At 48.6% G+C, this 56,596-nt stretch carries 52 protein-coding genes (2 of these 52 running past the window's edge); 26 read left to right on the top strand and 26 right to left on the bottom strand.

Annotated elements, in window-relative coordinates; genetic code table 11:
- Positions 1 to 588 carry the 3' portion of an SIMPL domain-containing protein gene (locus tag ACSHX2_RS03990; protein WP_435690799.1) on the top strand. Its footprint begins 135 nt before the window's first position, so the window shows 588 of its 723 coding nt (coding positions 136-723); its start codon lies beyond the left edge, outside the window; it ends in the stop codon at positions 586 to 588.
- Positions 589 to 644: 56 nt separating this feature from the next.
- On the opposite strand, the gene ACSHX2_RS03985 is transcribed toward ACSHX2_RS03990, so the two are convergent.
- Entirely contained in the window at positions 645 to 1,229 is a 585-nt protein-coding gene (locus ACSHX2_RS03985; protein ID WP_435690797.1) for an NAD(P)H-dependent oxidoreductase, read from the bottom strand.
- A gap of 584 nt (positions 1,230 to 1,813) precedes the next feature.
- On the opposite strand from ACSHX2_RS03985, the gene ACSHX2_RS03980 reads away from it, so the two are divergent.
- From ACSHX2_RS03980 to ACSHX2_RS03940, 9 genes are all read left to right on the top strand, one after another.
- Positions 1,814 to 2,695 carry a cytochrome-c peroxidase gene (locus tag ACSHX2_RS03980; protein ID WP_435690795.1) on the top strand — a complete coding sequence of 294 codons (882 nt, stop codon included), beginning with the start codon at positions 1,814 to 1,816 and terminating at the stop codon, positions 2,693 to 2,695.
- 92 nt (positions 2,696 to 2,787) lie between these two features.
- Positions 2,788 to 4,176, top strand: coding sequence for a dicarboxylate/amino acid:cation symporter (locus ACSHX2_RS03975; protein WP_435690793.1), 1,389 nt, complete (start codon positions 2,788 to 2,790; stop codon positions 4,174 to 4,176).
- Positions 4,177 to 4,911 carry a TSUP family transporter gene (locus tag ACSHX2_RS03970; RefSeq protein ID WP_435690791.1) on the top strand — a complete coding sequence of 245 codons (735 nt, stop codon included), beginning with the start codon at positions 4,177 to 4,179 and terminating at the stop codon, positions 4,909 to 4,911.
- 107 nt (positions 4,912 to 5,018) lie between these two features.
- Positions 5,019 to 6,437 carry an NfeD family protein gene (locus ACSHX2_RS03965; RefSeq protein ID WP_435690789.1) on the top strand — a complete coding sequence of 473 codons (1,419 nt, stop codon included), beginning with the start codon at positions 5,019 to 5,021 and terminating at the stop codon, positions 6,435 to 6,437.
- 43 nt (positions 6,438 to 6,480) lie between these two features.
- The gene (locus ACSHX2_RS03960) at positions 6,481 to 7,188 is read left to right on the top strand and encodes an RNA polymerase sigma factor (RefSeq protein ID WP_435690787.1); all 708 of its coding nucleotides are present in this window, start codon (positions 6,481 to 6,483) and stop codon (positions 7,186 to 7,188) included.
- 72 nt (positions 7,189 to 7,260) lie between these two features.
- Entirely contained in the window at positions 7,261 to 8,754 is a 1,494-nt protein-coding gene (locus ACSHX2_RS03955) for a serine/threonine-protein kinase (RefSeq protein WP_435690785.1), read from the top strand.
- Positions 8,755 to 8,871: 117 nt separating this feature from the next.
- Complete coding sequence (locus tag ACSHX2_RS03950; protein ID WP_435690783.1) at positions 8,872 to 9,366, top strand: YcxB family protein; 495 nt, start codon at positions 8,872 to 8,874, stop codon at positions 9,364 to 9,366.
- 204 nt (positions 9,367 to 9,570) lie between these two features.
- On the top strand, positions 9,571 to 10,086 hold the full coding sequence (locus ACSHX2_RS03945) for a hypothetical protein (protein WP_435690781.1): 516 nt from the start codon (positions 9,571 to 9,573) through the stop codon (positions 10,084 to 10,086).
- Positions 10,087 to 10,262: 176 nt separating this feature from the next.
- A complete protein-coding gene (locus ACSHX2_RS03940) occupies positions 10,263 to 10,439 on the top strand; it encodes a hypothetical protein (RefSeq protein WP_435690779.1) in 177 nt (58 codons plus the stop codon).
- Positions 10,440 to 10,493: 54 nt separating this feature from the next.
- Here ACSHX2_RS03940 and ACSHX2_RS03935 read toward each other — a convergent pair whose 3' ends face one another.
- Positions 10,494 to 11,717 (bottom strand): LL-diaminopimelate aminotransferase, encoded by a 1,224-nt coding sequence (locus ACSHX2_RS03935; protein WP_435690777.1) that lies wholly within the window; start codon positions 11,715 to 11,717, stop codon positions 10,494 to 10,496.
- Between the two features lie 89 nt (positions 11,718 to 11,806).
- Here ACSHX2_RS03935 and recO point away from each other — a divergent pair, with 89 nt between their 5' ends.
- The gene (gene recO / locus ACSHX2_RS03930) at positions 11,807 to 12,337 is read left to right on the top strand and encodes a DNA repair protein RecO (RefSeq protein WP_435690775.1); all 531 of its coding nucleotides are present in this window, start codon (positions 11,807 to 11,809) and stop codon (positions 12,335 to 12,337) included.
- A 90-nt stretch (positions 12,338 to 12,427) separates the two neighbouring features.
- A complete protein-coding gene (locus ACSHX2_RS03925; protein WP_435690773.1) occupies positions 12,428 to 13,327 on the top strand; it encodes a tetratricopeptide repeat protein in 900 nt (299 codons plus the stop codon).
- Here the strand turns inward: ACSHX2_RS03925 and ACSHX2_RS03920 are convergent.
- The 6 genes from ACSHX2_RS03920 to ACSHX2_RS03895 all read right to left on the bottom strand — a co-directional run bounded on the left by ACSHX2_RS03920 (position 13,324) and on the right by ACSHX2_RS03895 (position 16,561).
- Positions 13,324 to 14,112 carry a hypothetical protein gene (locus ACSHX2_RS03920; protein WP_435690771.1) on the bottom strand — a complete coding sequence of 263 codons (789 nt, stop codon included), beginning with the start codon at positions 14,110 to 14,112 and terminating at the stop codon, positions 13,324 to 13,326. The genes ACSHX2_RS03925 and ACSHX2_RS03920 overlap by 4 nt on opposite strands.
- A 140-nt stretch (positions 14,113 to 14,252) precedes the next feature.
- Positions 14,253 to 14,630, bottom strand: coding sequence for a VOC family protein (locus ACSHX2_RS03915; protein ID WP_435690769.1), 378 nt, complete (start codon positions 14,628 to 14,630; stop codon positions 14,253 to 14,255).
- 27 nt (positions 14,631 to 14,657) lie between these two features.
- Positions 14,658 to 14,948: a hypothetical protein gene (locus ACSHX2_RS03910; RefSeq protein ID WP_435690767.1), complete on the bottom strand. Its 291-nt coding sequence runs from the start codon at positions 14,946 to 14,948 to the stop codon at positions 14,658 to 14,660.
- On the bottom strand, positions 14,945 to 15,286 hold the full coding sequence (locus ACSHX2_RS03905; RefSeq protein WP_435690765.1) for a hypothetical protein: 342 nt from the start codon (positions 15,284 to 15,286) through the stop codon (positions 14,945 to 14,947). Before ACSHX2_RS03905 ends, ACSHX2_RS03910 begins: the two co-directional genes overlap by 4 nt.
- Positions 15,287 to 15,292: 6 nt before the next feature.
- Positions 15,293 to 16,108, bottom strand: a complete 816-nt coding sequence (locus tag ACSHX2_RS03900) for a thymidylate synthase (protein ID WP_435690763.1) — start codon at positions 16,106 to 16,108, stop codon at positions 15,293 to 15,295.
- Positions 16,109 to 16,165: 57 nt separating this feature from the next.
- On the bottom strand, positions 16,166 to 16,561 hold the full coding sequence (locus ACSHX2_RS03895; RefSeq protein ID WP_435690761.1) for a peptide chain release factor family protein: 396 nt from the start codon (positions 16,559 to 16,561) through the stop codon (positions 16,166 to 16,168).
- A gap of 156 nt (positions 16,562 to 16,717) precedes the next feature.
- On the opposite strand from ACSHX2_RS03895, the gene dapA reads away from it, so the two are divergent.
- From dapA to panB, 4 genes are read left to right on the top strand one after another with little or no spacing between them, the layout of a single operon-like run.
- The gene (gene dapA / locus ACSHX2_RS03890) at positions 16,718 to 17,596 is read left to right on the top strand and encodes a 4-hydroxy-tetrahydrodipicolinate synthase (protein WP_435690760.1); all 879 of its coding nucleotides are present in this window, start codon (positions 16,718 to 16,720) and stop codon (positions 17,594 to 17,596) included.
- Between the two features lie 23 nt (positions 17,597 to 17,619).
- A complete protein-coding gene (dapB, locus tag ACSHX2_RS03885) occupies positions 17,620 to 18,357 on the top strand; it encodes a 4-hydroxy-tetrahydrodipicolinate reductase (RefSeq protein ID WP_435690758.1) in 738 nt (245 codons plus the stop codon).
- A gap of 24 nt (positions 18,358 to 18,381) precedes the next feature.
- Complete coding sequence (folK, locus tag ACSHX2_RS03880) at positions 18,382 to 18,891, top strand: 2-amino-4-hydroxy-6-hydroxymethyldihydropteridine diphosphokinase (protein WP_435690756.1); 510 nt, start codon at positions 18,382 to 18,384, stop codon at positions 18,889 to 18,891.
- 14 nt (positions 18,892 to 18,905) lie between these two features.
- A complete protein-coding gene (panB, locus tag ACSHX2_RS03875; protein ID WP_435690754.1) occupies positions 18,906 to 19,667 on the top strand; it encodes a 3-methyl-2-oxobutanoate hydroxymethyltransferase in 762 nt (253 codons plus the stop codon).
- Positions 19,668 to 19,892: 225 nt separating this feature from the next.
- On the opposite strand, the gene ACSHX2_RS03870 is transcribed toward panB, so the two are convergent.
- Entirely contained in the window at positions 19,893 to 21,011 is a 1,119-nt protein-coding gene (locus ACSHX2_RS03870; RefSeq protein WP_435690752.1) for a phosphoserine transaminase, read from the bottom strand.
- Positions 21,012 to 21,237: 226 nt separating this feature from the next.
- Between ACSHX2_RS03870 and ACSHX2_RS03865 the strand changes: the two genes are divergently transcribed.
- The 4 genes from ACSHX2_RS03865 to ACSHX2_RS03850 all read left to right on the top strand — a co-directional run bounded on the left by ACSHX2_RS03865 (position 21,238) and on the right by ACSHX2_RS03850 (position 24,766).
- A complete protein-coding gene (locus ACSHX2_RS03865) occupies positions 21,238 to 22,095 on the top strand; it encodes an ABC transporter ATP-binding protein (RefSeq protein WP_435690750.1) in 858 nt (285 codons plus the stop codon).
- A complete protein-coding gene (locus tag ACSHX2_RS03860) occupies positions 22,096 to 23,004 on the top strand; it encodes an ABC transporter permease (protein ID WP_435690748.1) in 909 nt (302 codons plus the stop codon).
- On the top strand, positions 23,004 to 23,909 hold the full coding sequence (locus ACSHX2_RS03855; RefSeq protein WP_435690746.1) for a hypothetical protein: 906 nt from the start codon (positions 23,004 to 23,006) through the stop codon (positions 23,907 to 23,909). Before ACSHX2_RS03860 ends, ACSHX2_RS03855 begins: the two co-directional genes overlap by 1 nt.
- 134 nt (positions 23,910 to 24,043) lie before the next feature.
- The gene (locus ACSHX2_RS03850; protein ID WP_435690744.1) at positions 24,044 to 24,766 is read left to right on the top strand and encodes a metallophosphoesterase family protein; all 723 of its coding nucleotides are present in this window, start codon (positions 24,044 to 24,046) and stop codon (positions 24,764 to 24,766) included.
- A 74-nt stretch (positions 24,767 to 24,840) separates the two neighbouring features.
- On the opposite strand, the gene lipB is transcribed toward ACSHX2_RS03850, so the two are convergent.
- Entirely contained in the window at positions 24,841 to 25,566 is a 726-nt protein-coding gene (gene lipB, locus ACSHX2_RS03845; protein WP_435690742.1) for a lipoyl(octanoyl) transferase LipB, read from the bottom strand.
- Positions 25,532 to 26,317 carry a L,D-transpeptidase family protein gene (locus ACSHX2_RS03840; RefSeq protein WP_435690740.1) on the bottom strand — a complete coding sequence of 262 codons (786 nt, stop codon included), beginning with the start codon at positions 26,315 to 26,317 and terminating at the stop codon, positions 25,532 to 25,534. Before ACSHX2_RS03840 ends, lipB begins: the two co-directional genes overlap by 35 nt.
- Positions 26,318 to 26,405: 88 nt before the next feature.
- Here ACSHX2_RS03840 and mtnP point away from each other — a divergent pair, with 88 nt between their 5' ends.
- On the top strand, positions 26,406 to 27,266 hold the full coding sequence (gene mtnP / locus ACSHX2_RS03835; RefSeq protein WP_435690739.1) for an S-methyl-5'-thioadenosine phosphorylase: 861 nt from the start codon (positions 26,406 to 26,408) through the stop codon (positions 27,264 to 27,266).
- A 67-nt stretch (positions 27,267 to 27,333) separates the two neighbouring features.
- Positions 27,334 to 28,437: a hypothetical protein gene (locus ACSHX2_RS03830; RefSeq protein ID WP_435690737.1), complete on the top strand. Its 1,104-nt coding sequence runs from the start codon at positions 27,334 to 27,336 to the stop codon at positions 28,435 to 28,437.
- Here the strand turns inward: ACSHX2_RS03830 and aroE are convergent, their stop codons facing one another.
- A complete protein-coding gene (gene aroE / locus ACSHX2_RS03825) occupies positions 28,438 to 29,331 on the bottom strand; it encodes a shikimate dehydrogenase (RefSeq protein WP_435690735.1) in 894 nt (297 codons plus the stop codon).
- A gap of 192 nt (positions 29,332 to 29,523) precedes the next feature.
- Here aroE and guaB point away from each other — a divergent pair, with 192 nt between their 5' ends.
- The 3 genes from guaB to ACSHX2_RS03810 all read left to right on the top strand — a co-directional run bounded on the left by guaB (position 29,524) and on the right by ACSHX2_RS03810 (position 33,268).
- Positions 29,524 to 30,975: an IMP dehydrogenase gene (guaB, locus tag ACSHX2_RS03820; protein ID WP_435690733.1), complete on the top strand. Its 1,452-nt coding sequence runs from the start codon at positions 29,524 to 29,526 to the stop codon at positions 30,973 to 30,975.
- 166 nt (positions 30,976 to 31,141) lie between these two features.
- Positions 31,142 to 32,656 carry a glutamine-hydrolyzing GMP synthase gene (gene guaA / locus ACSHX2_RS03815; RefSeq protein ID WP_435690846.1) on the top strand — a complete coding sequence of 505 codons (1,515 nt, stop codon included), beginning with the start codon at positions 31,142 to 31,144 and terminating at the stop codon, positions 32,654 to 32,656.
- A 153-nt stretch (positions 32,657 to 32,809) separates the two neighbouring features.
- On the top strand, positions 32,810 to 33,268 hold the full coding sequence (locus tag ACSHX2_RS03810) for a hypothetical protein (protein ID WP_435690731.1): 459 nt from the start codon (positions 32,810 to 32,812) through the stop codon (positions 33,266 to 33,268).
- A 341-nt stretch (positions 33,269 to 33,609) separates the two neighbouring features.
- Here the strand turns inward: ACSHX2_RS03810 and ACSHX2_RS03805 are convergent, their stop codons facing one another.
- The 3 genes from ACSHX2_RS03805 to ACSHX2_RS03795 all read right to left on the bottom strand — a co-directional run bounded on the left by ACSHX2_RS03805 (position 33,610) and on the right by ACSHX2_RS03795 (position 37,480).
- The gene (locus ACSHX2_RS03805; RefSeq protein ID WP_435690729.1) at positions 33,610 to 36,363 is read right to left on the bottom strand and encodes a phosphoenolpyruvate carboxylase; all 2,754 of its coding nucleotides are present in this window, start codon (positions 36,361 to 36,363) and stop codon (positions 33,610 to 33,612) included.
- Positions 36,364 to 36,670: 307 nt separating this feature from the next.
- On the bottom strand, positions 36,671 to 37,042 hold the full coding sequence (locus ACSHX2_RS03800) for an NADH-quinone oxidoreductase subunit A (RefSeq protein ID WP_435690728.1): 372 nt from the start codon (positions 37,040 to 37,042) through the stop codon (positions 36,671 to 36,673).
- 141 nt (positions 37,043 to 37,183) lie between these two features.
- Positions 37,184 to 37,480: a hypothetical protein gene (locus ACSHX2_RS03795; RefSeq protein ID WP_435690726.1), complete on the bottom strand. Its 297-nt coding sequence runs from the start codon at positions 37,478 to 37,480 to the stop codon at positions 37,184 to 37,186.
- 268 nt (positions 37,481 to 37,748) lie between these two features.
- Between ACSHX2_RS03795 and ruvA the strand changes: the two genes are divergently transcribed.
- Complete coding sequence (ruvA, locus tag ACSHX2_RS03790; RefSeq protein ID WP_435690724.1) at positions 37,749 to 38,345, top strand: Holliday junction branch migration protein RuvA; 597 nt, start codon at positions 37,749 to 37,751, stop codon at positions 38,343 to 38,345.
- A gap of 93 nt (positions 38,346 to 38,438) precedes the next feature.
- Here ruvA and leuS read toward each other — a convergent pair whose 3' ends face one another.
- The 11 genes from leuS to ACSHX2_RS03735 form a co-directional block, all read right to left on the bottom strand.
- Positions 38,439 to 40,964 carry a leucine--tRNA ligase gene (leuS, locus tag ACSHX2_RS03785; RefSeq protein ID WP_435690722.1) on the bottom strand — a complete coding sequence of 842 codons (2,526 nt, stop codon included), beginning with the start codon at positions 40,962 to 40,964 and terminating at the stop codon, positions 38,439 to 38,441.
- A gap of 148 nt (positions 40,965 to 41,112) precedes the next feature.
- Positions 41,113 to 43,704: a mechanosensitive ion channel domain-containing protein gene (locus ACSHX2_RS03780; RefSeq protein WP_435690720.1), complete on the bottom strand. Its 2,592-nt coding sequence runs from the start codon at positions 43,702 to 43,704 to the stop codon at positions 41,113 to 41,115.
- A 29-nt stretch (positions 43,705 to 43,733) separates the two neighbouring features.
- Entirely contained in the window at positions 43,734 to 44,819 is a 1,086-nt protein-coding gene (gene corA / locus ACSHX2_RS03775) for a magnesium/cobalt transporter CorA (RefSeq protein ID WP_435690718.1), read from the bottom strand.
- Between the two features lie 99 nt (positions 44,820 to 44,918).
- Entirely contained in the window at positions 44,919 to 46,271 is a 1,353-nt protein-coding gene (gene argH / locus ACSHX2_RS03770; RefSeq protein WP_435690716.1) for an argininosuccinate lyase, read from the bottom strand.
- 141 nt (positions 46,272 to 46,412) lie between these two features.
- A complete protein-coding gene (locus ACSHX2_RS03765) occupies positions 46,413 to 49,613 on the bottom strand; it encodes a PVC-type heme-binding CxxCH protein (RefSeq protein WP_435690714.1) in 3,201 nt (1,066 codons plus the stop codon).
- A 22-nt stretch (positions 49,614 to 49,635) separates the two neighbouring features.
- Positions 49,636 to 50,628 (bottom strand): ThuA domain-containing protein, encoded by a 993-nt coding sequence (locus ACSHX2_RS03760; protein ID WP_435690712.1) that lies wholly within the window; start codon positions 50,626 to 50,628, stop codon positions 49,636 to 49,638.
- Between the two features lie 164 nt (positions 50,629 to 50,792).
- Positions 50,793 to 51,671 (bottom strand): 3-hydroxy-5-phosphonooxypentane-2,4-dione thiolase, encoded by an 879-nt coding sequence (gene lsrF / locus ACSHX2_RS03755; protein WP_435690710.1) that lies wholly within the window; start codon positions 51,669 to 51,671, stop codon positions 50,793 to 50,795.
- A gap of 99 nt (positions 51,672 to 51,770) precedes the next feature.
- Positions 51,771 to 53,537 carry a dihydroxyacetone kinase subunit DhaL gene (dhaL, locus tag ACSHX2_RS03750; RefSeq protein ID WP_435690708.1) on the bottom strand — a complete coding sequence of 589 codons (1,767 nt, stop codon included), beginning with the start codon at positions 53,535 to 53,537 and terminating at the stop codon, positions 51,771 to 51,773.
- A 19-nt stretch (positions 53,538 to 53,556) separates the two neighbouring features.
- Positions 53,557 to 55,530, bottom strand: coding sequence for a bifunctional aldolase/short-chain dehydrogenase (locus tag ACSHX2_RS03745; protein WP_435690706.1), 1,974 nt, complete (start codon positions 55,528 to 55,530; stop codon positions 53,557 to 53,559).
- 135 nt (positions 55,531 to 55,665) lie between these two features.
- Positions 55,666 to 56,514, bottom strand: a complete 849-nt coding sequence (locus tag ACSHX2_RS03740; RefSeq protein ID WP_435690704.1) for a sugar phosphate isomerase/epimerase family protein — start codon at positions 56,512 to 56,514, stop codon at positions 55,666 to 55,668.
- A 41-nt stretch (positions 56,515 to 56,555) separates the two neighbouring features.
- Positions 56,556 to 56,596: the 3' end of an alpha/beta fold hydrolase gene (locus tag ACSHX2_RS03735; protein WP_435690702.1), read on the bottom strand. It continues 763 nt past the right edge of the window; 41 of the gene's 804 nt are visible here — the last part of the coding sequence; its start codon lies beyond the right edge, outside the window; the stop codon is at positions 56,556 to 56,558.

The following is a 56,596-nucleotide window of genomic DNA, read 5'->3' as shown; positions in this document are numbered from 1 at the left end:
GCCGAGCGAAGAGTGGATGCAGATCAGGCTAATTGGAAGATTAACTATAGTGTGTCAGGAAAGTCTAAAAGCGATATACCGGACCTTTATAAGGAATCTGAAAGTAATAAAAATAGAGTTTTAGACTATTTGAAAAAGGGCGGGATTGAGGATGGTGAAATAAGAATAGGGGTAATTAGCTATTCTAGTGAAGAGTACCGTAACGAGGATAAAGTATTGGTAGATGAAAGGCACACTCTTACAGGAGTGATAGAAGTAGAGACTACTAGAGTTTCAATTATTGAAGCTGTTAGGGGTACTATCAATGAATTGATGGTTGAAGGTATAGATATTACAAACAATCCATCTCAATACAGGTTTACAGGGCTTAATAAAATTAAACCTGAAATGCTCAAAGAAGCTACCAAGAACGCTCGAATTGCGGCAGCTGAATTTGCGACTAATTCGGGTTCTGAGATAGGACGGATTCGTTCAGCTAGGCAGGGAGGATTCACGATCATAGATGTTGGTGAGAGATTTGGTGATACAAAGAGACTTAAGAAGGATGTGAGAGTCGTGACTACATCAGAGTTTTACGTAGACAACTAATGGGGGGCTGAGCAGCTTAGAATAAAGCGCCACAGTTATCGTCATAATGGACGAGCTTAAATATGCTGATCGAGGTGTTTTTCGAATCGTTGAAAATCGTCTTCGATGTGAGGGTCTTTCATTATATCGTGACAGGAAAAGGTAGGCAGTGCTTCCATGGCAAAGAAGCGGAAGTTCATGTGCGCTGGGAAGAAGAGGTCGTCGACACTTTTGCCTTGGAAGAGGTATTCGTCCGGGGTGTTGAAGGCTTCGATTGGTGCATTGAACGTGAGCGAGAGCATGTATTGCTTTCCTTGTAGTGTTCCGCCAGCACCATAGTTTTCTTTATAGTTCGGACGGTGCCGGCCGTCGCCATCGCATAGCTGTCCGGCCATTCCAGCTGTGTAGACGTCATCCATATATTTTTTGAAAACCCATGGAAAGCCCATCCAGTAAGTGGGAGATTGAATTAGAATGACATCCGCCCATTGGTGGTTTTTAATTTCTTGTTGAATGTCGTAATCGGCTTCTGCCGCAGTGATACGCGTCTCATATCCCTTCTTTTCAAAAAGTTCCTTTGCTCTTTGGGTGAGCGAGGCGTTGAGTTTTCCTGGGGAGTAGTCGTTTTTTTGGTGGGCGTTTATGATGAAGATGTTTTTCATAGAGTTAACTGGTTAGAGATATGTGAGGTGTTGATATTCCGGCGTTGTAGCCTTTTTCGTAGCCTATGGTAAATGCGTCACTTTCTGCGGCCGGGTAGGGCTTCTGGATTTCCCTGAGCTTCCGTCTTGTGAGCCCATTTTGTGTTCGAGTTCATAGCGAGCTTGGCTGCGCTGAGCAGATGGCGACATTTTCTGATCATGCTCTTTTTTATCATGGTGCTTCTCTCGTTACACTGGTGCTGGCTAGCTAGAGAAAACATGAAGAAAGGGAGTGTTGTTAGGAGTGTTAATTGAGGGGATGTCGTTTGATCGATCTATTCTAGGACTGGATGCGTGGCATCCAATCAAAGCAAACTAACGGTTATTTTTAAATAGCTCAAGTTGGTAAGATTGTTATTTTTGTGCTCAACTAGTGAGGCCGAAGAGCCATGAAATCTATTCCCTTACCAGTCTGGTAGTATGGTAACTTTGCTAATGACTTCATATTATGAGTAAGTACTCTCACCGTTATGAGAGTGTTCTGGTTCTTGATTTTTTCCTTCATCGGTTTGTATGCATCCGAGATGGACTCTCTTCGAAAGGAAATGAGGAGCTATTACGCAGCTCTGACCTTACCTGCTGAAGCTGGCGAGAAAGCTAGTCTCGGGCACAAATTGTTTTTTGATAGCCGGCTTTCCGCTGATGGGCAGTCTTCTTGTGTCAGTTGTCACTCATTTGATGCATATGGGACGAATCGCAGTTTATTGAGGACTCAGAAAAAAGAAGGAAACTTCTATCGAGATATTCCAAGTGTGTTGAACGCTGCTCAATTAGAGAGCTATAGTTGGGAAGGTAGTATCAAGTCACTCACTGCGAAAATCTCTGGCTCGTTGGATTCACAATATGAGATGGGGGAGGGAGCATGGGACGCTAGACTTAAGAGGCTGGCTCCTTATGAAAAAATGTTTCACACGGTTTACCCCGAGGACGGTATGACGAAAGAGACAATCGTAGATGCTCTCTGTGCTTACCAAGAGCAGTTGGTCGCACGCGCTCCGATCGATGCATTTATCGAGGGAGATGACGAAGCTCTTACGCTGGAACAAATAGAAGGTTACGCTACTTTTGATAGATACAATTGCTCTACCTGCCATACAGGGGCGCACTTTGGCGGGCAGATGATTCAACGAATGGGGATCGTGCGACCTTGGCCGAATCAAGAGGATCTCGGCTATTATCACACATCGGGAGATTCGGCGCATAAGATGCTTTTCCGGGTGGCTCCACTGCGTAATGTGACTGCGACTCGGCCTTATTTTCACGATGCGAGCTCGCGGACTATTCTAGATGCGATTCGGAAGATGGGTGAGTACGAAGCTGGGGTGATGATCAGCGATGAGGATACCCTGAAGATCTTTGAATTCCTGAAAGCGCTGAAAGGTGATCTGCCGGAAGAGTGGGTGAAGGAACCTGAATTACTCGAATGAGAATCTGGAGAGTGTCTCTCGGTTGGTGTTTTTGTGCATAAATGAGAGAAGCATTCTTGTGTGCTATCTGTTAGCTCTTTAGGCTTCGGTCCATGAAGAAGATAGCTCCTCACTGGCAAATACTGATAGCCTTAGGTCTCGCTGTGGCCCTAGGGGTGGTATTTAGAAATTTTTCGGTAGCGTCAGGAGATATCTCTTCCTTTACGCACTTCGCTGAAAAGGCGACGAGTATAAGCACTTTTGTCGGAGACCTTTTCATGAGTGCTCTGAAAATGATCATTGTACCTCTGATCGTTAGTTCAATTATTGCAGGGATCGGAGCACTGGGAGGCGTGAAAGGCTTTGGTAGATTGGGAGCTAAGACGATAGGATTCTATGCTCTGACTTCGCTGATGGCTATTCTGGTGGGGTTGAGTGTGGTGAATCTTTTTGAGCCGGGCCTCGTAGAAGGAGGGCAACCTAATATGGAGATTCGTGAGGCCTTTGATCGAGGTGTCGATGAGGCATCTGACCAGGAATTAGCTAAGGTGGAAGCAGCTAATGAGAAACAGGCAACCGACTACCTCGACTTTTTTAAGAAGCTATTTCCGCCTAACATTATCGCAGCAGCGGGGGATAACGGACAGATGTTGGGGCTGATCGTGTTTAGTATTTTATTCGGTATAGGGATGACGCGTTTGCCCATGAATGAGATGCAGACACTGCAGGGAACGATTCAGGGGATCAATGATGTGATGATTTTAATCACGCGCTGGATCATGATGACGGCTCCGATCGGTGTATTCGCATTGATGTTTCCCGTGATTTACAAATCTGGAGCGGGTCTTTTCATCGAGCTGGGATCGTACTTTGGAACTGTGCTCACGGCATTAGCGATCCACATGTTTGTTACTCTGCCATTGATTCTTAAATTTGTCGGTAAGGTGAGTCCAATAGCTCATTTTAAAGCAATGCAGACTGCCTTGCTAACTGCGTTTTCAACGGCTTCTTCCTCAGCGACACTTCCTGTGACAATGCGTTGTGTGCAGGAAAATGCAGGTGTGAGTAAGAGGACATCAAGCTTTACTCTGCCACTGGGAGCGACAGTGAATATGGATGGTACTGCGCTCTATGAATGTGTGGCAGTGATTTTTGTGGCACAGGTGATGGGAGTAGATCTGGCATTTGGTGCGCAGTTTGTCGTGGTGGGGGCTGCCTTACTTACGAGTATAGGTGTGGCGGGTGTTCCCTCAGCTAGTTTAGTGGCGATTTTATTGATCCTTAAAAACTCTAATATCGAAGGTGCTGAGACTGCTGTTGTCGCTCTGTTGAGTGTGGACCGCTTATTAGATATGTCTCGTACAGCGGTGAATGTTTTCGGTGACAGTTGTGCTGCCGTCGTAGTTGGTGCAAGTGAGGGCGAAAGGGTATTGCAGGGTAATTTGCATGATTTCGAGGAAGACATCGAGGACGAAGAAGAGCGTTTGTTAGACGAAGACTAGATGACGCCTGAGCAATTTATCATCCTCTGTATTTCGGCGTTTTGTATAGGGGTCGCTAAGGCAGGTTTTTCGGGGACATCACTGATTGGTGTGTTCTTGATGACTGAGGCGTTTGGCGCGAAAGAGCAGATTGGTATCGCTCTGCCGATGTTGATCATGGCGGATATCATCGTGTATCCAGCATTTCGTAAATATGGCAGCTGGAAGCCCGTCTGGTTTTTATTGCCACCAGCCTTGGTGGGGATAGGTCTAGCGCTTTGGGTGCTGAATACTGTTTCTGATGAGACTATGCGCAGCACTATCGGCTGGATTATTCTCAGCATGGTAGGGATGCAACTGGTTAGGAAATGGAAGCCAGAGCTGACCTCTAAGCTCGCGCATTCTCGTGGGTTCGGAGTGGCAGCTGGGGTTACTGGTGGTGTGGCGACGATGTTAGCGAATGCCGCTGGGCCCATAATGCAGCTGTATTTGCTCTCAAAGAATATGGGGAAGATGGATCTGATAGGTGTGGGTGCACGTTTCTTTCTGTTAGTAAACTTGTTGAAACTACCATTGAGCGCAGGGCTTTCGCTGACAACATTGGATACGCTCTTGTGGAATTTTGCGGTGCTGCCAATAATTATAGGAGCGGTGTGGGTTGGGAAGAAGTTGTTAGTGAAACTACCTCAGGCGGTGTTTGAGCTAATGATCATTCTCACAGCAGTAGTGGCTGGTGGTCGCTTGATCACTGGGTGAGAAATTTGTTAGAATTTCACAAGGGGGGAGATTAGTGAGGGTGGTGAGTTACTGAGTCTTTTGAAAAAATGGTTTCACGGGGGGATGCTTATGGTAGCTTTTGGGATATGAAGCAGTGGTTATGGATGATACTAACAGCTTTGCTTAGCTGTGGGGTTTTCGCTCAGGAGTCGAGTGAGCCAGTTGAGAGCTATAAAGACAAAGTGGTGGTCCTGAAAGTAGGTGAGAAATCACTGATGAATAAGCACTCTTTCAAGTATTGGAGGAAGGTGATGAAGCGGGCTGAAGCGGAGAAAGCCAAGGCGATTATTTTTGATATCGATACGCCTGGTGGCTATGCGATGGAGACTGCGGATTTGATCACACGGGTGATGCCAGAGCTTACGATCCCGTCGATAGCGTTTGTAAACCCAGAGGCCACGAGTGCTGGCTCTATGATAGCATTTGGCTGTGACAAGATTTACATGCACCCACGTGGAAGCATTGGTTCTACAGGGATTGTGTCAGGGGGGGGGCAAGAAATTGGGCCTGTGATGCGTGCAAAGATCGAGTCTTTGTTTACTAGCTATGTGAAGATTGTCGCGAAAGAAAAAGGGCGTAATCCTGATGTGATGAAGGCCATGATGTTCCGTGATCAGGAATATGAGTTTGCAGATGGTAAGGTGAAGGTAGCGAAGGGGGAGCTGCTTAACTTAGTAGCTGATGAATCCATTTTAATGGTGGATGGGAAACCTTTGTTAGCTGATGGAATTGCTGTCAATATTGAAGCGATATTGGAGCTAGAGGGAATGGCGGGAGCTGAAGTAGTTTCGGCAGAGCCAAAGGGTTTAGAGGCTTTTGCTCAGTGGGTAGGCTTGACGTCACCAATCTTGATAGGGATTGGTTTTATCGCGGTGTTTATGGAGGTGAAGACTCCAGGATTCGGCATTTTTGGAGTGATTGGTCTAAGTGCCTTTGCAATTTTCTTTGTAGGAAATAATCTAGATGGGAATCTTGCTGGAGGATGGTTATTTGTGATCTTTGCTCTGGGACTATTGTTAGTCATTTTAGAGTTCACGGTGATTCCTGGGACATTTGTTGCTGGCTCTATCGGAGTGGTCATGATGCTGGGAGCTATCATGATGGCGATGGTCGATTCCGACATGTTAGATAGCTTTAAGGACAGCAAAGATGGTCTGATAACCTTGCCAGTATTGATTGGCTGGCCACTTATTTATATGACTGTGGGGATTGCTCTAGCGGGTGTCGTTAGTATGATAGTGATGCGTTATTTACCGTCTCTACCAATGTATAGTTCTCTTGCTGTGAGTGCAGAATTACCATCAGGCACCGGTGTGGAGAATCATAACCAGGAACTGGTTGGTCAAGAAGGTGTGGTCATTACTGAACTGCGCCCAGCTGGTAAGGCTGAAATTTTAGGCGTCATTCATAATGTGATTTCCCAACATGGGTTCATCGAGAATGGAAGTGCTGTAAAAGTAGTTTCGGCGGACGGTATGCGAATCATTGTCGACCAAGTCTCCTAGCTATTTGATTGCGCAAAGCTAGGTATTTTCTTTTGCTAAGCGGATGCAAGGTAATAGCTCATTCGACGCCACGCGCTGGACATTAGTTCAGCGTGCAAAAGATGCGAATGTGGAGGAAGCGCAAGAGGCGCTGAACGCGCTGTGTTCTATGTATTGGCGGCCTCTCTATGCTTTTGCTCGTGGTTATGGAAGAAGCATGGAGGATGCCGAGGATGTGGTGCAGGGGTTTTTAGCGAAGGGAATAGAGAAGGCTCTTTTCTCCGCAGCCGATCAGGAAAAGGGAAAAATGAGAACTTTTTTACTGACTGCTTTTAAACGTTATCTCCGCGATGAACATGTGAAGGCATTCGCCCTGAAAAGGGGAGAGGGAAAAGTGGATACTATGGATGTGGCGGCTGAAGAAGCTCGCTGGGCTGATGAGGATGCCACCGATCCGACGATGAATTTTGATAAGCGCTGGGCGATTATCGTAGTGGAAAGTGCGCGTGAGCAGTTAGAGAAAAAATATCAGCGTGAGGGAAAGCTAGATCTCTACCTAGCCTTGTCCGCCAGCCTCACTGGTGAAATGGATGAAGGCTATCAAGAGGTCGCTGACCGATTAGATGTTTCGCTCTCAGCGGTAAAGGTAGGGGTGCACCGACTTCGCAAACGTTTTGGTGAAATGCTGCGAGCGGAGATAGTAGAAACACTCGGTGAAGGCGAGGACCCAGATCAAGAGCTGCGGTACTTGATCGGTATCTTGAGTGATTAAGCGAGTGTTCGTTGTTTACGTTAGACTATTGAAATAATTTTGGCTGAAGATGAAACATTGAAGCAGAGAGATGTGCAAAAACTTCTTTCGTGGGCACTCACGGAAAAGTTAGAGCACCCTCTTGAGGTAGGTGATCCTGACCTTCCTGGTTTTGATGTGCTCTCAGTATTGGGGCGTGGAGGCATGGGGACGGTGTACCTAGCTAAGCATCATGGATTGGGGCGCGAGGTGGCGCTAAAGCTATTTACGGCGAACGGGAGTGATCAAGAGCTCTTCCTAGAGCGTTTGAAGCGAGAGGGTAGATTGATGGCGCAGCTGGAGCACCCGAATGTATTAGGTATTTACGATGGGGATGTGCTGCCCGACGGTACTCCCTACCTAGTGTTAGAATATGTTAAGGGTGAGGATTTGCAAAAGCGCATTTCACGAGAGAAGAAGCTCAGTCAGAAAGAGGCTCTTTCAATTGCTATTAGAGTGCTTAATGGGCTATCGGCGGTGCATGCACTAGGAGTGACCCATCGTGATGTGAAACCGGCCAATGTTCTCTTGGGTGAAGACGGATCGGTTAAGGTGACGGATTTTGGGGTTTCAAAAGTAGCTCAAGAAGAGCAGCTCTCACTGACGATGACAGGGACGACGATAGGGACAGTGGATTACATGGCTCCTGAGCAATCGAATGGAGACGCTGTGGATGAGCGTTCTGATATTTATTCTGTGGGGGTGATTCTTTATGAAATGCTGGCAGGGGTGACACCGCGTGGAGCTTTTGAGCCATTGTCAAAATATGGAGTTTCGAAGGAATTGAATCGCTTGGTGATGCGCTGTTTACAGAGAGACCCGAATAGGCGTCCTGCATCAGCCGCTAATTTGGCGCGCCAATTGAGAAAAGTGCGTCGAGACTCCAAGCGTGGTTTTCAGGGAGATGTGAAGCGCTTGAGTCTAGCTCTTCTCGGGGGAACCGCGTGTGTGTTAGTGGCTGGTTTATTCATTTTTCGCGAAATGCGCGAAACTCCGAGTGTGGTGTTAGAGCCTGATCAGGTGGTGGATGCTAAAGAGAATAATCCGAGTTCGGTGACTAATCTGATAGAGGGTTATTCTCTACAGAAAGCTAGTTTAGCTGGCAAGTGGTGGCGTCATTCTGGGGCTTTGTTTTGTGAAAGTAGTGAGCAGGCTCTGATCGAATTCCCTTCTGATTTAGCAGATGAGTATGTGGTCGACTCGCAACTCACTAGAGTAGATCAAGTGGGGAAAGTAGTGCTCTTCCTGCCGACTTCTCAGGGGTTGATAGCTCTAGAGACTAGTGAAGAGGGTATCCAAGTGCAGGGTGATAATCGGAGAGTGAAGAAAGCTTTCAAGGGAGGAATCGCTTATTCGGTGCGTGTAGAAGTAAGCAAGCAGGTCTTACGAGTTTTTGTTGATGAGAAGCGTGTTTTGGTAAGAGCTATTGAGGCTCTGGATATTAGAACTTCACTTCAGTGGAAGATTCAGGATACGCGTAAACTAGCAATAGGAGCTGAGCGGTCTGAGCTTATCGTGAATCAATATTCGGTGCGACCATTACAATGATTTCAGCATGTATTGTTAGCTGATTTTTATGGCTTGGCATTGCCATTTGCTACGTAGTGGATATGACGGATCACGCGCTAGGTTGTTTAGGCCTAGAGCGCTTTTAAAACATTTCCTATGGCAGAACCAATCACCATCATCACCGCTTTCGACGGGAAGTCACAGCACGGTTCGTTTCCTCAGCACATGTGGCATCGGTACCGTTGGTGGGTGATTACTCGTTCGGTGCTGTGCGTCGTGGCTGTTTGCTTGGGCGCTTATTTAATGGAGCCCGGGACTAAGGGGGGCGTCATTGGAGGAGGCTTAGTAATGGTTGGTTCATTAGGGTTTATGCGGCCGATGCTTTGGCAGATGTGGCAAGAGCGAGGGCTGCGCAAGCACCCAGCTTATAACACAAAGGTTCGGTACACCTTTTCTGAGAAAGGGCTCAGTATGGCCGGCAGTGCTGGAGAGGCTACAGTTACTTGGGAAGAGCTTTACGAACTTAAATCCACCAAAAAGGGTCTGCTAATTTATACTGATAAAAAGCAATACATTTGGATTGCCGCTGCAGCCTTTGGAGAAGGGCAATTAGCAAAGGTGTTAGGGCTGAGGAAACAGGGCTCTAAGTAATCTTACTTACTACTTACTTAAGTATTCTTGAATGGGCTTGAGTGGATATAGATGCGTGTATCTACCTATGTATATAGGAGTAAGGTGATGGGTCTTGCCCTCTTTTGAAGTATTCCGTTACTTTTATCCAAAGCAGTAAATGTACCTTTAGTCTTTCTAGCGGTTGATTTGTTCGCTTTAAACTCCCATCCCCCCCCGAATAAAATGAATACAATCCCAAAGGGTTACTTTTGTGACCTGTGCCTTGATGATGTTGATGCATTAGCGAATGCGTCTTACCTTTTACTTTGTAATGGAACTACTAGTCGTTCCTATGGTTCTCAAAAGCGAGAGTGCCATTATGAGTCAGAGTTCGATGTATTAGTCGTTAATCTTGAGTCGCTCCATGATCCTCTTGCTGAAAGGAGTTCGATAGATCATCTGGTGTTTCTTAATGAGGATACCTATGAACAGCTTTGGTTAGGTTGTGGTGATGTAGATGCTGAGCCTTTAAGCCAGGTTTGTGTACAACGCGCATTGAGTCAAAGGCCAGTAAACGATCCTCCAGAGCTTTTTATGCCGGAGGCGGACACTAGCGAATATATTGTGAGCCCGTATGATGCGCGCGAGCTGAGTAGTTTTAGTGAATACTACAAATCCTTGTTAGTGCGTTCATTTGCACAAAAGGAGTCTTCCTTTTTTGAGCTACTTAGGCATCACGGCATGTGCGTGACTTATTAGGCTAACGCCTCTTGTGTTTATAGCGGCGAGATGCAGCTATTAGGATTTCAGACTGAACGCGTCAAAGCACCATTATATACAGGAAGCCAATATCCTATGGCAAGCTAGAGCAATGAGCCGCCATTGAAGCGCAAGCAGCCGTTAGCAAAGTTGTAAAATGGGTGTACAGTGGTGGCATGTCTGAAAAAACAGCGCTAAAAATCAAGGTGCCAGAATATGGTGAGTTGCGAGAGTCCGTGAAGGAGCGTTTACTTCGTATTCGTGAAGCCTTCAGTGATACCAAAACCCATGCTGATAAGGTGGAAGCCCTTAATAAACTGATGCGTCAGAACTCAGCTCAATCACCGGCATAAAAAAGGCAGAGCCGAAGCCCTGCCTTTTTAAAGATTTTTAAACTCGTCAGAGTATTAGAGAAGCGCTTTGAGGCGCTTGCATACTTCCTCAACGTTGGAGCGTGAGTTGAAGGCTGAGATACGGAAGTATCCTTCGCCTGCAGCACCGAATCCAGAACCTGGAGTGATGACGACATTGGCTTCGTTGAGCATTTTGTCGAACATGTCCCATGAGGTGAGACCTTCTGGACACGCGACCCAAACGTATGGAGCATTTTCACCGCCGAAGACTTTGAGGCCGAGCTCAGTACATGCTGCGCGGAGAAGTTTAGCGTTAGCCATGTAGTGTTCTACTAGGGCTGCGACTTCTGCTTTTCCTTCGTCAGAGAAGATCGCTTCAGCACCGCGTTGTACAGGGTAGGACGCTCCATTAAATTTAGTGGAAGTACGGCGGCTCCAGAGCTGCTTGATACTGATTTTTTCACCAGACTCGGTTGTTCCGAAAACGGTGTCAGGGATCACGATGTAGCCGCAGCGTACACCAGTGAATCCGCCGTTCTTGGAGAAGGAGCGGAATTCGAGAGCGCATTGCTTAGCTCCTTCGATCTCGTAAATGGATCTAGGTACGTCTGCGTCTTGGATAAATGCTTCGTAGGCTGCATCATAAAGAATGATGGCATCATTCTTAAGTGCGTAGTCGACCCATGCTTGAAGTTGCTCGCGAGTAGCTGAAGCTCCTGTTGGATTGTTCGGGTAGCAGAGGTAGACGATGTCTACTTTCTCTTCTGGGATAGCTGGAACGAAATTATTTTCAGCGGTACATGGAAGGTAAACAAGACCTTCGTAGCGCCCGTCTTCATCAGCTTCGCCAGTGTTTCCGATCATGACATTCGTGTCGACGTAGACAGGATAAACTGGATCGGTAATAGCGATGGTGTTACCTGGGCCGAAGATGTCGAGAATGTTGCCGGTGTCACACTTCGAGCCATCGGATACGAAAATATCGTCAGCGGAGATGTCGAGTCCCTTGAAGGCATTGTCAGCAACAGCCTCACGGAGGAAGCCGTATCCTTGCTCAGGACCATAACCGCGGAAGGTGTCGCGACAGCCGAGTTCGTCCACAGCCTTGTGCATAGCTTCTTGCACAGCCTTAGGTAGAGCTTCTGTAACATCGCCGATACCACAGCGGATGAGAGCTGCGTCTGGATTAGCTTCTGAATAAGCTCCTACGCGGCGGCCGATTTCTGGGAAAAGGTACCCAGCTTTAAGTTTTAGAAAGTTGTCGTTTATGCGTGCCATAACGGGGCGGATGCTGCTCAGCCTTGGTCGAAAGTGCAAGGATTGAATTTGAGATTTGAGATTTGCAATTAGAGATTTAGTCTATGGCCATGCAGTCAGGTAGAGGGATTATTTTACGGCTCACAAAGCTGAGCGATACCAGCCTGATTGTGACATGGTGTGTTGATGGTCTAGGTTTGGTTAAGACCGTGGCGAAGGGGGCTAGGAATTCGAAAGGGAAATTCGCAGGAAAATTAGATCTATTCTTTATTGCGGATCTCGAGTGGATCGAAAGCAGGAGGAGCGAGCTCCACACGCTGCGTGAGGTTGCCCCATTGGAATACCACGAAAAAATGCGTGGCCAATATCGTGATGTATTGCTAGGAGGATATTTTACAGCTCTGACTGAGCACGTCATGGAGGGGGGGCATAGTGAGGATGCCGTGTTTGATTTACTGAGCAGGGGAATGAACTTTCTTAATACTAAAGGGTCTAGTTTGAGGGCGTTAGAGCATTTCGAGAATGAATTAGCTAAAATGGTAGGAGTGTGGGATGGCAAGAGACGGGGAAACTTGGCGCTGGAAGATGCATTTGGGCGATTGCCTGTGAGCCGACTTCAGTGCCTTGAGTTATTAAAATAAATTGGAAGATGATGATAGGAGAGCATGTTTTTCATTGTAGAATAGGGCAAAGATGTTATTCACTTAAGTTGTTAGACATCGTACGAATTTATGAAATCAGGCACAACTAACCTCTTAGAAATCCTCTCCGAACGCGTCATAGTATTATCTGACAAAGGAGAGTGGGAAGAAGCGTACCATGCCGCGGTAGCCGCAGTGGATAAGGCGAGAGCAGCGGTGAAAGAGGAGGATGAAGGCGCTGAGATAGCGCTTATTGAGTGTTTAGAGATGCAAGGCGATATTTTGCGTCAAACCGGGAGACTTGAGGAATCAAGATTAGTCTACCTTGAGGCATTAGAGACTGCAATTCCCTTAAAGGTTTCTCTCGAACTTCTGGCACGGGTGACAGCGAGTGTTGGAGTGCTCTACGACAGTGTTGAGAATGATCCTGAGGCGATTCGTTTTTACGAGAGAGCAGTGGAGTTATATGATAGAGCTGGTTTTGGTCAGACCGAGCCTGTGGCTGATATTTGTAATAATCTGGGCTTTGTTTATCGTAGCATAGGGAACTTCCAGACAGCTGAGGATATATTCCTTAAAGGCTTGGATATTTGCCGTCACGATCTTGGTTACGAACATGAGAAAACAGCGACACTTTGTAATAATCTAGGAGCTCTCTATCTCAAGGCAGAGAAAAGTACTCAGGCCCGTGAGATGAATTTGATGGCTTTAGAGATTCGGCTTAAACTTTTTGGCGCACTGCATGCGGATACATCACAGTCACATGCTAATCTAGCGCTTTCACTTTGCCAATGTGGCGAGTCTGAGGAGGCAAATGAGCATTTCTTAGCTGCGGTAAAAGGCTATGAAAAGCATATCAATACTGAGACACATGACTATGCGGCCGTGGTGGAAAATTACGCAGAGTTTTTGAAGCTTTCGAACGAGGGTAAGTCTGCTGATGTCTTGGTGAAAAAAGCTCAGAAAAAGTTATCTCAAGTGAGTTTTTAATAGAACTCTTTATCGAGTAACCATTTTTCCAGAGTATCTTTTTGGGCCGTGATATTACCGATCACTCGGTACTTCGAGCGCTGAATAGAGCCCGCGTTTTCACGTGTGTCATCGACCACGCACCATGGCACACTGCCGGATGAATGGATGGAGTGTAGCTGGGAACCGTCGTGCACGATGAAGCCTACGTGTTTATCGAGTCCGATGATGTAGATGCCTTTTTCCATTCCTAGTACCATGTTCCAGAATGCATTGAAGTCCATCTCTGTGCGGATCTTCATTTTTTCTCTTGGGACGAAGGCTCCGAGGATAGTCTGTGAGGGTTGTTGGGAGAGTTTGATTCGGTTGAGCTTAAAGCCAGCATCGCGCATTATGGTGGATACGAAATAGCCGCAAGCGATTTTCCCCTCGCCTGGTTTTTCACAATAGCCATTGAAGTCCCAAGGAGTGCCGAGCCAGCACCGCATCATTTCAGGGGTGACGGTGTCAAGCAGTTCTCTGGACTCAGCTAGGATGGCGCTTTTTTGCTGTGCTGTGCTCGCAGCGAGGTAGCGGTCTTTGAGTCGTTGTTTACGAATTTTTAGGTCTTCGACGAGGAGGTCGTATCGCTCAGGTTGAGGTTTGTGTTTGTTGATTTTTGCAACCAGTTGGGGAAGCCTCAGTTCATCTTGGAAGAGCCACAAGCTCAGGCCAATAGTGACGGCTGAGCACATAAAAAAAAAGACAACAAGCACCACGCGCTGACTGCGAGGGGTCGCTGCTGGCTCTTTAGTTTTAGCTGACATTATTTCGGTAGGTTATAGCAAGATTCAGCGATTGCCAATGGAGAGTATAAAGGGTGGACAAGGCTTATATAAAAAAGAGAGCTGAATGCGTGATTCAGCTCTCGTGAGGTGCGGCAAGCGCAAGAGTGGTAAAAGGGGGCTTATGGGATAGGGAGGATCTCAACCTCGTAGCCATCTGGATCGGTGACAAAGGCCATTTGGCGCTTTGCTGGATCAGCAAACTTTTCGCGCCAATTGCCGGGCCAGATTTCGATGCCAGAGTTTTCTAGTTTATCGCAGTATGCGATGACGTCTTCGACTCCGACACAGGTGTGCATGAGGTCTTCAGGGAATTCGACTTTGAACTCAGGTGAATAACAAAGCTCGAGGAAGTGCTCTGCACCTGGGATTTCTAGAAAGGCGAGTTTGTTGCCCTGTGGCGAATCTTTACGGTCGCGGAGTTCGAAACCAAGTTTTTGGTAGAAGTCGATGGTGCTATCGAGGTCGCTAACGCGGATGCGAGTGTGAAGGAATTTCATGATAAATTTGGAATGAGTAATATAAGATTATTCTATTTCGTCTTCAGCTAGGAGGCGGAATGTCTCACGCTGCTTACGGATATAGATAGGATCGCCGTACTCGTCCGGCTCCCAGCCGTTGTTTAGTCCGAAGTCAATAATGGGTTCGACCCACTTAAGGTTGAATAGTTTGGGGACTTGAGCGACGAGAATTTGGCCGCCTTCGATTTCATTGAATGCTAATCGTACTTCAGTGCCCTTGGGGGTGGAGTATGCGCGCCAGCGGTACTGGACGTCGTCGAATGTGGTGACTTTGCTGCCTTTTCTTGGAATGTTCATAGAGTGTAGCGAGTGTGTCGCTCGGTTTTCGGTTTTAAGTTGTTACGCTGAGCTGCTTTGAGGCCGGTGCGAAATCCCCATAGAGTAAATGGAATGATCAACAGTAGAGCCAGAGCTATTACTCCCAAACCAATGGCAGCAATGCAGAGACCGATGTGAGATAATATAGGAGAAGTAAATTTATTCTGAGTGAGAAGACTAATGGGGATGCTGATCACGATGAAGAACATGCCACCCCAGATAGATCCTTTTAAGTATTTATAGGCAGAAACAAAGCCATCGCTTTTATTATCATGTGTAGATGCTTGAGTTTGCGGCGATTGGTATGGATTCTCCATCTAGCTTTAGATTGAGACAGCGGCTTTTATGTGCGGATCTGCTTGGTAGTCTTCGAGACGGAAATCGTCAAAGGTGAAGTCATCGATATTTGTGATCTCTGGGTTGATCCACATGGTCGGGAGTTTATGCGGAGTCCGTGTGAGCTGGAGTTTGGCTTGGTCGATGTGGTTCTTGTAGAGGTGGAGGTCGCCGAAGCTGTGGACGAAGTCGCGCGCTTCGTAGCCAAGAACTTGTGCAATCATCATCATGAAGAGAGCGTAGGAGGCAATGTTGAAGGGGACACCGAGGAATAGGTCAGCGCTGCGCTGGTAGAGCTGGCATGAGAGACCTGGCTTAGCGCCTTCAGTAGCTGGCTCGTGGACATAAAACTGAAAGAGGAGATGACAGGGGGGGAGCGCCATTTCATCGACCTTGCCGACATTCCAAGCGGAGACGAGGTGGCGGCGTGAGTGTGGATTATGCTCGAGGTCGTGGATGAGTTTGGCAATTTGGTCGATAGTTGAGCCATCTTCTTTAGCCCATGCGCGCCATTGTTGGCCATAGACTGGGCCGAGATCGCCATTTTCGTCAGCCCATTCGTCCCAGATGCGGACGCCATTTTCTTTAAGGTAGCTGATATTGGTGTCACCTTTGAGGAACCAGAGTAGTTCGTGGATAATGGAGCGAAGGTGCAACTTCTTGGTGGTGAGGCAGGGGAATCCTTGGCGGAGATCGAAGCGGGACTGGCGGCCGAAGACTGAAATGGTGCCGGTGCCTGTGCGATCGTGGCGCTCTTCACCATTGTCGAGGACATCTTGTAAGAGGTCGAGGTACTGTTGCATGGGGAAAAGTGTGGAGTGTGAAGTGTAAAGTGTGAAGTGTTTTCAGAGGGGAAAGCTTTAGTCGTAGTTGCCGGGCTTTCTGCGCATGTTCTTTTTCTGGGAGTTTTGCTTTTTCGCTTTGAGCATTCTGTTTTTAGAATTGCGTGAGCGGGGGCGGTCGGTGCGGCGCTTCTTTTCGCGAGTGTCACGTTTTTCGTCAGCGGCCTTTTGGTAGAGCATTTGTAGTTTCTTGAACAGCTCTTGGCGCGCAGTGAGGCGGTTTTGTTCGCGAGATCGGTCTGACTGGCATTTGATTTCGATGCCCGTGGGTGTGTGTTTGAGGTAGACGCAGGAGGCGGTTTTATTGATTTTTTGGCCACCTGATCCAGAGCCTTGAATAAACTTTTCTATCAAGGTGGATGGCGGGGCTCCGAGTCTGGTGAGCTGCTGTTCTATATCTGGAGGAATGGGCATTTACTTCGTTTGGCTGTAGCTTTTGTAGACTTAAAACAGGCTATTTGAAACGCAAAAGGGCTGGAGAGTTATTGCGCCGATTTCTTTTCAAACACGGCGTTGTTTGAACTATAAAACTAACGTTGACTCGGGAGTTTCCATGATTAGGCTGCGCACATGTTCGCAGGCACGCATACAGCTATTATTACACCTTTCCGTGATGGTCAGGTAGATGAGGAAGCATTCCGCCAATTGATTGAAAAGCAGATTGCTGGTGGTGTTCAGGGGATTGTTCCCGTGGGTACGACTGGTGAGTCACCAACTCTCGACGCTGATGAGCACCTTGAAGTGATTCGTATTGCGGTAGATGCTGTAGCTGGCCGGATCAAAGTGATTGCCGGAACTGGTGCGAACTCCACTTCTGAAGCGATTCATTTGACTGAAGAGGCAGAAACTATCGGTGTCGATGCCTCCTTACAGGTGACACCTTATTATAATAAACCATCTCAAGAGGGCTTGTTTCAGCATTTCCGTGCAATAGCTGAGAGCACGACTCTTCCTATTATGCTCTATTCTGTTCCTGGGCGTTCGGTGGTGGAAATAGCTCCTGAGACTGCAGCGCGTCTTGCCGCAGAATGCGATAATATCATTTCTATTAAGGAGGCTAGTGGTCGTGCTGAGCGTGTTGACCAGCTCAGGGAAGCGCTTCCTAATGGGTTTGAAATTCTTTCTGGTGATGACCCAATGACGATCGAGTTCATGAAGCGTGGTGCTTGTGGCGTGGTTTCTGTGGCATCAAATATTGTGCCAGAGAAGGTTTCTGAACTAGTGAACGCTATGCTTGCCAATGATGTAGCGAAGGCAGAGGCTATTCAGGCAGAATACTTTGACCTTTTGAGTACGCTGATGAGTGTGGATACGAATCCGATGCCAATCAAGGCCGCGGCGGCGTTGATGGGGATTTGCAGCGATGAAATCCGCTTGCCTATGCTTGCGCTTGAGGGCGAAAGCCTCGAACAAGTACGTGCGCTTCTCCATAAGTACTCACTCGTATAAGAATTTCTAACTAACTTCTAATTATGACTAATCTTCTAATTCTTGGTCGTTCAGGCCGTATGGGCCAAGCCCTCATTGAAGCAGCTGAAGCTGATACAAATGCAGCAGTGGCGAAGACGCACGATCACAATGAAAGTTTGGCGGATGCATTCATTGGAGTGAATGCCGCGATTGATTTCACCGTGCACAGTTTTACTGATAAGGTGCTCGCTGAAGCGCTTGATAAGAATGTGGCTTTAGTGATTGGCACTACTGGTCACAGTGACGAGGAAAAGGCGCGCATCATAGAAGCTTCTAAGAAGTTGCCTATTGTTTTCGCTGCGAATTACTCAGTGGGCGTGAACACCTTATTTTATCTAACGCAGAAGGCCGCTCAAATCTTAGGTAATGACACCTTCGATATCGAAGTGACCGAAATGCACCACAAGCATAAGATCGACTCCCCATCCGGGACTGCTCGTCGCTTGTTAGAAATTCTTAATGATGAGACAGATACATCGTATCAAGATGATGTGACTCACGGTCGCGAAGGCAACATCGGACCTCGTCCGTCGAAAGAAATTGGCATGCACACACTTCGTGGTGGTGATGTAGTTGGCGATCACACGGTGATGTTTGCTGCTGACGGTGAGCGCGTGGAGCTTACTCATAAGGCTTCTAGCCGCATGACATTCGCGAGTGGCGCTGTGCGTGCTGCGACTTGGATTCAAGACAAACCTGCTGGTCTTTACGATATGCAGGATGTGCTGGGTCTTAAGTAAATCTGAACTTTTAAAGTTGAGGCGATGGCTTTACGCGTTGGTTTAGCACTGGGTTCAAACCTAGGGAATCGCCTTAATAATATTAAAACGGCGCGGAACATGCTGCGTGGGATAGTGGATCCGGAGTCGCTTTATCTGCAGGCTCCGATCTACCAAAGTCAGCCAGTAGATTGTGCCAGCAACGACCCGGATTTTTATAATACAGTCATTGAGATCGATTACATCGGTGAGCCATACGATTTACTGCGGATGACGCAAGGTGTGGAATTTCATATGGGTCGAGAGGCGGTTCATGCTTACAATGCTCCCCGACTGATCGACGTTGATATACTCTATTTTGGGAGTGGCGTCATTAAGGAGGAGATTCTAACGATACCTCACCCACGTATGGTAGAGCGTCGTTTTGTTCTGCAACCGCTTAACGATATTCGCCCTAATCTGGTACTCCCAGGTGATGCTGCTACTATTTCCGAGCACTATAGTCATCTCGATTCCGATGAACCGCCGCTGACATTGGTGCAGTCCGTGTGGTAACCTATTTATAGACAATGAAACTAAGCCAAGAGAAAGCTGAGGCTCTGCGAGCTCGAAAAAACAGCAAGCGCATTTCCTGCCTTACAGCTTATGACTACCCAATAGCTCGTTTATTAGATGAGGCTGGGGTTGATGTATTACTTGTAGGAGATTCCTTGGGAATGGTAGTGCTTGGCTATCCTGATACGACGCATGTGACCATGGAGCATATGCTTCATCATGTGGCTGCAGTGGCGCGTGGCAATACGAATGCGCTAGTGGTGGGCGACCTACCGATTCATTCTTATGATACACCCGAGCAGGCGTTGGCTAATGCTAAATTGTTAGTCGCTGCAGGTGCGGATGCCGTGAAGTTGGAAGGGGGGCTGAGACAGGCCGATAAGGTAAAGCTTATCGTGGGTGCGGGTATTCCCGTGTTCGGCCATATGGGAATGTTGCCTCAGCGAGTGTTAGAGGAAGGTGGCTACAAGAAAAAGGGGAAGTCTGAAGAAGAGTTTGAAGCGATTCTAGCAGGCTGCCGAGCACTCGAGCACGCTGGAGTATTCGCGATTGTTTTAGAAAGTGTGGTAGCGGATACCGCTAAGAGGCTTACCGAAGCGCTCGGGGTGCCAACAATTGGGATTGGCTGCGGGAATCAGACTTGTGACGGGGAGGTGGCTGTGATCACTGATTTAGTCGGCGGTTATCCTTGGTTTGTTCCGCCCTTTGCTAAACCGCAAACTGATATTTCTGGAGATATAACGAAAGCTGTTCAGTGGTATAACGAGCAAGTGTAGGCTCGAATACTAATTCCGGTGGCGGTTTTATGACGCGCATGCCAGTACCATTTTTCTATACAGAACTCCGCAAATAGGTGTTCAAGTATGAGAATCTTAGATGTAGAACTGTCACTACAGCTGCTATCATGTTACATAAAAACGTCTATTCGCTTTAAGAATAGACGTTTAAGTATTGCAACCGTTACCGGTGAACCCTGAAAAGGGATTTATCTATTTATAGGACTAGCCTTGGACTTCATTGTAGGCCCAGTCAATCCACGGGATAAGAGCTTCAAGGTCTTCGCTGTTGACTGTGCCACCACACCAGATCCTGAGACCTGCAGGAGCATCGCGGTAGGCGCCAATGTCGTAGGCTGCGTCTTCGGCCTCGAGGAGCTTGACCATGGATTTCACTTGGGCAGCTTCGAGTTTCAGAGTGAGGCACACAGAAGTGGTGGATGCTGTAGCTGGATCGACAGCCAAGTTGCTGACCCAGTCACGCTCAGAGACAAATTTCTCGATTACAGCTGCATTGGCAGATGCTCGGCCAATCATTGCGTCGAGTCCACCGATAGATTCCACCCAGTTGAGGGCATCTACGTAATCTGCTACTGCGAGCATGGATGGTGTGTTGATCGTGGCACCTTTGAAGATGTCTGCGATGATTTCGTCACCTTTTGTAAGACGGAAAATTTTAGGGAGTGGGCGGTCAGGCTTGTAGGTCTGGAGACGCTCAACAGCGCGCGGGCTGAGGACGATCATTCCGTGCGCACCCTCACCACCGAGCACCTTTTGCCATGAGTATGTTGTGACATCAAGCTTCTCCCATGGGAGATCCATCGCAAATGCAGCAGAAGTAGCATCGCAAATAGTGAGGCCTTCGCGATCATCACTGATCCAGTCTGCATTTGGAACGCGCACACCTGATGTGGTTCCATTCCATGTGAATACGACATCGTTGGCTGGGTTGACTTGTGTAAGGTCTGGAAGGACGCCGTAGTCGGCAGTGATTTCGTTAACGTTATCGAGCTTAAGCTGCTTGGTCACATCTGTGAGCCAGCCTTTACCGAAAGATTCCCAATGGCACACATCCACTCCGCGCGCGCCGAGAGCGTGCCACAAAATCATTTCAACAGCGCCTGTGTCAGATGCTGGCACGATTCCAACTAGATAGTCCTCTGGAATACCGAGAATTGATTTGCTCTTGTCGATAGCCTCCTGGAGTACTTTTTTACCAATCGCAGAGCGATGTGAGCGTCCGAGACAGTCTTGATTGAGGTTCGCAATATTGTAGCCAGGTCGCTTAGCGCATGGACCTGAAGAGAAGAATGGACGGGCTGGTTTGATTGTTGGCTTTGACATGAGATATAGAGGTCAGAAATTTGTGTGCCACAGTGCTACATTCGGTGGCTGAATGAGTCAAGCGGGTGTTATTGACGCCGTTGATTATGTTTTCGAAGAGCTGGTCAAATCACGAGGATCATTTTTGATTCTAAAAATGGCTATGAGACCCTTAGCTTCCTTTTGTTTTCTTTTAGTGTCTTCATTTAGGTTGTCATGCGGATTGTTAGTCGTATTCTTTTTCTTAATGGCAGCAGCAGTTGAGATCGTTGATCTGGTAAAGACTTTTCCCTCGTCGTTTCGGCGCAGGACGTTTCGTGCGGTTGATGAGGTGAGTCTTCAGATTGAAGAAGGGCAGGTTTATGGGTTAATCGGGCCGAACGGTTCCGGGAAATCAACTACCATGAAGGCCTTGCTCGGGTTGCTGGCGCCTACAAGCGGTGTGTGCAAGGTGTTTGGATGCGATTCTATGAAGGTGGATGCGCGACAGTTCGTGGGGTTTCTCCCTGAGAATCCTTATTTTTATAAACACCAGACTGCGGAGGAGACGCTGAAGTTTTATGGAAAACTCTGCGGGATGCGGGGGAAGGAGCTGGGGAGTAGAATAGATGAATTGCTAGAGCTGGTTTCGCTTGAGAATGCGCGTAAGCGTCGTCTCGGGGGGTATTCTAAAGGCATGCTACAGCGCGTGGGTTTAGCTCAAGCACTCATTCAGAATCCGAAACTTGTTGTGTTAGATGAACCTACTGCAGGAGTAGATCCTGTAGGTTCTCGTCAGATTCGAGATCTGATTTTTCAGTTGAAGGACCAAGGGACTACGGTGTTTCTGTGTTCCCATTTGTTAGAGCAGGTGCAGGAGGTCTGTGATCGGGTTGGAATTATCTTTAATGGGAAAATGGTGCAGCAAGGAACGATAGAGGAACTAACCTCGGTGCAGAACCGGCGGGAGATGGTGATCGAAGGTGTGGATCAGACTGTGTTTGATGAGATCAAGGATTTAGTTTCGAGCAAAGGTGGTTCGGTAGTGAAGTCAGGAGCTCCGCATAAAAGTCTCGAGAATCTTTTTGTCGATATAGCAAAGCAAGTTGGAGAGGAGGCGCGTTAGATGAAGCATATTGGTTTTATGTCAGCTGCTAGAATTGGTGTGATTGCTGGTCATACATTCACTCAGCTTGTGAGGATGAAGGTTTTCTATTTTCTGGTGGTGTTTGTGCTAATCTTGTTAGGTTTGCAGTTCATCGACATGCGTGAGCTGGGAGCTGTCGATGCGGTGGATCAGAATTTGCGCGTGATCAAGGGGGCTGGTTTTTTTGCGATGAACATATTTTCAGTGATTCTGGCACTCTCCGCAACGGCGCTGCTGATTCCTAAGGATATGGAGGATCGGACCTTGTATACGATTTTGTGTAAGCCTGTTCCACGTCTGGATTATTTAGTAGGGAAGTGGCTGGGTGTGATGTCGTTGGTCGGTGTTGGGCTGCTGGTTATGAATGGTTTGTTCTCATTGATATTGATGAATGAAGTGAACGGGATTGTGGCAGAGGTAACTGCCGCGCTGCAGGAACGGGAGCTACCAGCTGAGGTGATAGAGGTGCAAGTGGCGGAAATTCGTGAACTGGGCGTAAGCTGGAGTTTTCAGGCTGGCATTTTAGCTGTCTTCTTAAAGGCAATGGTGGTGGCTGCTGTGGCGCTGCTAGTTTCAACATTTTCGACTTCCACTATTTTCACCATTATCATCACCGTTGTGGTGGTTTTAGTGGGGCTGATTCAAGCTGAGGCGCGTGATTATTTCTTTCAGCAGCAGGAGTTGGGTAGAAGTTCTTTCATGTTAGAAATCTCAAGATGGATTGCCCTTCTGTTTCCCGACTTTAAATTGTTAGGTATTGAAGAAGGGGTGATTAATGGGCAGAAACTCACCGCAGGGATTGTTGGGCGAGTGACTCTGGTTGGAGTGTTGTACTCAGCGGTCTACATCGTATTATCTTGGTTCGTTTTTCGCCGAAAGGAGCTCTAGTGAATAGGTCTTGGTTCAACTACATCGTTGTATTCGTGGTACTCACCCTTGTGGGGGTGGTGCGTTTGCCGTTTGAGCAGGAACTGAGTAATGAGCTGGAAGAGCGTCACATTTTAGCGCCAGCTTTCGATATGCAGGCGCGTGCTGGTCTTAGTCAAAAAGGGTTTATAGCCTCATTTGGAAGTCTCCGTCCGACTTTGGCCGCTTTGTACGCTATTTCTACTTCAGGGCAGCATGCTAGAAGCGATTGGGAAGGGCTGGGGGATTCATTTGAAACTATTGTGCTACTAGATCCCTATAATTCCTATTACTGGGATGTGGGGGGCTGGCACATGGCATATAATGCAGCGAGCGCGACCCGCGATGATAAGTCACTCGCGCCATTACGCCGCAGGAAGCTTTCCGCCGAATATGTTGAGAAGGGGGAGCAGTTTTTTGAGCGAGGGATTCTAGCGAATCCACAGAGTTATGATTTGAGGATGGCGAAGGCTAGGTTGTGGTCGAGACCTACGAGTGATCCAGATTATACCAAAGTAGCTGAAAGCTTGGAGCAGGCGCTGGCTGAATTAGAAATGCCGGAACGCCAGCGGGAGAGCGTGCGAAGGAATTTATTTTACGCGCTTTTACGGGTGCCTGAGCGAGTGAATGAGGCATACTCACTGGGGCGAGAGCTCTATTTGAATCCTCAGAATAGAGTTCCATCTCTAGTGAATGGTCTGTGTGCTCTACAGATGCACCCAAGGGTGGATGTTTCAGATCCATTGAGTCTCACGGAGCTCTACATAAATCGTGAGAACGCCTTCCGGTTGCTCAAGAATTACTATGAGGTCGAGGATGAGTATAAACCTATGTACGGAGTGGCGGAGTTACTATCGAATATTCAGCCCTCTAAAACGTCTCAATAGACTATAGCGCTGCTCGAGATGACTTTTTTCTCTCACATACTCAGAGAATTGCATTTTTTTCTTTCCCTTAACATCGTCTATGTGCATTCCTACCTTATCCAGTATTCCCCACTGGCTAAACCACCAATTCCTATATGAAAATAGCTTTATTCGGAGATATTCACGCAAACTGGGAGGCCCTTGAAACGGTTCTCGCCGATGCAGATGCACAAGGCTGTGAGAGTTATGTGTGTCTTGGAGACGTTGTCGGATACAATGCTGATCCAGTGAAATGCCTCGAAAAAATCCAGGAATTAGGATGTCCAGTAGTAAAGGGGAACCACGATGAAGATGCAGGTGGTGAGCATTCTCTAGAGATGATGAACCCAACTGCTGCTGAAGCCCTTCAGTGGACGCGTGATCAGCTAAGTGCTGAGCAGCGTGAATGGCTTGCTCGCATGCGTATGGTGCGTCAGGTGGAAGATTTTACTATTGTTCATTCGACTCTCGACCAGCCGAATGTGTGGAACTACGTGACAAACAAGTTCGACGCTATGTCTAACTTTTCTTACCAGTTCACCCAGCTTTGTTTTCATGGCCACACACACGTTCCTCGCGTATTTGTTCGCGGTACCCGTGTACAGGAAGTGGATCCAGATACCGTGGCGATTGAGCCAGGTATGAAGTATTTCATCAACGCTGGTTCTGTCGGTCAGCCACGTGATGGTGAGTGGAAAGCATCTTACTGTATCTACGATACGGACAGTAAGATCGTTACCTTCCGTCGCCTTGAGTATGACATTGAGACTACTCAGAAGAAGATCATCGAAGCGGGTCTTCCAAAGATCCTAGCAGATCGTCTTTCAACAGGACGTTAAGCGCCTAAGCTCTACAAATTTTCTAAAAAGCCGAACCTGTGGGGTTCGGCTTTTTTTTAAATAGGATCGGGGGCTTACTCGCTACCCGATTCGAGCTCAGCGAGACGAGTGCACATGTGTTCGGAGACTTTGTTGGCAAATTCTCGGACGGAAATAACACGTTTGGCTTCGTGAGTGACGCAGGTGATTTTTACTCCATCAAGTCCGCAGGGGGTGATGGAGAGGAAGCCTCGGAGGCTTTCCTTGGTGATGTTTATGGCGAACCCGTGCATGCCGACCCATTTTCTAACACCGACACCGATCGAGGCGAGTTTGCGGTTTTCAACCCAAACACCCGTGAGGCCTTCGCGACGGTGCGCATTGATTTCGAAGTCTTGGCAAGTATCGATGAGGGCTTGTTCGATGGCGCGGATGTATGTGTGGAGGTCTTTTCCGAGGGGGCGGAGATCGACAATGGGGTAGCCGACGAGCTGACCTGGACCGTGGTAGGTAGCTTGTCCGCCGCGGTTAATTTCGATGACTGGGTGTGGCAGTAGCTCAGGCTTGCGCAGCGAGGATTGGTCGCGTGTGCGGCCAATGGTATAGACGGGCGAGTGCTCAAGTTGGAAAAAGGTATTTGGAGAGGTTCCCTCGAGAACTTCGAGAAGTTTGGTCTCTTGAGTTTCAAGAGCCTCAGTGTAGGCGATGTCGGAACCTAACCATTGATCGACGAGCTGCATGGAGGGAGTGATAGGGGAAAAGTGCTCAGTGTGAAGTGAAAAGGGATCAGGAGTCGTGATCGACGAGGTAGTGTTTTCCATCCACTAGGATATTCGGTGGCCGTTTGTGGGTTTCAAAATATTGGTAGCCTGGTTGAAGTTCCTGCCAGAAGCTGAACCACTGGTTTTCTCTTTGCTGATCGAGGTTCTCTTCAGTTAGCGGGAAGGGGAAACTGTGGACGCGGAAGAATGGTTGGCCGTTTTTGAGCGCGGAGTCACTGAGGGTGTAAATTTCTTCGATCTTTTCATCAGTCATTGCGTAGCAGCCAATGGAGACGCGACTGCCGTGCACCATGATGGCAGAGCCGGTGCGCTGGTGCGCTTGGTCGAAGCTGTTTGGGTAGCCAATGTTAAAGGCTAGATGGTAACGGCTACGTGGGTTCATGAGTCGCTCGCTGACTGCGTAGAAGCCCTCTGGTGCCTGACGGTCGCCTTCTGCGAGCTTGGGGCCGAGGTTGCCAGACATGGCGGCGATGGGGTAGGTCTTGAAGTGGATGAATTTTTTCGTCTCGGTGTTTTCGACCCAGATTTCGAGTTTTCGATTTTGTTTGAAAATACGAATGAAAATGGGGTTGCCGAGCTGTAGGTCTTTTTCTGCGAGCTCATTGGTGAGCTTAGCCTGCACGCGCTTGGCTGCATCTGCTGCGCGTTTCTTGCCGTCAGCATATTCTTCTGAGCTTAGATTGCTAAGCGGACTTTGTTGGGCGCTGATGAACTTGATCGCTAAGAGGTAGCAAATAGCGCAAACGGTGGCGATGCCAGAGATGCGAAGGATGGAGGCTTTTGTGAGCATAGTTTGGTGTACTCTATGAGCTACGCTATTTTATCAATTTTGCCAAGCAGGGCTTGGCGTAGATGGCTCGCTATGCGAGTGTTCGGCCATGAATCAGGCGATTGGTATTATAGGTGGTAGTGGGCTCTACGCGATGGAGGGATTTACTCAGACTGAAGAGCGTGTAGTGGAAACTCCCTTTGGTGCACCGTCTGATGCTCTCATCGGTGGTGAAATAGCAGGTAAGCAGGTTTGGTTCCTTCCGCGTCATGGCCGTGGGCATCGGCTCTTGCCGCATGAAATTAATCACCGGGCAAATTTCTGGGCATTGAAAAGCCTTGGTGTGAGGTTTGTGCTGTGTGTGGCTGCAGTCGGGAGTTTGAAGGAGGCTTATGCTCCACGTCATGTGGTTCTTCCTGATCAGTATTTTGATAGAACAAGCCGAAGAGCTGAGCATACATTTTTCGGTGAAGGCATCGCCGCGCACATTGGCTTTGCAGAGCCAGTGAGTGCTGAACTGAGGAAGATTTTATTCGAGGCAAGTCAGGCTGAAGGAGCAATAGTTCACGATGGTGGCACCTATGTGAATATGGATGGCCCGGCTTTCTCTACGAAGGCGGAGAGCATGGCGAATAGGCAACTCGGTTTTGATGTGATAGGTATGACAAATGTGGCAGAGGCGAAGCTTGCGCGTGAGGCCGAAATGGCTCTGGCGACGATGGCGATGGTGACTGACTACGATTGTTGGCACGAAGAGGAAGAGGCTGTGAACGTCCAGACGGTAATCGGGCATTTGACGGCGAATGCAGAACTAGCTCAACGCGTACTTAAGCGTGCAGTTTCTGCCATTCCTCTAGATGCTGAGTGGGTAGATCACAGCGCGCTAGAGAATGCTATCATTACGCCGAAAGAGTACTGGCCAGAGAGTACGGTGGCTAACCTAGGCCCGGTGATTTCTAGATTCGTCTAGCAGCTGGCTAAACTTCCCCCTTGCTATCAGCAGTTTAATTCGCTGAGCTGGCGTTCTTCATTTATTTATGGCTACGGAAGAAATATCGATCGAAGAGGGACAGTTCCATTGCGTACGCTGTAGTTCTGTGTTCTCAGCGCCTCTTGAGTTAGGGCGACCTAGTCTATGTTCAATCTGCGGGAATTCACCGCAGAGGGATTCTAGGTATACTTCTGTAGCTTCCATCACCACGGCAGTGGATAAGGATGGAAATCACGGAGTTGCTGGGAAGGATGTCGCGGATTTCGTGTCGATGAAAATGGTGCGCCGCAAGAAGCAAGTGCGCTTGGCGGTAGTTTCATGGTTTCTTTTGTTAGCTACCGTCGCAGGGGTCTCGATCTACCTGCAAAATACAAGCAGCGAGCCAATTATAGCGGTGGTTGATCAGTCGGAGGATATTAATGAACTACGAGCGAAGACCACCGAAGCGTATGGGCAAAGTATCAAAAACTATACCGCATTTATCGGTACCGCAGATCTAAATCAGCGGTCTGAATATGTCGTCAATGGCGTTGGGAAGTTGCTGAAAATGCAAAACTATTACGAGACGACTATCAACCCCGAGCTGGTCGGAGGAATGGTGAACTTAGGCTTAGCGTACAATGACGACGGGGAATATCCGCGATTAGAGATACTGGCTATGGATTCACAAAAACGTCTTTATGAATTGGTTTTTTGGAATCAGGGGGATGGATGGAAGCTCGATTGGGAGCAGTACGTTCGCTATCAGGTGGCTAACTGGACAGAGTTTTTGCTAGCTCCACAGATCGGAGTAAGTGAGAGATTTAAGCTCTATGTGCGTCGCCGCTACAGTTCTCAGCGTGATGGAGATCTGAATCTTATTTTCTACCAGCCAAATATTCTGGCAGGTGTGCGCAACCAAGAATCCCCACAAGTGAATGTGGGACCTGAGCACCCAGCATATCAGCCACTTAAAGAAGCATTTGAGATGATGGACGCTGGCATGGCTGAAGGTGAGAAAAAAGTGGTAGGGAAGAAAGATAGTAACGGTCTGATCCGTGTGACGGCTTCTCTTTCCTATGCGCTTGAGGGGGACGGAGAAAAACCGAAGCTCGAGCTAGACGAGATCAAAGCATTCCACTGGATGGAGTACGATCCCGTGAAGGATTGATTACTTGCCGAGGCCTTTACGCATGGCTTCGACGCTAGGGCGCTGGCCAAGCCAGAATTCAAAAGAAATGGCGCCTTGGTGGAGAAGCATGGAGAGGCCGTTAGAGGTCTTTGCACCAATCTTGTTCGCGTCAGCGAGAAGCGGGGTGACTGCTGGATTGTAGATCGCATCGTAGATCATCAGGGAGCCATTCAGCGCTTCAGCTGGGATCGGTAATGAATCCTCCTCTTTTAGGCCAAGCGAGGTGGAGTTTATGATGAGATCTACTCTACTGGCGGCGATGGTGAGAGCTTCACTATCGTTGGAAAGTGTGTAGACGAGTTTAGCGCCGTAGTCATCAGTGAGTGACTTGGCGATGGGTTCGAGTTTTTCTACTGTGCGGTTCGAAAGGTAAATACGAGGTGAGCCCTCGCGCGCGCACTGGGTGGCGATGGCGCGTCCAGCTCCACCGCCAGCACCGAGGATGAGGATGCGGAGCTCGGTGAGGGATTTGCCAAAATCTTCAAGAATTGCTTGAGCTAGACCAGGTCCGTCTGTGTTGTGGCCGCTACGTTTTCCATCTTTGAAGTGAATGGTGTTGGTGGCTCCAAGCGCTTTGGCATCGTCAGTGACTTCGTCACAGAGCGCCATGGCTTCGAGCTTGTGAGGGACGGTGACATTGCAACCAACGAAGCCGAGGCGTTCCATTTCAGTAAAACACTCATCGACCTTCCCTGGCTCGACTTCGACTCGGATGTATTGCAGATCGATCCCCGCTTCATCGAGCGCTGCTTGATGCATTTGTGGGGATGCCGAGTGCTTGATCGGGTAGCCAATGACGGCGAGTTTTGCCTTTGGCATTTCAGTGGCAAAGGCTGGATCGCGGAGGTCGGAAAGGGTGTAGACGTGTTTCATCTGGAGAGCTGTTAAGTTGCTGTGTATTGACCACAAATTTCTCTAATTAGACAGATTATTTTATTCGATTAGGAACTATATGAAGGTCTGGTGACTTGAAAACTTGTGGATGGATAAACGGGCGTGAGTAATAAAGTTTTCTACTCACAGATTTGGACTTGCAAGTTGGTGTGAAAACCTCTTGTGTCGTGCATGGCAGAGATTTCTCTCGGACTTTCTTTTGATGACGTTCTTCTCGTACCGCAGCATAGTGCTGTGATTCCTAACGAGACGAACATTTCCTCGTGGCTGACCAAAGACATTGGTCTCAACGTTCCTGTAGTTTCCGCAGCGATGGACTCAGTTTCTGAAGCTGAGCTCGCAATAGCTCTCGCACGCGAGGGCGGTATTGGCGTGATTCACCGAAATAATACAATCGCTGAGCAGGCCGCTATGGTTGCTAAAGTGAAACGCTCGGAGAATGCTGTGATCCAAGATCCAGTGACTGTGAGTAAAGATATGACGCTCTCTGATGTGCGTGATATTATTTCGAAGGAGGGTTTTTCAGGTTTCCCTGTAGTTGACGCAGACAACATGCTCGAAGGCATGGTGACTGGCCGTGACATCGGTTATGTTGAGAATAAAAACCGTAGCGTGGCAGCCGTGATGACTCCGATCGAGCGCCTCGTTGTAGCTCCGGCGGACACATGTATCGAGGAAGCGCGACGCATTCTATACGAGAATCGTATCGAGAAGCTTCCACTCATCGATGGCTTCGGCAAGTTGGCTGGTCTGATCACTGGTGCTGATATTGAGAAGCGTATGACATTCACTCATTCTGCGAAGGATGATAATGGTCAGCTTCGTTGTGGTGCAGCAGTAGGGCCTGGTCCAGATCATATGAAGCGCGCTGAAGCTTTAGTGGCTGCAGGGGTTGATGCTCTGTTCATCGATGCTGCAACCGGTCACACGCAAGTGGTGATTGATGTGGTTAAAAATTTAAAAACACTAGGTGTTCCAGTTGTCGCAGGTAATGTTGTGACTGCAGAAGGCGCTAAAGATCTCTGTGATGCAGGCGTTTCAGCTGTCAAAGTAGGTGTGGGTCCTGGGTCTATCTGTACCACACGTGTGGTAGCAGGTGTGGGGATGCCACAGTTTACAGCGATTCAAAATGTCGCTTCTGTCTGCCGCGAGCGCGGTGTGGCGGTGATTGCTGATGGCGGTATCCGCTACTCTGGTGACATTGTGAAGGCGATGGCAGCAGGGGCTGACCTTGTGATGCTTGGCTCGCTTCTCGCAGGAACTCGTGAGTCTCCTGGTCAGACAGTGCATTTCCAAGGGCGTCGCTTTAAGACGTACCGCGGTATGGGCTCGCTTGGTGCGATGCGCAAAGGTTCTAAGGATCGCTACAGCCAGAATGCTTCCGGTAAGATGGTGGCAGAAGGTGTGGAAGGTCGCGTGCCGTATAAAGGCCCAGTGGCCGATGTGGTATTTCAGCTTATGGGTGGTCTTCGTTCTGGTCTTGGATACGTGGGTGCACAAGATCTTACGAAACTTCGTGAACGCGCACACTTTACTCAGATCACTGCGGGTGGCCTCCGTGAGTCTCATGCTCATGACATCACGATCACTGAGGAACCAACAAACTATCAACCGCTCAGCTAACGCCTCTGGCCTTGTTTTAAGTGTTAAGTTTTATGTGTTATGCTTCCCGAGAGTGTCGCTTTTAGCTGCATAACACTGAAAATCTAACACTGCGCAGCTTGCCTAAAATTTTCCTAAGAGCTAAGCGCTCTATTTTCAGAACAAACTCATTTATCCAATGGAAGAAATCAATCACGTAGCCGTTCTCGATTTCGGCTCACAATACACTCAGCTGATTGTTCGCCGCGTACGCGAACTTGGCTATTTTGCGAAACTTTATTTACCGGAACACCTCGATGAAATTGGTAAGCCAGGAGCAATCATTCTCTCTGGTGGACCTAAGAGTACGAGCGATGCTGACGCGCCAGATATCGACTTTGAAATGCTCAAGGGTTACGATGTTCCAGTGCTGGGTGTGTGCTATGGTATGCAGATTCTGAACATCAAGTTCGGTGGCTGTGTTAAGAAATCAGAACATCGTGAGTATGGTCAAGCAGGGCTCTATCCTATAGAGTCTACTGGGCTTTATGAGGGAATCTCTCAGGAGTCGCAGGTGTGGATGAGTCACTCAGATACGGTGAACTCACTTGGTGAGAACTGTAAAGTGATTGCGAAAAACCAGCATGGGACTCCTGTTTCACTTCAATGGGGTGAGACATTTTTCGGAATTCAATTCCACCCAGAGGTGACGCATTCCCACGAGGGAACGCAGATTCTTAAGAACTTCCTCGAGCACGCAGGTGAGCTAGCTCCATTCCATATTGAAGATTTCAAACAGGAGCTTATCGATGAGATCCGTGAAAAAGTGGGTGATAAGCAGGTTGTTTGCGGAGTTTCCGGTGGTGTGGATTCAACAGTGCTTGCTGTGCTACTCCACGAAGCTGGCGTGAAAGTGAAGGCTATCTACGTGGATCAAGGTCTGATGCGTAAGAATGAGACAGCGGAAGTAGAGAGAAACTTTGAACGTATGGGTGTTCCTATCCAAGTCGTGGATGCATCTGAGAGATTTCTCACAGCCCTGGCTGGTGAGGGGGATCCTGAGAAGAAGCGTAAAATTATCGGCAACATGTTTATCGATGTGTTCTGGGATGCTGTGGGCAACGCTGAAATGCTAGCTCAAGGCACGCTCTATCCTGATGTGATAGAGTCCGCTTCTAACGAAAACTCAAAAGCATCGACAATCAAGACGCATCACAACCGTGTGGAGCGTATTCTTGAGATGCAGAAAGAAGGAAAGGTGCTCGAGCCACTTGCTGAGCTTTTCAAAGACGAAGTTCGTGAGCTAGGTGCAAACATGGGTATCCAGCAGGATATTCTTGACCGTCACCCGTTCCCGGGTCCTGGCCTAGCTGTACGTTGCCCTGGTGTCGTGACTAAGGAGCGTCTAGATATCATCCGTGATTGCGACGATATCTTTATCTCTGAGCTCAAAGCGAGTGGTTGGTACCAGAAGACTTGGCAGGCATACGCAGGGCTTATTCCGGTTAAGACTGTCGGCGTTAAAGGTGACGAGCGTTCTTACGAATATGCGACAAACCTCCGTGCTGTGATTTCTGAAGATGCAATGACTGCAGACTGGGTAGATCTTCCAGCTTCATTACTTCGGAAGGTGTCGAGCCGTATCCTCAATGAGGTGTCAGGAATCAACCGAGTTCTCTATGATATTTCATCGAAGCCACCAGCATCGATTGAGTGGGAGTAAGGCATGGCAATGCCATTTTAGATCATAGAATAAAACATTTAGTAAAAGCAGTCGGGGGAACTCGGCTGCTTTTTTAGGTTTTAATTCAAGATGTATACATGTGTATTAGTCTATGTATACATATTCATGGCCAATGCTTCGATACAAAAAATAATGACGGAAAACCGAGTGTTACTGACACGTTTGGTGGCTCAAGAACTCACAAATCAAAAAATTGCAGATGCAATGAGTGAGGAAATTGGCGATGTGATTTCAGCTCCTCAAGTGGCGCGGTTCAAGCGTGAGTTTGGGTTAGTGAAGTCGAGTGAGAAACCTCCGGAGTTGATCATTGAGAAAATTCCTAGGAGCAATGCAGCCCTAGAGCGTATGCTGAAACTACTTTTTTCTAAGCAAATTGAAGAGCTTGAGAAGAATTCTACATCGCTACAGATTAGCCCTTATTTATTCAAGGTGGATGGTGAGTCCATGGACTTAGAGAGTTTTAATGCTCTCTATCTTGAAAAAGTACAGGAGCTCGAGCGTCTAAGTGAGAAGCAGCAAGCTATCGCAAAGTTAAAGGCCCTAGGAGTGGATGAGAAGGAGTTGCTAGAGCTGATGAAAAAGAGTGAGTGAGATTATAACGGCTGTTCGTTGGTTTGCTCCGTGTGAGTAGCGTCGGGTGGTAACAGTAGCACTTTTTACGAGTAGGGCCATAAGCTAGGGAGGTTGATGATCGCCTTGGAGGACCAGAAGGGTTAGCCCGCAGAATCGAGCTGATAAATGAAGGGACTTCTCCGGGGGAAGGCCGGCGCATCGACCTCACTAGATTGTAGGCTAGTTTTTGTTTAACCAAATTTCATCTCCTTAGGACAGTAGAGCCACGCTATCCGTTTTTTATCCATCTAGCTTCCAAGAAAAAAGCCCGCGACCAATGATAGGTGCGGGCTTTTTTAGGTTGTGACTGTTTATCTGGATTAACCAGTGGTGCGGAGACCACTAGAAATAGCATTGATGGAGAGAAGAATTTTCGGGAAGAGAGTTTCAGCTTCTTCTTCTTTTCCTTCGGCTTTGAGAGTGCGCCAGTCGCTAATGAGCTTGACCTGTTGTTTATGAAGCACTCTGAGTGGTTCTTCACGAATTTCGAGGGTCTTGTTCATCCGTGGGCGGCGCTCTTCGAAGGAACCGTTAAAGATATCGTTGAGCATCTCGCGAGTGAGCTCGTATTCACCGACGATGATGCCGAGGAACTTCTCGCGGAGAGCTTCGTCAGTGCAGAGCGCTCCGTAGCTTTCCATTAGCTCGCGGTTAGCGCTAGCAAGGTTCGTTTCTACGTTTGTTAGGACGTAAGTGAGAAAGACGGAGTTCGGTAAATTGGTTTTCAATTCAGCAAAATCTTCAGGGCTTTCGTCCTTCAGTCTTTTCAAGGCGGTACCTGTACCAAACCAGCCTGGAAGGTAGAAGCGAGCCTGAGTCCATGAGAATACCCAAGGGATGGCGCGTAGGTCGTCGAGTGAGAAGCTCGTCTTGCCTGTGCGGCGTGATGGACGTGAACCGATGCGTGAGTTCTCGAGAGCATCGATAATTGTCGCTTCACGATAGAATGGAATGAATCCGTCTGTACGAAGTAGTTCCTTGTAAGCGCCTTCGGAACCTTCTGCGAGACGAGAGACGAACTGGATACACGGGTCTTCCGTTTTCTTGCCAAATTTATGCACAGCTGCTGTGGAAGCTGCTGTAGCTAGGAGAATCTCGGCATTGTAGGTCGCATTCGAAAGGTTCGCATATTTCTGAGCGATGGTTTCACCCTGCTCGGTCATGCGGAAATGGCCAGACATGGAGCCGTGCGGGAGAGCCGCCATAAACCACTGAGTTGGGCCAGCGCCGCGTGAGATGGTGCCGCCACGTCCGTGGAAGTAGCCGAGCTTGATGCCCCGCTCCGCAGCGATCTCGACCATCGCATTTTCAGCGCGGTGGAGAGCCCAAGCGGCTGTGAGTATGCCACAGTCCTTGTTCGAGTCTGAGTAGCCGAGCATGACTTGCTGGAATGGCTGCTTGCCCTGAAAGCGGAGCGTGTAGCTGCGCTTGGTGACTGGATGATCAAGGAAGCCAGAAAGGAGTCCTTCAGAAGCGTCGAGATCTTCCTTAGTTTCATAGAGTGGGACTACTTCGATAGGTGATGCGAGCCCGTCTTCAGTGTTAATGAGTAGGCCAGCTTCACGCATGAGGATGTAGACAACTAACAGATCGGAGACGGAGCGTGTCATGGATACGATGAAGGCACCGATTCCATTATGGCCATAGTCGTGGAGCTGTTTAGCGATGACACGGTAGCTATTGAGTACTGAGTCAGCTTCAGGTCCAGCACTGCAGCGGTTGTGAATAAATGGACGCGTGTGCTCGAGCTCGTTAGAGAGGAAAGCACAACGTTTTTCTTCAGTCCAATCAGCAAAGTTTTCACCATCTTCGATTTTTGCTCTTGTGAGTAGTTGGCTGACAGCTTTGTCGTGATACTCGGAGTTCTGACGGATGTCGATGGTCGCGAGATGGAAGCCAAATGTTTTCACCTTGTGGCGAAGAGGAGTCACGTATTGTTCTACGAGATGGGAACAGCCAGTGGAAGCGAGTGTGCTTTCAAGAAGAGCGAGATCTGCTTCGAGCTGTTCAGGGCCGTGATAGCCGCCGTATCCTGATGCTGTCTCGTAGAGTTTTCCTCGCATGAGGTAAACGAGCTGGCGCCATGGTTCATCGCGGTTTTGTTCCGTTACGCGGTTTGCCCATACTGGATCCTTGAGATCGAGACGGAGGAGTTCAATACGTTTAGTGAGTTCTGCCGGAACTTCTTGGAACTGGCTGGAAATGGTTAGGTGGAACGCGAGATCCTTAAGTTCCTTACGAAGAAGTACGAAGGAGTGTGCTCGTAGATCACCTAGAGTGCGCTCTGTGACATCTGGAGTCACGAGTGGGTGACCGTCGCGGTCGCCACCGATCCATGTGCCGAATGTGAGGCGTGGAAGAGCGTTGAGGTCTTGTAGTTTATCTTCTGAGAAGCCTGCATCTTTCCATGCTTCACGGAGGTGTTCATCTAGGCGAGTGAGAACCGCTGGGTACATTTCACGTAGATAGTAGAGAGCATTGCGCAACTCCATGTTGAGATCAGGGCGAGTCATGTGGATCTCACCAGTGCGCCAAAGTGATTCGAGAGCAGCGGTAAGCTTGTTCTGGAGACGGCTTTTTTCGCGGTCTGTGAACTTAGGGTACTCGCTAGTGACAAGGTTTTGGTAGATCTCGCGATGGCGCTCACGGACTGTAGCGCGTTTTGCTTCTGTAGGGTGCGCCGTGAGAACTGGTTCTACGTGCACGTCCTTGAAGACTTCGAGGATCTGGTCTTCGTTCATGCCTAGTTCTTTCATTTCCGCTAGGGAGCGAGACCAAAGGCCTCTGATAGACTCTGCACCAAGAGATTTTTCTCGCTCGCGGCGGATAGCCGCAGAGACTCGCTCTTCAACCATATTAAGGAGCTGGAAGCCGATAGAGTAAAGTTGTTGAATTCCTTCTGGAGGGTCAGACTTCGGTATTTCACCACGCCAAGGAAGGAACGGTAGAAGGTCATTTTCGCCCAAGGATGTTAGAGCTTCTGAGAGACTATCGACTAGGAGAGTAAGTGTGTCGTCGATGAGTTCAAAGCCTTCGCTGCGTAGATTTTCGCGTATCTGGTTCTTGTCAGTCACGGGCTGAGTATGGACAAGTCGAGGTCACGCGCAAGTACGTTTCGTGCTAACAAAAAATTAGAAATCCGGTATGAAAGCAGCTTGCGGGGAGTATGAATTTAACAATTCAAAGTTAGCCGAGAATAGGGAGGAAAGAGAGCGGGAATAGAGCTCTGATCTGGCTATTAATTTTCACAGATTTCTAATAGCCAAAAAGATAGATCGGTGGAGGATGAACGTAGTTTTGTTCTCCTAGGGAATGTGGTTCCAGGTGCTTAGTAGCTGGGCCAAGGTAATCGGCTAGATGGCATTGGAATTTGCCTAGGAATTAATCATTCCAGCTGAGAGCTCCTTTTTTAAGAGCGTAGATGTAAGCAATCGCGAGAACGCCGACGAAGCCGAGCATGCTATATAGGGCTGCTGAGCTTTGGGCGATGAGTTCGGAGAATTGAACTGCCCAAGGGTACATGAATACAACCTCGATATCAAAGAGGACAAAGAGCATCGCAACCATGTAGAATTTTACGCTGAAACGTGGGCTGCTGGTGCTGATGGGAAGCATGCCGCACTCGTAAACTGTGTCCTTGTCTCCGCCAGAACGGCCTTTCTTACCTAGTAATACGCTGAGCCCCAAGGCGATAGCTGCAAAGCCAATGGCGGTTATGGCTTGGAGGATGATTGGGTAATAGCTTTCGAGCATAAAATACGAGTTGGGATTTACGTATTAAGTTTTATGGTGCCAGTGAGTTACTCGGCAAGCACCTTTTTTAAATAAGAAAAAACCCATGCTGAATTCACAGCATGGGTAAGTGTTAAATGATTTCTGTTGTTGCAGAGTTGCTTATTCCGCTTCGAATGAGCTGTGTGCTTCAGGAAGTCGAGCGAGGCCTTTGTATTCTTTGCCTTGCTTTTCTACCATACCACGAGTGACGAGGTTCTGAAGTTTCTCATAAGCACGCAAGCGAAGCATTTCTTCTCCACCGCTAACTGCATTGCGCTCTTTGAGACGGTCAAAAACATTCTCGAAAAGGTCATTGAAACCAAAGAAGCGTTCATCAGCTCCGAGTACATGAACGATCTCATCAGTCACGTGATCTGGGACGCGACGAGAGAAGCGAGTTCTTTTAGTAGTTGCCATAACGTGTGGGAGTATAGCTTGTTTTAGCTATAATAGCGAACGTAAAATGTAAGTATTAATAAATTTCTTGGGATGATGCCAAGCGAAAAGCGCTATAATTTTCGAATAAATGACATTAATTCTATGTGTGAGCTTATATTTTAGTGAAAAGGGGGAGTTAGTAGTAGGCGCATTTTTTTTGAAGGAAGTTATCAATGTTTCTTAACTATTTCATCTGTAAAGTGGATATCACTGGAAATCTTGTGTTCTGAGAGCTATAGCTCTGGACATGATAGCGAGACTGAGAGGAACTGTGTTAGAGGCGCTGCCTAACCGTTTAGTAGTGGATGTGAACGGTGTGGGCTATTTGGTACACGTACCTCTTTCGACCTATGACAAGTTGAATCCGGTGGAGGGAGATGGTATAGATTTGCGCACGCATCTGCATATACGCGAGACGGCTCACACTCTTTACGGATTTTCTAGTGACTCGGAGCGAGATATGTTTTTGCTTTTGATTGACCGAGTGAGTGGGATCGGCCCTACGATTGCGATGGCTGTTCTGAGCGGTATGCCGGTCGAGAATTTTAAGTCAGCTGTGGTGGAAAATGATGTGGCGACATTGTCTAAAATCAAAGGGCTGGGGAAAAAGACAGCGGAACGCATTGTCCTCGAGCTGAAAGACAAAGTGGGTGTGGCTGATGGGTGGAAGACTGCGAGTGAAGCTATTGTCCCGAGTGCAGCGAATGACGCTGAGCTAGCGCTCATTGGTCTCGGGTATAAGCAGACTGAAGCAGGAAAAGCTGTCAAAGCGGTGTTTGCCACAGATCCAAGTGTGAGTGCTGAGGATTTACTCCGCGGAGCGCTTAGATTGCTAAATTCTTGATCTGATCGAGGAGCGAAGGTGATATAGGTACACAGAAAAGCCGCAGCTTGTTAGGCTGCGGCTTAGTGAGTGTTCTGTTGTCGTATGAGCTAGTTAGTTCGCCACGATGTTGACGAGGCGACCTGGGACAACGATGACCTTGCGGATGGTGTTGCCGTCGATAAAGGATTGTACCTTTTCGTCAGCGAGGGCGATGGCTTCGACTTCTTCTTTTGAAGCGTCTTTAGCAACCACGAGTTTCGCGCGAACCTTACCGTTTACCTGAACGACGATTTGGACTTCACTTTCGATGAGGTATTCCTCGACATAAGTCGGCCAAGTTTGTTCGGAGAGTAATGCGTTACTGCCGAGCTGCTGGTTAATTTCTTCAGTGATGTGCGGAGCAAATGGGTTGAGCACTTTGAGGAAATCTGAGAGCAAGCTCAATGGGATCTTCTCAGCCTTGGTGAAGGCATTGGTGCAGATCATCATTTGTGAGATCGCTGTGTTGAAGCACATGGATTCGATGTCTTCACCAACTTTCTTAATGGTTTCATGGACTACTTTAAGTAGAGCTTTGTCGGTAGCTTCTTCGTTGACCACTTTATCAGATAGTTCCCAGTCGCCTGCTTGGTTCTGGGTGAAGACTGCGCGCCAGACTTTTGCGAGGAAGCGGGAAACGCCTTCAACACCTTTCATCTGCCATGGCTTCACCTGAGTGAGTGGGCCCATGAACATTTCGTAGAGGCGGAGTGAGTCAGCGCCGTAGAGTTCCACGACTTCGTCTGGATTGACGACATTGCCGATGGACTTGGACATTTTCTGTCCATCTTCACCGAGGATGAGGCCTTGGTTTACGAGTTTCTTGAATGGTTCCTTAGTGGAAAGGTGGCCGAGGTCGTAGAGAACCTTGTGCCAGAAGCGAGCGTAGAGTAGGTGGAGTACTGCGTGCTCGGTACCGCCGACGTATAGATCTACAGCTGCGTCTTCACCGCCCCAGTACGCTTCAGCTTCTTTCGAAATGAAACGCTCGGAGTTGTTAGGGTCGCAGTAGCGGAGGTAGTACCAGCAAGAGCCCGCCCACTGAGGCATGGTGTTGGTTTCGCGCTCGGCGGTCTCGGAGTATTGAATCCAGTCAGTGGCTTTGACCAATGGGCCGCGCGGGTCACCGGTCGGCTTGAAATCTTCCATTTCTGGCTGAAGTAGTGGAAGCTCGCTCTCGTCGAGAACTCTGTGCTGACCATCTTCCCAAAGTACAGGGAAAGGCTCACCCCAGTAACGCTGACGGGAGAAGAGCCAGTCGCGAAGCTTGAAGTTAGTCTTGAAGGTGCCTTTGTCGTTGTCGAGAAGCCACTTGATGATGGCTTTCTTGGCATCTTTGGTTTTCATGCCGTCGAGGAAACCTGAGTTGATTGATTTACCGTTTCCAGTGTAACCCTGCCATTCAGTTTTCGCGTCGTTTGGAGCAACTACTTGGATGACTGGGAGCTCAAATTTATTAGCAAATTCGAAATCTCTCTCGTCATGTGCAGGTACAGCCATGATCGCTCCAGTGCCGTAGCTCATCATCACGTAGTCCGCGATCCAGACGGGGATCTTCTCGCCGTTGACTGGATTGGTCGCGTAGGCGCCAGTGAAGATGCCGGACTTGTTTTTGTTAAGGTCACCGCGCTCTAGGTCAGATTTATTTGCGCAGGATGTGATGTAGGTTTCGACGGCTTCTTTTTGCTCGGCAGATGTGATGCTGGAGACTAGTGCGTGCTCAGGCGCGAGCACCATGTAGGTGGCACCAAAGAGAGTGTCTGGGCGAGTGGTGAAAACGACGACTTCATTACCGTCGATGTCGAATTTGACTTCGGCTCCGGTGGACTTGCCAATCCAGTTGGTTTGGAGAGCCTTGATAGAATCTGGCCAATCGAGCGGCTCAAGTTCGTCGATGAGACGCTGTGAGTATTTCGTGATGCGGAGCATCCACTGCTTAAGATTTCGGCGCTCTACTGTGTGGCCTTTTGACTTCCACTCGTCGACTTCTTCGTTAGCGAGCACAGTGCCGAGGTCTGGAGACCAGTTGACTGGAGCTTCCGAGATGAAGGCTAGACGTTGATCGTCGATTTTTTCACGTGAGAGACCCTTTGCTTCGAGCTCGGAGATGGGCTTTGCTTTCTTTTCTTCTTCGCAGAAGTAGGAATTATAAAGCTGGATGAAGAGCCACTGGGTCCACTTGACGTAGCTTGGATCTGTGGTGTTGATTTCACGATCCCAGTCGTAGCCAAAGCCGAGGGACTTGAGCTGCTTACGGAAATTGTTGACGTTTTGCTCGGTGGTGATGCGCGGGTGCTGACCTGTCTTAATTGCATACTGTTCAGCTGGGAGGCCAAATGCATCCCAACCCATTGGGTGGAGCACGTTGTGACCATTCATACGCTTGTAACGGCCGATGATGTCGGTGGCTGTGTAGCCCTCTGGGTGACCAACGTGAAGGCCAGCTCCAGATGGGTAAGGGAACATGTCGAGTACGAAGTATTTTGGCTTGGTAGCATCGAAATCTGCATCACCTGGATTAGGAGTGCGGAAAGTTTTGTTCTCGTCCCAAATGGACTGCCATTTAGGTTCGAAGACGTCGAATGGGAATGGTTTCATCTTTTATTTAGTAGAAAGTAGCGAAAATTTAGGGGTGCCACGGTAGGGCGCAACATTCCTATGGATTTGATGTAGAGCTGTGTAGCGGATGTGGGGAGATGGTAAAGAAAAACTCCCCGCTGAATTGGTATATGAAATCTAGCAAGCTTTACTCTTTTTCAGAAGCCTTGGCAGGAAGGCTTTTGATGTGGATGTCAGTTTGAGGGAATGCGATTTCAATGTTCGCTTCTCTAAATGCGGCATCAATTTGGTAATGGAGTTCACTTTGGGTAGGTAAGAGAAATTCGTAGTGGTTTACGAATCCTCGAAGCATGAAGTCGAGTGAGCTTGCTCCAAAGCCTTGGAAGAGTATATCTGGAGCAGGGTCTTCGAGTACATGTGGGTGTTTTGAAACGAGGTCTTCAAGTATCTCTGTAGCTTTCTTTGTGTCTGATCCATAAGCTATTCCGACAGAGACTTCAAAGCGTAGAATGTTATCGCAAAGCGACCAGTTAATGAGCTGGCCAGTAATGAATTCCTTGTTCGGGACTAGCAGCTCGCGGTTGTTAAATTGCTTGATCGTGGTGGCCCGAATTTTTATTTGGGTAACTCTTCCAGAAACGTCACCAATGGTGACGATGTCTCCTAAGCGCACCGGGCGCTCAAAAAGAATGATGAGGCCGGCTACAAAGTTGGCAAAGATTTCTTGGAGTCCGAAACCAATACCTAGAGTCACTGCGGCGGCGAGCCATTTGACGCTTCCCCAGGTAACGCCGACGCTGGAAAAGGCAGCTAGCAGGCCGGTAGCGATGACTATGTAACGTGAAATAGTGGTGATGGCGTAGTTCCCACCAGGTCTAAGATTTAATTTCCGCAGAATACTGAGCTCAAGTAATCCTGGTAGGTTCCGAGCAGCAACGATGGTGAATACAATAATGAGGATGGCGGCGATCACGTCCCCTACACTAAGGCCGGAGGAAAAGAAGGATGAGTCGTCGGAAGGTGTGACGGTATTGGTGATGGTGTTCACAGGATTAGAGTCCTGTGACGCACTCGGAGTTTCAGAGCTAGCGCTGTCAGTAGAATGATGGCTGGCATTTACGATAGAGACATTATCTAGCGCTGTAAGCGCTGGAAGAACGGGTGACCAGATGTTCCATAGGGCGAACATTATTGTGATGACCGTGAGGAAGCGGATGATGTGCCTAGTTTGTATTTCTACAGCTTGGATATTGACTTCATTTGCTTCAATTTCTTCGAGAGAAGGCACCTCATTCGTGCTGTCATTTGATTTCTCCGCTTTGAGGGCTTCATATTTTTTACGCGCATGGTGTTTTGCGTAGAGCCTACGAGAGATTAGAATCCAGCGTGAACAAAGGCGGGCGAAGAGGTAGGTCAGGCTAACTACGATGATACTGGAGACAGTATGGTCGAGTAGAGTCTGGACTGATGCGAGATAACCTAGGGCGTAACCGACTATGAATATAACAGGTGTTATGACACCCAAGAAATAAAGAAGTTTGAGTAACCAATTTGGCGTTTGCTCTCTAGCTAAGAGTCGTTTTTTGGGGTTAAGTAAGCTGTGTGCAAAATAGGTGCACAAGAGCATGGCAATGATGAAGCTGATGCGGCCGGCTGGAATCGTACCCGCGGCAGGGAGAGCGTACGCTAAAAACAGGAAAACCGGGATGCTGAAGAGAGCCCAAGTGGTATGAAAATAGAGTAACTTGGTTTTTGCTTTAGCTGTTTCAAAGTGGGCATCCAAGAGTCCGTGTTGCGATGAGAGAGCATGGAGGAAGGAGAGTAACGAGATGCTCTGAGCTGCAGCTAAGAAACCTACACTCCAGCTGATAGGCGCGGAACTACGCCAAGCGATGAATACTAGAAATAGGGGGAGTGTCTGCGAGCGGAGGAGGGTGAGGATGAGGGCTATGAGTGAGGGAGAGATAGAGAGGCAATTGCGTTGGCAGGCTTTGGCTGCGAGCTTTTCGAGTGCGTACTTGATTCTCTTTTTGCTGGAAAAAAACAGGATGAGAGGAAGGATGACTATTGTCCATATTAAGGGATGCTCACTTATATCATTGCGCAGTCCCTTGAATAGCTGACCCAGAGTTTTCGAGGAAAATAGATTGGTTACAGCGTTGAGTTCGGTTTGGAATTCCCCTGCATTAATTCGCTTGGCACTAGTAATCCAGAGTAAGCGTTCGTCTAGGTAGTTCGCGTAAGAATTGGTGGCGGCGAGTGTGTGGCGGGTAACATTGGCGAGTTCACCAAGTGTTATAATATATTCTTTATAGAGGGCTTCGAGGGATTTTTTTGCAGAGTCTATTTGTGATGAATCATCTGTGTTAGTAAGATCTAGCAGGGTGATTTCAGCATTGGTGATGTCGACATTGACCTGGTTGAGCTGGCGTTTGAGTAAGAAAGCTGTGGGGAGGTGCGCTCGTTGCTGGCGTAGTAGTTGACCAGTTTTAGCATCGATTCTGAGACCCGCAGATTCGATAAGGTTAATGCGCTTCACGGCATTGTCGCGGTAGCTATTGACCAGCTCTAGTTTTGCTAGGGTGTCTATAAGCTGGGCTTGGGCACGGGAGGTGCCAGCTTTGACAGAATTCGCAAGGGACTCTTCTTGGCTGAGGTCGATGGGTTCTGAGACCAGGGGGTTTGGAGGTTCTAGCTTGTTTTGTGCAAGGACGGTGGATGAGCACACCAAGCAGACGAGGAATGCTGGAAATAGACGATGAACGGCAGAGAGAATCATTAGGTGAAGTGGTGCTTGATTTGTGTCTGCTAGAACCAGTTTTTTCTTTTAAAGAAGAAAGCGAGGCTCAAAGCGACCGCTAAGAGTATAGCCATGAAGGTAGGATATCCAGCGGGTTGGTTTAGTTCAGGCATGTACTCGAAATTCATTCCGTAGATGCCGGCGAGAAAGGTGAGCGGAAGAAAAATGGCGGAGACTGCAGTGAGGACCTTCATGACCTGATTCATGTGGTAACTAGTCGTGGTGTAGTAGAGTTCGTGGAGGTTCTTAGCCTGTTCTCTAAGGTGTTCTGTGGCTTCTACAGTCTGTGCCGTGTGGTCGAATAAATCACGGAAGAATAGCGAACTGGAATCTGTAAGTAGATCTGAGTCTGAGCGGGTGAGGCGAGAGGCTATGTCACGGCAGGGCTGAGTAAGGCGATGGAACTGAGTAATGCGTCTCCGACTAGCGTGTATGGAGGAAAGTGTTAGGGCGCTGTCAGCCTGAATAAGGTCATCTTCTAGGGTGTCGATGTGGTCTGCAAGTGTGGAAACAAAGAGTGTATTGTAGTCGGCAATGGCGTCAAGTATTGCCCAGAAGAGGTAGTCAGGGCCCGATTTCCTGATTCTTCTTTTGGGGGAATTCAATCGTCTGAGAATGTCAGCGAGTAGTGAGTCAGGTGCTTCGCTAAATGTGAGTAAGGTGTCTTTCTTTAGCACTAAACAAAAGTGTTCCATGGATATTTCTAAACCATCCGCAGTATTGATCGGGATTTTAGTGGCCACAAAGATAGAGTCTTCTAATTCTTCGATTTTAACCCGACTGTCAGGGTTGATTATATCTTCTGAGATAAGTGCGTGGAACTGGAATTTCTCGAAGAGCGAAAGAGTCTCATCGCTGTAATTCGGGTTTCTCCAATGGATCCATTGGTTTTTTTCAGCGGGGTGTGTAGGTAGCTCACTGATGGAATGAAAGTCGATTTGATCTAGCCCTGCTTCATTGTAAAAGATACAAGTTCCAGCCGTCTCGTGGCGGTCCATTGGAGACAATTGATCCTCGGATAGGACTTCATGTGCTGCTTTATGTGAGATAAGGTCTTGGAGTGACATAGGAGCTTTCGTTAGAAGAGAACTCATAAAGAGTATCAGAGTAAGGAGTGAAGTCAAAAAAATGCCCTAGGCCATTTCAGGGCCTAGGGCAGAGTGTGCAAAATAATGGTTCCTCGATAGAATAAGTTAGAGAGTCTTCTTCCAACGAGCTACTTCAGCCTTCACATTTTTAATGCTTGGAGCACCTGGGTTGGTGCGGGCTTTGAGAGCTGTTTCTAGTGAGAAGACTGCGCTAGCATCTGCTCCGTAGTGTTCGGAGATCTTAGTGAGGTCGATCTGGTCGAGCGGGGTTTTTGATTCGACAGCAATTGCGACGGCTTGACCTACAAGCTCGTGTGCGGAGCGGAATGGAACGCCGTTCTTGACGAGGTAGTCGGCCAGGTCAGTGGCGAGAAGCATTGGGTCAGATGCTGCGGCGAGACATACGTCAACGTTGACGGTCATCTCAGCGATCATTTCAGCATTCACCGCAAGAGCGATTTTGAGTGTGTCGATGGAGTCGAAGAGCGGTTCTTTGTCTTCCTGTAGGTCACGGTTGTAGGTAAGGGGAAGTCCTTTGGCCGCGGTGAGTAAGGAAATGAGGTTACCGTAGAGGCGGCCGGTCTTACCGCGGGTGATTTCACAGACGTCAGGGTTCTTCTTCTGTGGCATGAGTGAAGAGCCTGTGGTGTGTGCATCCGAAAGTGTCGCAAAACCGAATTCTGCAGAACACCAGAGGATGAGGTCTTCTGATATGCGAGAAAGGTGGGTGCCTACGAGTGCGAAGTCGAAGAGTAGCTCCATGATGTAGTCTCGATCAGAGATAGCGTCCATAGAGTTCGTGGTGACTCTATCAAAACCTAACTCATCTGCAATTTGCTGACGGTCGAGATTTATCGTGGAGCCAGCGAGAGCGCCGGAACCGAGAGGGCTGACGTTGACGCGTTTACGAGCGTCAGTGAGACGGTCGATGTCGCGGGAAAACATTTCGACGTAGGCGAGTAGGTGATGGCCTACGGTGACGGGTTGACCACGCTGGAGGTGGGTGTAGCCAGGAATGACAGCATCTGCATATTGTTCGGCTTGCTTCAGTAGAGCTGTTTGAAGCTCTTTAATCTGAGTTGTAATGGTGTCGATTTCTTCGCGGCAATAGAGACGAGTATCGGTAGCGACTTGGTCGTTACGTGAGCGAGCGGTGTGAAGCTTTCCACCAGCGGCGCCGATACGCTTAGTGAGTTCCGACTCGATGTTCATATGGATATCTTCGAGCTCAATAGAGAAGTCGAAGTTACCCTCATCGATATCTTTTTCAATCGACTTAAGACCGGATTCGATTTGTTCGAACTCGTCTTGATTGAGAGTGCCAGCTTTCACTTGTGCACGTGCGTGAGCAATGGAGCCCGCGATATCGTGTTTATAAAGTCGCCAATCATAGGAGATGGATTCTCCGTATTGTTGAACGAGGTCTGCTGTTGCTTTTGAGAAACGTCCTTTCCACATGGGAGTTGTCTTAGAAGACAAAGTGATGAGTGTGAAGTGATAAGTGTGAAGTGGTGGAAATAAGTTCTGCTATGAGGGTAAATAAAAAGCCACTCACGACAGGGCGTGAGTGGCTTTAGGAAAAGTGAGTGTTGTTAAACCTTACTTATGTGGGTGCTCTTCGAGGAGTTTATCCACTTCGTAGAGGCCAATTTGGTCTTTAACTTTAGCGCGTACTTCCTTCACTTGGTTGACAGTGATTGCTGAAGCGTCGTTACCGAAGCTCTTACGAACGTAGGTGAGAACTGCAGCAAGTTCGTCGTCCTTGAGTAGGCCTTCGAACGGAGTCATTGCACCGTTGAACTTCTTCCCTTTGACTTCGATTTCCCCCATGAGGCCTTTGAGTGTGAGCTTAATGAGACGCTCAGGATCTTCGTTCACCCATTTAGTGCCATTGATTGGTGGGAAACCACCTGCTGGGAGGCCTTTACCATCAGCTTGGTGACATGTCTCACAGTGAGCTTCACGGTGGTAGACTTCACGGCCTTTCTTGAGCCATGCAATCTGCTTCCTCTTCATGCCTTGCTTTTTCCAAGCAATTTCTTCGTGGTCGACTTCTTTAGTAACCTTAGAGCCTGTGAGGTCAGATTTAGCGTAGTCGTAAGCTTGTTTGATCCACTTATCTACAGGCTTCTTACCAGCGATTTCGAGGATCTTCACACCGTCTTCTCCACCAATCCAGCTAGCTGTATTGATTGCTTCAAGACGTACACGACCGTGGTCGTCAGCTGCGGCGATCTCAAGGAGCTCTTGACCATTGCTAAGTTTGTCGAGGTTGTAGCGAACTACACGTGCAGCACCTGCGCGGACACGGTAGTCTTTGGACTTGAGTAGCGTGCCTATCAATTGTCCGTCAACTTGGTTAGCGCCCCAGAGCACCCAAAGGGATTCGAGAAGGGTGCGATCGTATTCAGGATCCTGAGGATCGAGCCCACGAGCCCAATTCTTAGTCGCGGCAACCACTTCGTCTGCGTCACGGCCACGGAGTTCACGGCGAGTACGGTAACGAGTGCGGTATTCAGGCAGCTTGAGGTTGTCGAGGAGTTCTGTGAGCGAAGCTCCATCGATTTCAGCTGGCTCCACTAGAGGACGTGATGGGTAGGTGATACGGTAGATTCGGCCGTGGTTGTGATCACGATGTGGATCACGTGCACTGTGCTGCATGTGGCCAATCAGAACGTTAGACCAATCGATGAAGTAAAGTGATCCATCAGGAGCGAACTCGAGGTCAACTGGACGGAAGTTTCTGTCTTCTGATACGAGGAGGTCTTGACGGTGCTCTGCCTTGTAGCCTGTACCATCATCCTGGAGTTTGTGCTGCTTGATGCCAAGGTAACCGATATTGTTGTTGATGAGGATATCTCCCTGTACATCATCGGGGAAGTGGCGACTAGACACCATCTCGAGACCTGATGTAGGACGTACCTTATTATCGGTGAGGAGGTCAGCTTGCTTCATGCTTCTACCGTATTTTGGCTTGATAGAAGTATTATTCATCCAACCAACAGAGGGGCTAGAGGAGTAGAGGTGGAAGTTTTGACCATACTCGTCAAAGGCAATACCCCATGGGTTCGGTATGTTGTATTGAGCTGAGCGTTCGAGGTGCTTCTTAGTTGGGTTATAGCGCCAGAAACCACCATTTGTGCCACGCTCGGTACCGTGTGCTGTCTCAACATTGGAGTGAAGGAAGATGCCTTCACCCATGTAGATAGCGCCGGATGGATCTGCGCAGAATGCGGAGATAGCGTGGTGAGTGTCGTGGTCATCAAAGCCTGAAAGGATGTATTCCTTGCTGTCAGCCTTGTCGTCGCCGTCCTCGTCCTTGAGGAGTACAACGGAGTCAGCTTGAGAAACATAGACGCCTTCTGGAGCAAACTCGAAGCCCATTGGTACGTGGAGTTCGTCTGTGAAGATTGTTTCTTTATCCGCTTTGCCGTCACCATCTGTGTCTTCATAGATGGCGAGTGTGTCCTTTGGTTTTGGATCACCAACGCGCCAGTGTGGGTAGGACTGCATACATGCAACCCAGAGGCGTCCCTTGTTATCAAAGGAGATTTGAACTGGGTTGGCTAGATTTGGGAACTCTTCTTCAGAAGCGAACATTTCAACTTTGTAGCCATCAGCCATATTGAGTGCGTTGACTGCATCCTCACCTTTGTTGTATGTGAGGGTGCCGTTTTTTGGACTTGGCTTAAAGTTAGTTTTAACATCAGGAAGCTTGTGTGTTTTCGCGTCAGCTGATGCGAGGTCGAAAGTCTTACCTGCGTTTGTTGCCCAGATCGCTTGGTCACGGACTTGCGTCATTTCCGCAGCTTTCTTGAGTTCGTCAGGATAGTTTCCTGGACCGTATGGCTTGTAGCGGCGACCGTAGACGTGCACGCCATTAGGGATCTTGAAGTAGTTGTGCCATAGCCAGTTTTTTTCTGTCACTGCCGCGTGGATCGCATCGCGCTTAGATGCTGCTTTATCAGGAGCTTCGCCGAATATACTATTTGCTAGGAATGTAGAAAGCGTCTTGTAGCCATTAGATGTTAGTTGGAATCCATCTTGGGTGACGTATTCTTTTTCAGATGTGTACCACTTCTCAGAAGCATCAAATGCGTCGACAAAGAGAACTCCGTTTGCCTTGGCTACTTCGCCCATTGCTGCTGTATAAAGAGCTAGGTTCTTGTTCTCGTTTACGCCGTTAGGAACGTCGAAGTCAGCAGATTGGTCTTCGAATGCGATCGGTGATACGAGAGCGATTTGTGGAGCAGACTTACCATTGTATTTTTGTGCTTTGGTGTGCTTAAGGAAGGCATCGAGCTCTTTCTTAAAGCGATCTAGTTCAGCAGGTCCATCGAATGAGGATGAGTAGCCGAAGCAAGCAATGACTACATCTGTCTTGAGATTAGTTAACCACTGGTCTGGAGTTTCAAAATGACCGCCAGGCTTACCATTTGCTTGAAGGTCTTCACGAACGAGTTCCTTGGCGCCAGGGAATGCGTATTGATCTTCAAAACTACGTCCAGGGTGTGGGCGAAATCCAGGAGTGTTACCCTCATCACCCATGTTGCGGATCGTGAGGTTTAGGTCAGGGTAGCGTACTTGAAGTGCTGTTTCAAATTCGTTAAACTTGACCATGCGTGAAGCTAAGCCACCACCAATGATAGTGATGTGGCTATTTGGTGCAATTTTAAGAGTGTCGCCAGAAGTCTGTGACACAGCTGCCGTGCTCTGTGCCGCGGAGGTGTCCGCGTAGAGTGTGGCGATTGAGCTGACTGCGATGACAGAGCTCAATGCGAGATAGGATAGATGTTTCATAATAAATTGAGTGAATGATTGCTTACTTCACGATGAAGTCAGCTGGCTTGAGACCTTTTTTGTGTTTTTTGAATGAGTAAGCGCTAGGATTGTATTCTCCTTTGATTGAGACGTCAGCTTTTTCTGGGACTTCCATTTCGAGACCCCAGTAGACTCCGTTTACAACGAGTCGGCGGAGGCTTTCCTCGCTAAGGTCAGTAGCTGCGCCCATGGTGGTGGTGAGGATACGATTGTTCTTCTCTCCAGTGTTGTCAAATTCGCGTGTCCAAGCGATTGGAATCATAGGGTCATTCTTTGCGCCTTTTAAAGCTGGAGATTTAGGATCAAGAGTTTCGGTAACTTGTCCGTAGAGGAGAATGGTGGATGGTGCTGCAGGAGCTGCGCCATAGACATCAGTGGTAGCAAAAATCGTTCCAACACCATTAAGCACAGGATTCTTCTCTTGGTCTTTTGCAATCATGGAACGAGTGCCTTCTACTTTATGTTCGCCGTGGTGATTTACCCAAGTTTCGCCGAGGACATTGCGACCGAAGCCGCCTTCCCAACCAGACTTAGCTTCTGCATCGAAAGAAAATTTTGCCCACTTACTGCTTTTGTCTTCAAAGTTGAACGCGTGAGTTGATGTGCGGAGTGCTACCATTGGGACGCCTCTGTTGAGGGCGTTTTCAAAGCGTTGCATGGATTCATCGTTCCAGTGACGGAAGCGGATGCACATCACGATGGCGTCTGCGTCATCAAGCGCTGCGGAGTTGCTGAGGCTATCTCCTTTTTCAGGATTTACGGTTCCGTCTTCATTGAGTGAAAAGAGGACGGTGGTCTTAAAGCCATTGTTCGCGAGGATTTGAGCCATCATTGGCATAGACTCTTCTGAACGATATTCCTCATCGCCGGAGAGTAGGACAACATGTTTCCCGTTCGCTGAACCTTTGGGTTCGAAAACGAGGTGATCTTCGGCAGCATATAATGTCACAGCCGTGAGAGAAAGTGTAAGAGCTTGGGTAAATGGAGCTTTCATGGAGTCGTGTTGGGTAGCCAGTAGCTATGGATAATTTGTACTACAGATTTCTCCGTTTTTATCAAATTATCTGAAAAAAGAAAAAATAGTAGTGGGGGGAGAGGTTTTTATGAAAGGAAAAATCCTCTGACGGCGAACCGCCAGAGGATTTAAAATAGAAAAGCTTATGCTTCGTTCTTCTTAGTCTCGAAGAGGTCGAGACCTTCAGCTGGCTTGAGGCCATCATGAACAACACCAGCAACAGCAGCCATCATAGCAGCTGGAGCTTCGGATTGGAACACGTTGCGGCCCATGTCAACACCTGCTGCACCACACTGGATAGCGTTGTAGCAAAGCTCGAGAGCTTCGAGTTCAGGAAGCTTCTTACCACCTGCGATAACAACTGGTACTGGAGTACAAGCTACTACTTTTTCGAAACCTTCTGTGTAGTAAGTCTTAACGATGGATGCACCGTTTTCAGCACATACACGTGCAGCCATGGAGAAGTAACGCGCGTCACGAGCCATCTTCTTACCAACAGCAGTAACACCCATTACTGGGATGCCGTACTTAGAACCGATGTCTACGAGGCGTGAGAAGTTAGCGATTGTTTTGTGCTCAGTTTCGTCTTCACCAACAGAAAGCATTGCTGCCATTGCTGAAGCGTTCATGCGGATAGCTTCTTCTTCAGCGATAAGAACGTTGTGGTTCATTTCAGTGAGGATAGTAGTACCTGTGTCAGTACGAAGACATACTGGCTTTGTACAACCTGTAGGAATGGATGAACGGATCATGCCACGTGTACCCATGATACAATCAGCGTACTCTACGATTGGTGCGATGTTGAGGTCAACACGCTCAAGACCTGATGTAGGACCCATGAGGAAACCGTGGTCAAATGCGAGCATTACTGAGTTGCCGGACTTCTGATTGAAGATGCGGGACATGCGGTTTTTAAGGCCCCAATCGGAGTTGTTGATGCCTTTGAGGTAGAAGCCTTCTGTGGAGGCTGGTTTGTTGAGACCGAAGCTTGCGCCTTCTCTGATATCGTCTGTATCTGCCATAGTGTTAGTTTAGTTAGTTATTAGTTAGAATGAAGAGTAGCTCGTAGCGATTGCTCGAGGCTAGTTTTCTGTTAGCGGCTCACGGGAGCCGAAATTGTTTTAGCCATTGATGTAATCCGCCATTGTCTGGAGGATGATGGTTACGGAAATCGCACCTGCGTCTGGGAGGCCGATGGTCTTAGCTCCGAGCGTTTTAGCGCGGCCCATAGTGGCGATCATGTCTTTAGATGCTTCTTTACCAGCTTCTGCAGCTTCTGCAACAGCCTTGATAGACTCGGAGATTGGCTTGTCGATGTTTGCTTTAGCAGCTTCTACCGCTGGGTGAAGGGCATCGATCATAGTCTTATCGCCTGGCTTAGCTCCACCGCGGCTCATCACGTCCTTGAGTGCTTGCTCTAGAAGGTGAGCAAGCTCGTGAGAACCGAAGAATTTAGCGCCGTGCATGGTCTTGCCACCAGCGAGGTAGAGTGAACCGAAGACAACACCAGATGCTCCACCCATGGTGGAGAGTAGTGCTGTGCCTGCAGTTTGGTAGAGCTCACGGAGGTTGTCGAACTTAGTGCCGTCAACTTGCTTAGTGAGAGCTGTGAAACCGCGCTGCATGCCGAGGCCGTGATCGCCGTCACCGAGGTCACGGTCAGCCTGAGAAAGGATTGGTTCTGCAGCGATGATGTTCTCAGCAACTTTGAGTGCCATTTCTTGAGTTTGCTCAAGAGTGAGACCTTCAGTAGACTTGGAAAGGTTTAGTGCTTTCTGAGCGATCGCTTTTGCTTTCTTAGCTACGCCTGTGTTGGCATTGCCAGTTTTCGTTACTGTAGCAGTACCGCCTTTGATCGGACCTTCCATCTTGGAGTAACAGAAGGATTCACATGGCATGGACCAGAGTTGCTTAAGTTCTTCGTCTACGCGAGTGACTGAGAAGGAGATACCAGCCATTTCCTGGCAAGTAACGTAAGGACCCATGACTACGTCAAAGATTTCGATGCCTTTATCTTCGAGGTACTCAGCAGCTTTACGCATGCAAACGAGGCATTCCATCATTGTGGTAGCTCCGAGAGAGTTGATGAACAGAACAATTTCGTCGCCAGACTTGAGCGCTTCTACGTCAGCATCTTTTTCATAATCTTCGAGGATGAGGTCGAGCATTGTGACTGTAAGCTCATCTGCTGGTGGGAGTGGGATTTCACCCACACCTGCTTCACCGTGGATGCCCATTCCGAGTCCTACCATTCCTGGTTCGAGTTCGAATGTTGCCTTGCCTGTAGCAGGGATGGATCCAGGAGCCATAGCTGCGCCGATGGAGCGTGTCTGAAGGCATGCTTTCTCTGTGACAGCAGCGAGGTCTTCAAGAGTCTCCGCTGTTTGTGATGCTGCGCCAGCGATTTTAACGATAGGCACGAGACCTGCGATACCGCGGCGGTCCTTCTTGCGCTCAGGTGGCGCGGAAGCAATGTCGTCTGCGATGAGCACTGTTTTGACTTCAGCTCCTTCAGCTTCAGCCATTTCAGCGCCTACGTCGAAGTTCATCACGTCACCAGCATAGTTGCCATAGAGGTAGAGAACGCCGTTGCCGCGATCGATAGCGGATGTGGCTTCTTGAACGATGTTTGGAGCAGGTGCAGCGAAGATGTCACCACAAGCAGCGCCGTCAGCCATATTGGTGCCGACCATTGCGTGGTAAATAGGCTCGTGACCTGCACCTCCACCAACGAGAAGGGCAACCTTGCCGTCTGGGATGTCGTTTTTAACGATGGAGCGAGAGCCTACTTTATAGCACTGGCCGTTGTAGGCTTCGACGAGACCTTCGAGGAGTTCATCGGCCGCGTTGAGCGGGTCGTTTAGGAGTTTGGGTACGAAATTTGACATAATAGTAAAAGGTGATTGATTAGATGATGCGGTCGTTTCCGCCGTCGACTGGGACTTGAGCACCAGTGGTCTTGCCGAAGAGAGGAGAGGCCATAGCTGATACCATTTGGCCGATATTGGCTGACTTGATTTCAGTTTTGAGGAGATTACGTGTCTTGTATTGCTCTACAGTGAGTCCGTAACGCTCAGCGGAACGCTGAAGGTTTTCTGGAGTCCAGAGTTTGGTGTCGAATACGGCATCTGGGTGGATGATGTTACAACGCACACCTTGTGGCGCGAGCTCGAGAGCTGCCACGCGGCAAAGCTGGTTGAGGCCAGCTTTAGCACAGGAGTAGGATGCTGCACCTGCACCAGGAGCATTAACGTTACGTGAACCAACGAGAACGATGGCTCCGTCAAGACCGAGCTTGAGGAATGGAATCGTTTCGCGGAGAAGCTTCTGATGCGAAGTTAGGTTCACTGCGAAGGATTTGTCCCAGTTGGACTGCTCGAGGTTTTCGAGGTAAGCGCCCGCTGTGAAGATGCCTGCGTTGGAGACGAGGATGTCGAGACCACCGTATGTAGAAACGATTGTTTCTACGACGTTTGTGATTGCTGCATCATCAGTGAGGTTCGCAACGATGCCGAGACCACCGATTTTAGCCATTGCTTCGATGATTTCAGGGTTAAGGTCAGCGCCGATAACTGTTGCGCCTTGGAGTGCGAGTTGCTCAGCACATGCAAAGCCGATGCCTGCTGCAGCGCCTGTCACGAGAGCGATCTTGCCCTGGTGAACTGGTTTTGCTGATCCGCCTTTGTTGAGTTTAGCTTGCTCGAGTTCCCAGTATTCGATTTCGAAGAGGTCTTTAGCAGGGAGTGCTTTCCAAGCACCGAATGCGTGCTCGGTTTTAAGAATGGTGTCAACGGAGTGCTCTGCAATGTCAGCGATGATGTTAGCTTCCTTGAGAGTGGCGCCGAATGAAACTACACCGTGGTTTGCCCAAGCTGCCCAACGTGGAGCTGTGTCGAGAATAGTTTCGCTTGTAGCGTGCTTGTCGAAATACGCGGTGTAGTCTTTAGCGTATTTTTCGACAGTCTTCGCTGCGTCACCGCCATCTGCGAGGTAGAGTGGAAGGCGCTTTGTGCGGATAGTGTGATCTGGTGTAACTGGCCCTTTCTTGCAGATTGCAGCAAGTTTGTCAGCAGCTGCGAATGCGCCAGCAGCTTTGGATGTGGAGAGGCGGGCGATGCATGCTGTGCCGCGCTGTTTGGAAACTGCTTGGCGGAGTGTGGCAAGGCCAATGAGATTCGTTGTGACCTTCGCCTTTTTGATTGGGTTCGGCTTGAGGTTAGTCGCGATATATTTTTCTGCGAGTGTCACCTTTTTGATCATGAGGTCGTAGGACTTCTTCGCATCATCGTCGAAAGTGAAGATGCCGTGATTCATGAGGATGAGGCCGTCGACTTTAGAAAGATCTTGGCCTTCGATCGCTTTTTGTACTGCTTTAGCGAGTACGAAACCTGGCATTACGTAAGGGACTACGATCATGGAGTCACCGAAGCATTCCTTGATGTGTTTCTTGCCAGCTGGGTTGTTAGTAAGAGCGAGGATGGCGTCCGCGTGTGTGTGATCTACGAATTTAGCCGGGATCACAGCGTGAACGATAGCTTCGATAGATGGGTTTGGAGCTGCTGGGTCGAGGAGACCGAGGCGCTGCTGTTCCACCATGTCTGCATCAGAAAGTGTGTCGAGTTCAGCGAGCTTGAGAAGTGTTTCCATGCGTACAGCTGGGAAGCCAGGCTTCTCGATAGTTGCTAGATCCCAACCAGAACCTTTGACACAAAGTACTTCAACGAAGTTGCCAAAGAAGTCTTTGACTGTGGTCTTCACTGATGTGTTGCCTCCGCCGTGTAGGACGAGGTCTGGTTCCTGGCCAAGAAGGCGAGAGGTGTAGACGCGTAATGCGAGATCGTCTTTTTTCGGGGCGTCTTTGACGTTGTAAAGATTCTTCATATGAAGTGTGTGATTATAATTGTTGGGAAATTGTGTGGGGAGAATTAAAAAAAAGTTCAGATGAGAGCCACCTGAGGGTTATAAAGCGCTCCACTCCAAGCTAGAGGGAGCGCTGAGAGAAATGTATCCTAAAGCTTAGCCGAGAAGTGGGACGAGCTGCTCCTGACACCACTCGCCGTTCTGAATAGTAACTTCATCTGGGTGTGTGATTGCGTGTTCGCACTCGTCTTCACAGACGATCCAGCCTTTGTAGTTACGCTGAACGAGGAATTCTGTGATTTTGTGGAAGTCGATCTTGCCAGTTCCCATCTGAGCCCATGGCTCAGGGCCGTTACCTGAGAAGTCCTTGTAGTGTACGTGGTTGATTAGGTGCTGCCATTTGGTCATGGTTGCGATGATATCCATTCCACCGCGTACGATGTGTCCGACGTCAGGTGTCCAGCCAGTGGCTTCTGGGTCGAGTGAGGAGAGTACGATGTCGTAATCTTCCTGTGTACGGCAGAGTGATGCTGGTGGGGAGTTCGGGTGGAATGAGCATTTGATGCCTTTTTCTGCCGCGCGGCGGGAAACTGCGTTGACATTGTTGACGAGGTTGAGGCGACGTTGCTGGAGGTTTTCACTGCGGCCGCTTGGGAGTGGGACGGTGCCGAGTGGAACGCCAGGGAAGTGCTCAGCGAGAGTTTCGATGGCCCAATCTGCGCAGGCGCGCTCGGACTCAGTCTCTTCCGCTTTGTCCCAGTTACAGATGATTGGGAGAGCGATGAGCTCGATGCCGGCTTCGTCTAGATCGGCTTTCATTTTAGCTGGGTCTATCCAGTCACCCATCCAGTAGTTGTCGTATGGCTCGAGGACCATAGGCTCGATGCCGGCAAGGCCAGCTTTTTTGATAGTTTTGGACATGTGGGCCAGCTTGTTTTTGTTGCCTTCGCCGTAGCCGTCCATGAACCATGTGTAGACTTGTGATCCGAATTTAATATCGCTCATAATAATATATTAGGTTTTATATTTTAAAATTGTTTTTGCAGTTAGTTAGCAAGAAGCCACTCAGTGGTCTTCGCGTTGAATG

It is taken from the genome of Rubritalea sp. (genome assembly GCF_051252225.1).
Lineage (GTDB): Bacteria > Verrucomicrobiota > Verrucomicrobiia > Verrucomicrobiales > Akkermansiaceae > Rubritalea.
This window is presented reverse-complemented; position numbering and strand designations above follow the sequence as displayed.

What these genes read in the sequence shown, in the direction of transcription:
- ACSHX2_RS03985 (WP_435690797.1), bottom strand. Translation starts at nt 1,229, where the DNA reads ATGAAAAACATCTTCATCATAAACGCCCACCAAAAAAACGACTACTCC.
- ACSHX2_RS03980 (WP_435690795.1), top strand. Translation starts at nt 1,814, where the DNA reads ATGAGGAGCTATTACGCAGCTCTGACCTTACCTGCTGAAGCTGGCGAG.
- ACSHX2_RS03975 (WP_435690793.1), top strand. Translation starts at nt 2,788, where the DNA reads ATGAAGAAGATAGCTCCTCACTGGCAAATACTGATAGCCTTAGGTCTC.
- ACSHX2_RS03970 (WP_435690791.1), top strand. Translation starts at nt 4,177, where the DNA reads ATGACGCCTGAGCAATTTATCATCCTCTGTATTTCGGCGTTTTGTATA.
- ACSHX2_RS03965 (WP_435690789.1), top strand. Translation starts at nt 5,019, where the DNA reads ATGAAGCAGTGGTTATGGATGATACTAACAGCTTTGCTTAGCTGTGGG.
- ACSHX2_RS03960 (WP_435690787.1), top strand. Translation starts at nt 6,481, where the DNA reads ATGCAAGGTAATAGCTCATTCGACGCCACGCGCTGGACATTAGTTCAG.
- ACSHX2_RS03950 (WP_435690783.1), top strand. Translation starts at nt 8,872, where the DNA reads ATGGCAGAACCAATCACCATCATCACCGCTTTCGACGGGAAGTCACAG.
- ACSHX2_RS03945 (WP_435690781.1), top strand. Translation starts at nt 9,571, where the DNA reads ATGAATACAATCCCAAAGGGTTACTTTTGTGACCTGTGCCTTGATGAT.
- ACSHX2_RS03940 (WP_435690779.1), top strand. Translation starts at nt 10,263, where the DNA reads ATGTCTGAAAAAACAGCGCTAAAAATCAAGGTGCCAGAATATGGTGAG.
- ACSHX2_RS03935 (WP_435690777.1), bottom strand. Translation starts at nt 11,717, where the DNA reads ATGGCACGCATAAACGACAACTTTCTAAAACTTAAAGCTGGGTACCTT.
- recO (WP_435690775.1), top strand. Translation starts at nt 11,807, where the DNA reads ATGCAGTCAGGTAGAGGGATTATTTTACGGCTCACAAAGCTGAGCGAT.
- ACSHX2_RS03925 (WP_435690773.1), top strand. Translation starts at nt 12,428, where the DNA reads ATGAAATCAGGCACAACTAACCTCTTAGAAATCCTCTCCGAACGCGTC.
- ACSHX2_RS03920 (WP_435690771.1), bottom strand. Translation starts at nt 14,112, where the DNA reads ATGTCAGCTAAAACTAAAGAGCCAGCAGCGACCCCTCGCAGTCAGCGC.
- ACSHX2_RS03915 (WP_435690769.1), bottom strand. Translation starts at nt 14,630, where the DNA reads ATGAAATTCCTTCACACTCGCATCCGCGTTAGCGACCTCGATAGCACC.
- ACSHX2_RS03910 (WP_435690767.1), bottom strand. Translation starts at nt 14,948, where the DNA reads ATGAACATTCCAAGAAAAGGCAGCAAAGTCACCACATTCGACGACGTC.
- ACSHX2_RS03905 (WP_435690765.1), bottom strand. Translation starts at nt 15,286, where the DNA reads ATGGAGAATCCATACCAATCGCCGCAAACTCAAGCATCTACACATGAT.
- ACSHX2_RS03900 (WP_435690763.1), bottom strand. Translation starts at nt 16,108, where the DNA reads ATGCAACAGTACCTCGACCTCTTACAAGATGTCCTCGACAATGGTGAA.
- ACSHX2_RS03895 (WP_435690761.1), bottom strand. Translation starts at nt 16,561, where the DNA reads ATGCCCATTCCTCCAGATATAGAACAGCAGCTCACCAGACTCGGAGCC.
- dapA (WP_435690760.1), top strand. Translation starts at nt 16,718, where the DNA reads ATGTTCGCAGGCACGCATACAGCTATTATTACACCTTTCCGTGATGGT.
- dapB (WP_435690758.1), top strand. Translation starts at nt 17,620, where the DNA reads ATGACTAATCTTCTAATTCTTGGTCGTTCAGGCCGTATGGGCCAAGCC.
- folK (WP_435690756.1), top strand. Translation starts at nt 18,382, where the DNA reads ATGGCTTTACGCGTTGGTTTAGCACTGGGTTCAAACCTAGGGAATCGC.
- panB (WP_435690754.1), top strand. Translation starts at nt 18,906, where the DNA reads ATGAAACTAAGCCAAGAGAAAGCTGAGGCTCTGCGAGCTCGAAAAAAC.
- ACSHX2_RS03870 (WP_435690752.1), bottom strand. Translation starts at nt 21,011, where the DNA reads ATGTCAAAGCCAACAATCAAACCAGCCCGTCCATTCTTCTCTTCAGGT.
- ACSHX2_RS03865 (WP_435690750.1), top strand. Translation starts at nt 21,238, where the DNA reads ATGGCAGCAGCAGTTGAGATCGTTGATCTGGTAAAGACTTTTCCCTCG.
- ACSHX2_RS03860 (WP_435690748.1), top strand. Translation starts at nt 22,096, where the DNA reads ATGAAGCATATTGGTTTTATGTCAGCTGCTAGAATTGGTGTGATTGCT.
- ACSHX2_RS03850 (WP_435690744.1), top strand. Translation starts at nt 24,044, where the DNA reads ATGAAAATAGCTTTATTCGGAGATATTCACGCAAACTGGGAGGCCCTT.
- lipB (WP_435690742.1), bottom strand. Translation starts at nt 25,566, where the DNA reads ATGGAAAACACTACCTCGTCGATCACGACTCCTGATCCCTTTTCACTT.
- ACSHX2_RS03840 (WP_435690740.1), bottom strand. Translation starts at nt 26,317, where the DNA reads ATGCTCACAAAAGCCTCCATCCTTCGCATCTCTGGCATCGCCACCGTT.
- mtnP (WP_435690739.1), top strand. Translation starts at nt 26,406, where the DNA reads ATGAATCAGGCGATTGGTATTATAGGTGGTAGTGGGCTCTACGCGATG.
- ACSHX2_RS03830 (WP_435690737.1), top strand. Translation starts at nt 27,334, where the DNA reads ATGGCTACGGAAGAAATATCGATCGAAGAGGGACAGTTCCATTGCGTA.
- aroE (WP_435690735.1), bottom strand. Translation starts at nt 29,331, where the DNA reads ATGAAACACGTCTACACCCTTTCCGACCTCCGCGATCCAGCCTTTGCC.
- guaB (WP_435690733.1), top strand. Translation starts at nt 29,524, where the DNA reads ATGGCAGAGATTTCTCTCGGACTTTCTTTTGATGACGTTCTTCTCGTA.
- ACSHX2_RS03810 (WP_435690731.1), top strand. Translation starts at nt 32,810, where the DNA reads ATGACGGAAAACCGAGTGTTACTGACACGTTTGGTGGCTCAAGAACTC.
- ACSHX2_RS03800 (WP_435690728.1), bottom strand. Translation starts at nt 37,042, where the DNA reads ATGCTCGAAAGCTATTACCCAATCATCCTCCAAGCCATAACCGCCATT.
- ACSHX2_RS03795 (WP_435690726.1), bottom strand. Translation starts at nt 37,480, where the DNA reads ATGGCAACTACTAAAAGAACTCGCTTCTCTCGTCGCGTCCCAGATCAC.
- ruvA (WP_435690724.1), top strand. Translation starts at nt 37,749, where the DNA reads ATGATAGCGAGACTGAGAGGAACTGTGTTAGAGGCGCTGCCTAACCGT.
- leuS (WP_435690722.1), bottom strand. Translation starts at nt 40,964, where the DNA reads ATGAAACCATTCCCATTCGACGTCTTCGAACCTAAATGGCAGTCCATT.
- ACSHX2_RS03780 (WP_435690720.1), bottom strand. Translation starts at nt 43,704, where the DNA reads ATGATTCTCTCTGCCGTTCATCGTCTATTTCCAGCATTCCTCGTCTGC.
- corA (WP_435690718.1), bottom strand. Translation starts at nt 44,819, where the DNA reads ATGAGTTCTCTTCTAACGAAAGCTCCTATGTCACTCCAAGACCTTATC.
- argH (WP_435690716.1), bottom strand. Translation starts at nt 46,271, where the DNA reads ATGTGGAAAGGACGTTTCTCAAAAGCAACAGCAGACCTCGTTCAACAA.
- ACSHX2_RS03765 (WP_435690714.1), bottom strand. Translation starts at nt 49,613, where the DNA reads ATGAAACATCTATCCTATCTCGCATTGAGCTCTGTCATCGCAGTCAGC.
- ACSHX2_RS03760 (WP_435690712.1), bottom strand. Translation starts at nt 50,628, where the DNA reads ATGAAAGCTCCATTTACCCAAGCTCTTACACTTTCTCTCACGGCTGTG.
- lsrF (WP_435690710.1), bottom strand. Translation starts at nt 51,671, where the DNA reads ATGGCAGATACAGACGATATCAGAGAAGGCGCAAGCTTCGGTCTCAAC.
- dhaL (WP_435690708.1), bottom strand. Translation starts at nt 53,537, where the DNA reads ATGTCAAATTTCGTACCCAAACTCCTAAACGACCCGCTCAACGCGGCC.
- ACSHX2_RS03745 (WP_435690706.1), bottom strand. Translation starts at nt 55,530, where the DNA reads ATGAAGAATCTTTACAACGTCAAAGACGCCCCGAAAAAAGACGATCTC.
- ACSHX2_RS03740 (WP_435690704.1), bottom strand. Translation starts at nt 56,514, where the DNA reads ATGAGCGATATTAAATTCGGATCACAAGTCTACACATGGTTCATGGAC.